This is a genomic window from Microbacterium sp. Root180 (assembly GCF_001428485.1).
Lineage (GTDB): Bacteria > Actinomycetota > Actinomycetes > Actinomycetales > Microbacteriaceae > Microbacterium.
This window is the reverse complement of the sequence record NZ_LMHS01000002.1, coordinates 55,056-112,726: the sequence shown is the minus strand read 5'-3', so window position 1 is coordinate 112,726 and position 57,671 is coordinate 55,056. Positions and strand designations below refer to the sequence as shown.

53 protein-coding genes (1 of these 53 only partly in view) are annotated in these 57,671 nt (G+C 69.4%); 10 read left to right on the top strand and 43 right to left on the bottom strand.

Going from position 1 to position 57,671, the window contains the following annotated elements; translation table 11 throughout:
- The 3 genes from ASD93_RS04820 to trpD form a co-directional block, all read right to left on the bottom strand.
- Positions 1-261, bottom strand: the 5' end (the start) of a protein-coding gene (locus ASD93_RS04820; protein ID WP_056119502.1) for a PHP domain-containing protein. The gene continues 735 nt to the left of window position 1, outside the view; 261 of the gene's 996 nt are visible here — the first part of the coding sequence; it begins with the start codon at positions 259-261; its stop codon lies off the left edge, out of view.
- A 25-nt stretch (positions 262-286) separates the two neighbouring features.
- Positions 287-787, bottom strand: coding sequence for a hypothetical protein (locus tag ASD93_RS04815; RefSeq protein WP_056119498.1), 501 nt, complete (start codon positions 785-787; stop codon positions 287-289).
- An 85-nt stretch (positions 788-872) separates the two neighbouring features.
- Positions 873-1,934, bottom strand: a complete 1,062-nt coding sequence (gene trpD, locus ASD93_RS04810) for an anthranilate phosphoribosyltransferase (protein ID WP_056119495.1) — start codon at positions 1,932-1,934, stop codon at positions 873-875.
- Positions 1,935-2,121: 187 nt separating this feature from the next.
- Here trpD and ASD93_RS04805 point away from each other — a divergent pair, with 187 nt between their 5' ends.
- The 5 genes from ASD93_RS04805 to ASD93_RS04785 all read left to right on the top strand — a co-directional run bounded on the left by ASD93_RS04805 (position 2,122) and on the right by ASD93_RS04785 (position 7,160).
- A complete protein-coding gene (locus ASD93_RS04805) occupies positions 2,122-2,763 on the top strand; it encodes a heme-copper oxidase subunit III (protein ID WP_056119492.1) in 642 nt (213 codons plus the stop codon).
- A gap of 20 nt (positions 2,764-2,783) precedes the next feature.
- The gene (locus tag ASD93_RS04800) at positions 2,784-3,587 is read left to right on the top strand and encodes a cytochrome c (protein ID WP_056119489.1); all 804 of its coding nucleotides are present in this window, start codon (positions 2,784-2,786) and stop codon (positions 3,585-3,587) included.
- 34 nt (positions 3,588-3,621) lie between these two features.
- On the top strand, positions 3,622-4,701 hold the full coding sequence (locus ASD93_RS04795; RefSeq protein ID WP_056119486.1) for a ubiquinol-cytochrome c reductase iron-sulfur subunit: 1,080 nt from the start codon (positions 3,622-3,624) through the stop codon (positions 4,699-4,701).
- Positions 4,702-4,703: 2 nt separating this feature from the next.
- The gene (locus ASD93_RS04790; protein ID WP_235566886.1) at positions 4,704-6,563 is read left to right on the top strand and encodes a cytochrome b; all 1,860 of its coding nucleotides are present in this window, start codon (positions 4,704-4,706) and stop codon (positions 6,561-6,563) included.
- Positions 6,564-6,740: 177 nt separating this feature from the next.
- Positions 6,741-7,160, top strand: a complete 420-nt coding sequence (locus ASD93_RS04785; RefSeq protein ID WP_056119482.1) for a rhodanese-like domain-containing protein — start codon at positions 6,741-6,743, stop codon at positions 7,158-7,160.
- A gap of 6 nt (positions 7,161-7,166) precedes the next feature.
- Here the strand turns inward: ASD93_RS04785 and ASD93_RS04780 are convergent, their stop codons facing one another.
- From ASD93_RS04780 to ASD93_RS04755, 6 genes are all read right to left on the bottom strand, one after another.
- On the bottom strand, positions 7,167-7,979 hold the full coding sequence (locus tag ASD93_RS04780) for a PP2C family protein-serine/threonine phosphatase (protein WP_235566885.1): 813 nt from the start codon (positions 7,977-7,979) through the stop codon (positions 7,167-7,169).
- 2 nt (positions 7,980-7,981) lie between these two features.
- A complete protein-coding gene (locus tag ASD93_RS04775; RefSeq protein WP_056119479.1) occupies positions 7,982-8,416 on the bottom strand; it encodes a cytochrome c oxidase subunit 4 in 435 nt (144 codons plus the stop codon).
- Entirely contained in the window at positions 8,417-10,180 is a 1,764-nt protein-coding gene (ctaD, locus tag ASD93_RS04770; protein WP_056119476.1) for a cytochrome c oxidase subunit I, read from the bottom strand.
- A gap of 2 nt (positions 10,181-10,182) precedes the next feature.
- The gene (gene coxB / locus ASD93_RS04765; RefSeq protein ID WP_056119473.1) at positions 10,183-11,076 is read right to left on the bottom strand and encodes a cytochrome c oxidase subunit II; all 894 of its coding nucleotides are present in this window, start codon (positions 11,074-11,076) and stop codon (positions 10,183-10,185) included.
- Between the two features lie 161 nt (positions 11,077-11,237).
- A complete protein-coding gene (locus ASD93_RS04760) occupies positions 11,238-11,603 on the bottom strand; it encodes a HesB/IscA family protein (protein WP_056119470.1) in 366 nt (121 codons plus the stop codon).
- Positions 11,604-11,715: 112 nt separating this feature from the next.
- A complete protein-coding gene (locus ASD93_RS04755; RefSeq protein WP_056119468.1) occupies positions 11,716-13,116 on the bottom strand; it encodes a dipeptidase in 1,401 nt (466 codons plus the stop codon).
- 45 nt (positions 13,117-13,161) lie between these two features.
- Between ASD93_RS04755 and ASD93_RS04750 the strand changes: the two genes are divergently transcribed.
- Positions 13,162-13,752 carry a DUF3043 domain-containing protein gene (locus ASD93_RS04750; protein WP_082569182.1) on the top strand — a complete coding sequence of 197 codons (591 nt, stop codon included), beginning with the start codon at positions 13,162-13,164 and terminating at the stop codon, positions 13,750-13,752.
- A gap of 5 nt (positions 13,753-13,757) precedes the next feature.
- Here ASD93_RS04750 and ASD93_RS04745 read toward each other — a convergent pair whose 3' ends face one another.
- The 26 genes from ASD93_RS04745 to ASD93_RS04620 form a co-directional block, all read right to left on the bottom strand.
- Entirely contained in the window at positions 13,758-14,786 is a 1,029-nt protein-coding gene (locus ASD93_RS04745; protein ID WP_056119466.1) for a quinone-dependent dihydroorotate dehydrogenase, read from the bottom strand.
- 44 nt (positions 14,787-14,830) lie between these two features.
- On the bottom strand, positions 14,831-15,310 hold the full coding sequence (gene nrdR, locus ASD93_RS04740; RefSeq protein ID WP_056119463.1) for a transcriptional regulator NrdR: 480 nt from the start codon (positions 15,308-15,310) through the stop codon (positions 14,831-14,833).
- A gap of 32 nt (positions 15,311-15,342) precedes the next feature.
- Positions 15,343-16,644: a histidinol dehydrogenase gene (hisD, locus tag ASD93_RS04735; RefSeq protein ID WP_056119460.1), complete on the bottom strand. Its 1,302-nt coding sequence runs from the start codon at positions 16,642-16,644 to the stop codon at positions 15,343-15,345.
- 30 nt (positions 16,645-16,674) lie between these two features.
- Entirely contained in the window at positions 16,675-17,637 is a 963-nt protein-coding gene (locus ASD93_RS04730; protein WP_056119457.1) for a hypothetical protein, read from the bottom strand.
- A gap of 87 nt (positions 17,638-17,724) precedes the next feature.
- Positions 17,725-21,195: a DNA polymerase III subunit alpha gene (dnaE, locus tag ASD93_RS04725; protein WP_056120877.1), complete on the bottom strand. Its 3,471-nt coding sequence runs from the start codon at positions 21,193-21,195 to the stop codon at positions 17,725-17,727.
- A gap of 163 nt (positions 21,196-21,358) precedes the next feature.
- Positions 21,359-21,928 (bottom strand): GNAT family N-acetyltransferase, encoded by a 570-nt coding sequence (locus ASD93_RS04720; protein WP_056119454.1) that lies wholly within the window; start codon positions 21,926-21,928, stop codon positions 21,359-21,361.
- Position 21,929: 1 nt separating this feature from the next.
- Positions 21,930-22,388, bottom strand: a complete 459-nt coding sequence (locus ASD93_RS04715; RefSeq protein ID WP_056119452.1) for a DinB family protein — start codon at positions 22,386-22,388, stop codon at positions 21,930-21,932.
- 40 nt (positions 22,389-22,428) lie between these two features.
- Positions 22,429-23,349, bottom strand: coding sequence for an RluA family pseudouridine synthase (locus ASD93_RS04710; protein ID WP_056119449.1), 921 nt, complete (start codon positions 23,347-23,349; stop codon positions 22,429-22,431).
- A 1-nt stretch (position 23,350) separates the two neighbouring features.
- The gene (gene lspA, locus ASD93_RS04705) at positions 23,351-23,971 is read right to left on the bottom strand and encodes a signal peptidase II (RefSeq protein ID WP_056119446.1); all 621 of its coding nucleotides are present in this window, start codon (positions 23,969-23,971) and stop codon (positions 23,351-23,353) included.
- A gap of 9 nt (positions 23,972-23,980) precedes the next feature.
- Positions 23,981-24,580 carry a DivIVA domain-containing protein gene (locus tag ASD93_RS04700; protein ID WP_056119443.1) on the bottom strand — a complete coding sequence of 200 codons (600 nt, stop codon included), beginning with the start codon at positions 24,578-24,580 and terminating at the stop codon, positions 23,981-23,983.
- A 136-nt stretch (positions 24,581-24,716) separates the two neighbouring features.
- Positions 24,717-25,016, bottom strand: a complete 300-nt coding sequence (locus tag ASD93_RS04695; RefSeq protein ID WP_056119440.1) for a YggT family protein — start codon at positions 25,014-25,016, stop codon at positions 24,717-24,719.
- Between the two features lie 9 nt (positions 25,017-25,025).
- The gene (locus ASD93_RS04690; protein ID WP_056119436.1) at positions 25,026-25,487 is read right to left on the bottom strand and encodes a cell division protein SepF; all 462 of its coding nucleotides are present in this window, start codon (positions 25,485-25,487) and stop codon (positions 25,026-25,028) included.
- A gap of 32 nt (positions 25,488-25,519) precedes the next feature.
- Positions 25,520-26,227, bottom strand: a complete 708-nt coding sequence (locus ASD93_RS04685) for a YggS family pyridoxal phosphate-dependent enzyme (protein ID WP_200950589.1) — start codon at positions 26,225-26,227, stop codon at positions 25,520-25,522.
- 33 nt (positions 26,228-26,260) lie between these two features.
- Positions 26,261-27,400: a cell division protein FtsZ gene (ftsZ, locus tag ASD93_RS04680; protein WP_056119432.1), complete on the bottom strand. Its 1,140-nt coding sequence runs from the start codon at positions 27,398-27,400 to the stop codon at positions 26,261-26,263.
- 169 nt (positions 27,401-27,569) lie between these two features.
- Complete coding sequence (locus ASD93_RS04675) at positions 27,570-28,547, bottom strand: FtsQ-type POTRA domain-containing protein (RefSeq protein WP_056119430.1); 978 nt, start codon at positions 28,545-28,547, stop codon at positions 27,570-27,572.
- Positions 28,548-28,553: 6 nt separating this feature from the next.
- On the bottom strand, positions 28,554-29,978 hold the full coding sequence (gene murC, locus ASD93_RS04670) for a UDP-N-acetylmuramate--L-alanine ligase (protein WP_056119427.1): 1,425 nt from the start codon (positions 29,976-29,978) through the stop codon (positions 28,554-28,556).
- 66 nt (positions 29,979-30,044) lie between these two features.
- On the bottom strand, positions 30,045-31,142 hold the full coding sequence (locus ASD93_RS04665; protein ID WP_056119424.1) for a UDP-N-acetylglucosamine--N-acetylmuramyl-(pentapeptide) pyrophosphoryl-undecaprenol N-acetylglucosamine transferase: 1,098 nt from the start codon (positions 31,140-31,142) through the stop codon (positions 30,045-30,047).
- Positions 31,143-31,179: 37 nt separating this feature from the next.
- Positions 31,180-32,454 carry a putative lipid II flippase FtsW gene (ftsW, locus tag ASD93_RS04660; protein ID WP_056119422.1) on the bottom strand — a complete coding sequence of 425 codons (1,275 nt, stop codon included), beginning with the start codon at positions 32,452-32,454 and terminating at the stop codon, positions 31,180-31,182.
- The gene (gene murD / locus ASD93_RS04655; RefSeq protein WP_056119420.1) at positions 32,405-33,958 is read right to left on the bottom strand and encodes a UDP-N-acetylmuramoyl-L-alanine--D-glutamate ligase; all 1,554 of its coding nucleotides are present in this window, start codon (positions 33,956-33,958) and stop codon (positions 32,405-32,407) included. Before murD ends, ftsW begins: the two co-directional genes overlap by 50 nt.
- A complete protein-coding gene (mraY, locus tag ASD93_RS04650; protein ID WP_056119418.1) occupies positions 33,955-35,067 on the bottom strand; it encodes a phospho-N-acetylmuramoyl-pentapeptide-transferase in 1,113 nt (370 codons plus the stop codon). The genes murD and mraY overlap by 4 nt, the downstream gene beginning before the upstream one ends.
- Positions 35,064-36,476 carry a UDP-N-acetylmuramoyl-tripeptide--D-alanyl-D-alanine ligase gene (locus tag ASD93_RS04645; protein ID WP_056119415.1) on the bottom strand — a complete coding sequence of 471 codons (1,413 nt, stop codon included), beginning with the start codon at positions 36,474-36,476 and terminating at the stop codon, positions 35,064-35,066. The genes mraY and ASD93_RS04645 overlap by 4 nt, the downstream gene beginning before the upstream one ends.
- 24 nt (positions 36,477-36,500) lie before the next feature.
- A complete protein-coding gene (locus tag ASD93_RS04640) occupies positions 36,501-38,285 on the bottom strand; it encodes a peptidoglycan D,D-transpeptidase FtsI family protein (protein WP_056119413.1) in 1,785 nt (594 codons plus the stop codon).
- A 4-nt stretch (positions 38,286-38,289) separates the two neighbouring features.
- The gene (locus tag ASD93_RS04635) at positions 38,290-38,883 is read right to left on the bottom strand and encodes a hypothetical protein (protein WP_056119410.1); all 594 of its coding nucleotides are present in this window, start codon (positions 38,881-38,883) and stop codon (positions 38,290-38,292) included.
- Positions 38,880-39,833 carry a 16S rRNA (cytosine(1402)-N(4))-methyltransferase RsmH gene (gene rsmH, locus ASD93_RS04630; RefSeq protein ID WP_056119406.1) on the bottom strand — a complete coding sequence of 318 codons (954 nt, stop codon included), beginning with the start codon at positions 39,831-39,833 and terminating at the stop codon, positions 38,880-38,882. The genes ASD93_RS04635 and rsmH overlap by 4 nt, the downstream gene beginning before the upstream one ends.
- Before the next feature lie 100 nt (positions 39,834-39,933).
- On the bottom strand, positions 39,934-40,365 hold the full coding sequence (mraZ, locus tag ASD93_RS04625; RefSeq protein WP_056119404.1) for a division/cell wall cluster transcriptional repressor MraZ: 432 nt from the start codon (positions 40,363-40,365) through the stop codon (positions 39,934-39,936).
- Between the two features lie 197 nt (positions 40,366-40,562).
- Positions 40,563-40,931 (bottom strand): DUF3040 domain-containing protein, encoded by a 369-nt coding sequence (locus tag ASD93_RS04620; protein ID WP_056119402.1) that lies wholly within the window; start codon positions 40,929-40,931, stop codon positions 40,563-40,565.
- A gap of 64 nt (positions 40,932-40,995) precedes the next feature.
- On the opposite strand from ASD93_RS04620, the gene ASD93_RS04615 reads away from it, so the two are divergent.
- Positions 40,996-42,090, top strand: coding sequence for a polyprenyl synthetase family protein (locus tag ASD93_RS04615; RefSeq protein WP_056119399.1), 1,095 nt, complete (start codon positions 40,996-40,998; stop codon positions 42,088-42,090).
- 14 nt (positions 42,091-42,104) lie between these two features.
- Here ASD93_RS04615 and ASD93_RS04610 read toward each other — a convergent pair whose 3' ends face one another.
- Entirely contained in the window at positions 42,105-42,455 is a 351-nt protein-coding gene (locus ASD93_RS04610) for an Rv2175c family DNA-binding protein (protein WP_235566884.1), read from the bottom strand.
- Positions 42,456-42,664: 209 nt separating this feature from the next.
- Here ASD93_RS04610 and ASD93_RS04605 point away from each other — a divergent pair, with 209 nt between their 5' ends.
- On the top strand, positions 42,665-43,789 hold the full coding sequence (locus tag ASD93_RS04605; protein ID WP_056119394.1) for a LysM peptidoglycan-binding domain-containing protein: 1,125 nt from the start codon (positions 42,665-42,667) through the stop codon (positions 43,787-43,789).
- A gap of 69 nt (positions 43,790-43,858) precedes the next feature.
- Positions 43,859-45,805, top strand: coding sequence for a Stk1 family PASTA domain-containing Ser/Thr kinase (pknB, locus tag ASD93_RS04600; protein ID WP_056119392.1), 1,947 nt, complete (start codon positions 43,859-43,861; stop codon positions 45,803-45,805).
- Between the two features lie 22 nt (positions 45,806-45,827).
- On the opposite strand, the gene ASD93_RS04595 is transcribed toward pknB, so the two are convergent.
- From ASD93_RS04595 to ASD93_RS04580, 4 genes are all read right to left on the bottom strand, one after another.
- Positions 45,828-46,469: a hypothetical protein gene (locus ASD93_RS04595; protein ID WP_157536875.1), complete on the bottom strand. Its 642-nt coding sequence runs from the start codon at positions 46,467-46,469 to the stop codon at positions 45,828-45,830.
- 569 nt (positions 46,470-47,038) lie between these two features.
- Positions 47,039-48,376, bottom strand: a complete 1,338-nt coding sequence (locus ASD93_RS04590) for a class II 3-deoxy-7-phosphoheptulonate synthase (protein WP_056119386.1) — start codon at positions 48,374-48,376, stop codon at positions 47,039-47,041.
- Between the two features lie 52 nt (positions 48,377-48,428).
- Positions 48,429-49,115 carry a lysophospholipid acyltransferase family protein gene (locus tag ASD93_RS04585; protein ID WP_056119382.1) on the bottom strand — a complete coding sequence of 229 codons (687 nt, stop codon included), beginning with the start codon at positions 49,113-49,115 and terminating at the stop codon, positions 48,429-48,431.
- 2 nt (positions 49,116-49,117) lie between these two features.
- Positions 49,118-50,053 carry an ROK family protein gene (locus ASD93_RS04580; RefSeq protein WP_056119379.1) on the bottom strand — a complete coding sequence of 312 codons (936 nt, stop codon included), beginning with the start codon at positions 50,051-50,053 and terminating at the stop codon, positions 49,118-49,120.
- 148 nt (positions 50,054-50,201) lie between these two features.
- Here ASD93_RS04580 and ASD93_RS04575 point away from each other — a divergent pair, with 148 nt between their 5' ends.
- A complete protein-coding gene (locus tag ASD93_RS04575; RefSeq protein WP_056119376.1) occupies positions 50,202-52,028 on the top strand; it encodes an AMP-dependent synthetase/ligase in 1,827 nt (608 codons plus the stop codon).
- A gap of 143 nt (positions 52,029-52,171) precedes the next feature.
- Here the strand turns inward: ASD93_RS04575 and ASD93_RS04570 are convergent, their stop codons facing one another.
- The 3 genes from ASD93_RS04570 to ASD93_RS04560 form a co-directional block, all read right to left on the bottom strand.
- Positions 52,172-52,660 carry a peptide deformylase gene (locus tag ASD93_RS04570; protein ID WP_056119373.1) on the bottom strand — a complete coding sequence of 163 codons (489 nt, stop codon included), beginning with the start codon at positions 52,658-52,660 and terminating at the stop codon, positions 52,172-52,174.
- 8 nt (positions 52,661-52,668) lie between these two features.
- Positions 52,669-54,114, bottom strand: a complete 1,446-nt coding sequence (locus tag ASD93_RS04565; RefSeq protein WP_321163619.1) for a MinD/ParA family protein — start codon at positions 54,112-54,114, stop codon at positions 52,669-52,671.
- A 101-nt stretch (positions 54,115-54,215) separates the two neighbouring features.
- Positions 54,216-57,623 (bottom strand): pyruvate carboxylase, encoded by a 3,408-nt coding sequence (locus ASD93_RS04560; protein ID WP_056119368.1) that lies wholly within the window; start codon positions 57,621-57,623, stop codon positions 54,216-54,218.
- Between the last annotated feature and the right edge of the window lie 48 nt (positions 57,624-57,671).

Genomic DNA, 57,671 nt, shown 5'->3' with positions numbered 1-57,671 from the left:
CGAGGCCACCTGCACGCCCGCCCGCTCCCGCAGATCCGCGAGGTAGCCCGGAACGCCGCCCGCGAGGGCCTCCTGGATGACGGCGAAGGTCGAATCGCCGACCCCCTTGCGACGGCGGAGGGATGCCGCGTCCCGCAGCTGTTCGTCGGTCAGCCCGTCGATCGCCTCGGCCGCAGCGCGGAACGCCTTCGATTTGTAGCGCGACGACCGCTCGCGCTCGAGCAGCGTCGCGATCTCGGTGAGGGCGTCGTGCGGGTTCATGCCCGACGCCCCGTCGCCCGTGCGCTCACGCGTCCGACGCCACCCCCGCGCGCCTGACCACGACCGGCACGCTCGCGAGGCGATGGATCGCCCAGCCGAACAGGATCGCCAGCACACCCATCCCGGCGGCGAACAGTGCCACGCCGTAGGCCACGATCGAGGTGAACAGCGACGCGCGCAGGAACGAGGCCTGCATCACCGTGGCGCGCACCGGGTCGTCCTGCGGCAGCTCCGCGTAGGTCTTTCCACCCGACGCCTCGAGGGCGTGGTGGTTGATGATGTCGGCCTGCACGTAGGCGGTGATGGGCCCGGTGACCTGCTGGCCCTGGAAAGCGGCTGCGTCGTCGGGGATCGTGATGTTCTCCGCGGTCAGCTGCGACGTGACGCCGATCCACGCGACGATGCCCACCACGATGAGCAGCACGCCGCCGATGATGCCGAGGATGCCGACGGCCTTCACCAGCCCGACTTTCTTCGAGGGCGCCTCGATGACGTCGGCGGTGGTCTCGATGCTGTCCTGGCTCATGTCGTCCTCCTGGGGAGTGGGCGTGTCGCCAAACTAGCGTCGCGACACGTCCCGCGTAAGCCCCCGCGCCGTGCAAAATCCGACGTCACGACGCGAGTTCGCGCGTGACCTCGATCCACCGGTCGAGGGTCGTGATCGCGGCGCCCGAATCGATCGCCGCGGCCGCGTCATCCCGCGCCTCGGCGAGTCGCTCGAGGATGGGTCGCTGCACCTGGGCGGCGTCCTGGAACAGGCGGTACGCGACCAGGCCGGCCGCAGCATTGAGGAGCACGATGTCGCGGACCGGTCCTTCCTCACCCGCGAGCACACGCCGGACCACCGCCGCGTTGTGCGCCGGATCGCCGCCGAGCAGGTCATTGATGTCGGCGAGCGGGATACCCAGATCGCGCGGATCGAGGTCGTGCTCGTGGATGTCCCCGCGGCTCACCTCCCACAGCCGGCTGTGGCCCGTGGTCGTGAGCTCGTCGAGCCCGTCGTCGCCGCGGAACACCAGCGCGGTCGCCCCACGCGTGCGGAACACGCCGGTGATGAGCGGCACACGGTCCAGGTGCGCCACGCCCACCGCGTTCGCCTCGGCACGCGCGGGGTTGCACAGCGGCCCGAGGAAGTTGAAGACCGTCGGCACGCCCAGCTCGCTGCGGGTCGGGCCGGCGTGACGGAAGCCCGGGTGGAAGGCCGCGGCGAACGCGAAGGTGATCCCGGCCCGGGGCAGGGCCGCGGCCACCGCCTCCGGCGGAAGCGTCAGGTCGACGCCGAGCGCCGCGAGGACGTCCGACGAACCCGACGACGAGCTCGCCGCCCGGTTTCCGTGCTTGACGACGGGGACTCCGGATGCCGCGGCCACCAGCGCCGACATCGTGGAGACGTTGACCGTGCCGAACCGGTCGCCACCGGTGCCGACGATGTCGAGGACAGCGGGGTCCACGCGCAGCGGCAGTGCCGCCTCGAGGATCGCATCGCGGAAGCCGACGATCTCGTCCACCGTCTCGCCCTTGGCCCGCAGCGCGACGAGGAACCCGCCCAGCTGGGAGGGCGTCGCCGACCCCGACATGATCTGCCGCATCGCCCACGTCGACTCCGAGACGCTGAGATCGCGCCGCTCCAGCAGCGTCGTGAGGATGCCCGGCCAGGTGTACAGCTCCGCCATAACGCAGAAGCCTAGCCGCGCGAGAGAATCGGAACCGTTTCGTGACACGGCATCCCGCGACAGGCGGTTCTGCGTCTTCACCACGAGTTCACGGGAGACTCGCGGCCGATGCTTAGGCTCGCCTAAGTTCCTATCCGGGCAAAGACATGCCTTCCGATGCGAAACTCGGGACTCCGAATCGGCCATAATGGGGAGCGTGACGACCTCCTCAGCGACCTACGCGCAGGCCATGCGGTCCGTCAAGCGGCCGGATCCGGTCGCCGTCGGCACCATCGTGTGGCTGGGCAGCGAGGTGATGTTCTTCGCGGGCCTGTTCGCGATCTACTTCACCCTGCGCAGCACCTCCCCCGATCTCTGGGCGCAAGAGACCCAGCTGCTCAACATCCCGTATGCGACCGTGAACACGATCATCCTCGTGCTCTCGTCGGTCACGTGCCAGATGGGCGTCTTCGCGGCCGAGCGTTTCCAGCCCTACTCGACGCGCAAGCGCGGGTGGCTCGGCTGGGGCATGGTCGAGTGGTTCTGGCTCACCTTCGCGCTGGGCGCGATCTTCGTCTCCGGCCAGGTCTGGGAGTACGCGCAGCTCGTCGCCGAGGGCATGCCCATCAGCGCGAACTCGTACGCATCGGCCTTCTATCTGACGACCGGCTTCCACGCCCTCCACGTCACGGGTGGCCTCATCGCGTTCCTCCTCGTGATCGGGCGCGCCTACGCCGTCAAGAACTTCGGGCGCAAAGAGATGACGTCCTCGATCGTCGTGTCGTACTACTGGCACTTCGTCGACGTCGTCTGGATCGCCCTGTTCCTCGTCATCTACTTCCTGAAATAAGAGCGGAGCTGATTCCCGACATGGCACGTGAGACCTCGCGCCGATCGAAGGGCCGCCGCAGCCCCTGGGCCGCCGCAGCGCTCATCGGCATCGGCCTCGTGATCACCGGCGGCGTGTACGCCGGCGCATCCGCGGCCGTCGCCGCGACCACCGCCGAGTCGACGGTCGTCACCGCCTCGACCGTGGACGACGGAAAGAAGCTCTTCCAGGCGAACTGCGCGACCTGTCACGGCCTCGACGTGCAGGGCACCGACGACGGCCCGTCGCTCTACGGCGTGGGCGAGCTCGCGGTGCACTTCCAGATGAGCACCGGACGCATGCCCCTGCAGATGCAGGGACCGCAGGCGCCGCAGAAGCCCGCCCAGTTCACCGACGAGCAGATCGCGGCGATCGGCGCCTACATCCAGAGCATCGCCCCCGGGCCGACCTTCCCCGACCCCGAGGTCCTCGACGGCGAAGGCAATGCCGGCGAGGGCGGCGAGCTGTTCCGCATCAACTGCGCGATGTGCCACAACGTGGCCGGCGCCGGCGGCGCACTCACCGAGGGCAAGTACGCTCCGGCGCTCTACGAGACATCCCCGCTCAACATGTACGCGGCCATGGTCACGGGTCCGCAGAACATGCCGGTCTTCAACGACATGACGCTGACGACCGAGGAGAAGCGCGACATCATCAGCTACCTGCTCTTCCTGCAGGACACCACGTCGCCCGGTGGCTTCACCCTGGGCTCGCTCGGCCCCGTCTCCGAGGGCCTCTTCATCTGGATCTTCGGCATCGGTGCGCTGATCGCCGTCACCGTGTGGATCACGGCGAAATCCAACTGAACCCACTGACACGCAAGAACTGACGAGGAGCAGCATGGCACACGAGGACGACCCGCTCGAGCACGAGAGGGCTTCCTGGAAGCCCTCCCCCGGGCTCGCCGTGGCGGTCACCGACCCGGTGCAGCATCCGGAGCTCCCGCCGCATCGCGAGCGGATCACCGACCAGGACCCGGCCGCGATGCGGCGTGCCGTGCGCACGGTCTACACGCTCTTCTACGTCTCGGTCGCCGGAAGCATCTGGGCGGTCGCCGCCTACATGCTCTTCCCGATCGAGAGCGGCCGGATGATCGACATCCGCAACAACAACCTCTTCATCGGCCTCGGCATCGCCCTCGCCCTGCTGGCGATCGGCATCGGCGCGATCCACTGGTCCAAGGCCGTCATGTCCGACAAGGAGTACGTCGAGCCCCGGCACGCGACCCGCGGTCGCGACACGACGCGCGCAGCGGCGATCCAGGCCTTCGCCGACGCCAACGAGGAGTCCGGCTTCGGCCGCCGCACGATGATCCGCAACTCGCTGATCGCCGCGATCGTCGCGTCCGTCGCCCCGGCCATCGTCCTGTTCCGCGGGCTCGCGCCCGAGAACACGCCGGAGCACCCGAACGGCGGCGACCCGGTGTACCTCCTGAGCCACACCATGTGGAAGGAGGGCACGCGCCTCGCGCACGACCCGAGCGGCGAGCCGATCCGCGCCGCCGACATCACCCTCGGCTCCGCCGTGCACGTGATTCCCGAGGACCTCGCCGACATCTCGCACAGCGATGGCTACCTCGAGCAGAAGGCCAAGGCGATCGTCCTCCTGATGCGCCTGCTCCCCGAGCAGCTGACCGAGGCGCCCGACAAGGCCGACTGGTCGTACGACGGCATCGTGGCGTACTCCAAGGTCTGCACGCACGTCGGCTGCCCGGTGGCCCTGTACGAGCAGCAGACCCACCACCTGCTGTGCCCCTGCCACCAGTCGCAGTTCGACGTGACCGATGCCGCGAAGGTCATCTTCGGACCCGCCGCGCGTCCGCTGCCGCAGCTGCCGATCACCGTTGACGACGAGGGCTACCTCATCGCGCGCAGCGACTTCACCGAACCCGTCGGCCCGAGCTTCTGGGAGCGTCACTGACCATGACCACCACCCATCCCGTCGAGAACCTGACGCAGGAGCCGGCGTCGTACGCGGAGCCCGTGGCTCCCGCGCCCCGCGACAAGCCGCTCGGCGGCCGCTTCGTCGGCGCCGCGTCGAACTACATCGACGAGCGCACGAGCCTGTCGGGTTTCGTCAAGGAGCTCGGTCGCAAGATCTTCCCCGACCACTGGTCGTTCATGCTCGGCGAGATCGCGCTGTGGAGCTTCGTCGTCGTCCTCCTCACGGGCACGTTCCTGACGTTCTTCTTCCAGGCCTCGATGGTCGAGACCCACTACCACGGCGCCTACCTCCCGATGCGGGGTATCGAGATGTCCGCCGCGATGGCCTCGACACTCGAGATCTCGTTCGACCTGCGCGGCGGTCTGCTGGTGCGCCAGATGCACCACTGGGCGGCTCTCGTCTTCGTCGCCGGCATCGGCGTGCACATGCTGCGCGTGTTCTTCACCGGCGCGTTCCGCAAGCCGCGCGAACTCAACTGGGTGATCGGCTTCATCCTGTTCATCCTCGCGATGGGTGAGGGCTTCACCGGCTACTCGCTCCCCGACGACGTGCTCTCGGGCAACGGCCTGCGCATCATCGACGGCATGGTCAAGGGCATTCCGCTGATCGGCACGTGGACCTCGTTCCTCCTCTTCGGCGGCGAGTTCCCCGGCACCGCGATCGTCGGCCGCCTGTACTCCCTGCACATCCTGCTGCTCCCGGCCATCCTGGTGGGCCTGCTCGTCCTTCACCTCATGCTGATGGTGATCAACAAGCACACCCAGTTCGCCGGCGCGGGACGCACCAACAGCGTCGTCGTGGGCTACCCGATGATGCCGGTCTACATGTCGAAGATGGGCGGGTTCCTGTTCATCACGTTCGGGTTCATCGCCCTCATCGCGGCGCTGTTCACGATCAACCCGATCTGGAACTACGGCCCGTACGACCCGTCGCCGGTCTCGGCGGGCACGCAGCCCGACTGGTACATCGGCTTCGCGGACGGCGCGCTCCGCCTCATCCCGCCGGGCTGGGAGTTCGTGTTCCTCGACCACACCTGGTCGTTCAACATCCTCGTTCCGCTGGTCGGCCTCGGCGTGTTCATCGTGCTGGTCCTGATCTACCCGTTCATCGAGGCGTGGGTCACGGGCGACAAGCGCGAGCACCACATCGCCGAGCGTCCTCGCAACGCCGCCACGCGCACGGCCATCGGCGCCGCAGGCGTGACCTTCTACGCGGTGCTGTGGGCCGCGGCCGCGTCCGACATCATCGCGACCCACTTCTGGCTCACGATGGAGGGCGTCATCCACACCCTCCAGGCTCTGCTGTTCGTCGGCCCCGTGATCGCCTACTTCGTCACGAAGCGCATGTGCATCGCGCTCCAGAAGAAGGACCGCGAGATCGCGCTGCACGGCTATGAGTCCGGACGCATCGTCCGCCTGCCCGGCGGCGAGTACATCGAGGTCCACCAGCCCGTCGACGAGTACGAGCGCTACAAGCTCGTCGAGTTCGGCACGTACGAGCCTCTCGTGGTCCGTCCGAATGCCAAGGGTCGGATCCCGTGGCACGAGAACGTCCGTGCGGCCCTCTCGCGCTGGTTCTTCGAGGACCGCCTCTCCCCCGTCACGCAGACCGAGCTCGACGCGGCGCTGGCCCACCAGCACCACACGCTCGACCACATCGCGACCGAGGAGGACGCCGAGCTGCAGGCCGCGCACGAGCGCGCCGGCGTGCCGGATGCTCCGCACAAGCCGATCGACGACGGTCGCAACTCCGAGACCGCCGTGCGTCCGTCGAACGTCATCGTCCCCGAGGACGGCGAGAAGAAGCCCCGCAACCGCGAGAAGGAGGGCGGCCAGTAGGTCGCTGCGCGGTTCGACCGGATGCCTCGGCAACCAGCCCTCGCGGGCGTGGTGCCGGGGCATCCGTCGTCATGGCTCCGCACACCGGCGCAGCGCTCACCGGAACGGCAGGATTGCGTCGACGCGTGACCGACGCCCTGGCTCCGCCCCCGCTGCCGACGCCGTAGCGTGGAGGCCATGACCTCCGCACTGGACTACTTCTCGGCCAAGCTCTCTCTCGAGACCGACGCCTCCGACGTGTACGCGGCTCAGAAGGCCGGCGAGCCGTTCGTGCTCGTCGACGTCCGTGGTGACGAGGCGTGGGCGCAGGGGCGCATCACCGGCGCCGTGCACATGCCGCACGCCGAGATCGCCGAACGAGCGCCGAAGGAGCTCGACCCCGCGGTGCCCGTCGTCGTCTACTGCTGGAGCCCGGGATGCAACGGCGGCGCCAAGGGCGCGCTGGCCTTCGCGAAGCTCGGCTACCGCGTCAAGGAGATGATCGGCGGCTACGAGTACTGGATCCGCGAGGGTCAGCCGATCGAGAACGACGAGGGCGCGCTCCCCCGCACGTTCGACGCGCAGGTCATGGTCGTCCGCCAGCCGGTGAGCCCTTGAGCGGCGTCAGGCCGACTCGAATCCTTCGGTGAAGCGGGCGGCTGCGGCGCCGTAGAACGACGCGTCAGGATGGGCCGAGAAGCTCTCCGGTGCTCCCCGTTCGACATCGCAGACCACCACGGTGACGTTGTCGCGCGTGCCGGCCTCCAGCGCGAGTGCGACCGCACCCGCTGCGGCCTCGGGCGCGCTGCGGTGCGCGACGGCGCCCGCGATGTCCTCGTGCGGCACATAGTCGCTCAGGCCGTCGCTGCACAGCACCCAGCGGTCGCCCGTGCGCGCCTCGTGCTCAGCGACCACCACCCGGTCGCGTTCGCCGCCGCTCAGCGACGCCGTGATGAGGTTGCGGCGGGGGTGGGATGCCGCATCCTGCTCCCTCACGAGCCCTCGATCGACGAGCGCCTGAACGTACGAGTCATCGCGAGTCTGCTGCGTCAGGACGCCGTCACGCAGAAGGTATGCACGCGAGTCGCCGGTGTGGGCGAGAAGCACCGTGTCGCGCTCGGAAACGAACACCCCGGTGAAGGTCGTGGCCATACCGCTGAGCGACGGATCGCGCTCCACGTGCGCGCGCAGGTCCCAGTTCGCCGCGCGCACGCTCACGACGAGCGTCTCGGGATCGACGGTGCCGACGCGCCCCGCCGCCAGACGATGGACGAACGCCGCCGACGCGAGGTCTCCGGCGGGGCCGCCGCCGACTCCGTCGGCGACCGCACCTCCCCAGGGCGCCGTGAAGGCGGCATCCTGGTTGACGGAGCGGTGCGTCCCGGTATCGGAGACGGCCGCGGACTGCAGCCGTACGCTCGAGGGCGTCAGCGGCACGATCAGCGCGCGAAATACCCGCGGTAGTACTCGAACACCCAGCCCACGATGGCGACGACGAAGACGCCCACGCCGATCGGCACCATCCACGTGCCGACGGCGAGACCGATCATGGCCAGCGCCGCCGAGAATGCAAGCACGATGGGCCACCACGACCAGGGGCTGAACTCGCCCAGCTCGGGATCGCCGTCATCGATGTCGGAGGTCAGCACGTCCTCGGGCAGCTCGCCGCCCTGCGCCTTGTGCACGCGGCCGATGTAGAACGCGATGAGGGCGCCCATGAGGGCCGTGAAGAGCAGGGCGATGGAGCCGACCCACTCGATCGCGTTGACGACCGGCAGCTGCGGGTGCGCGAGGATGCTCCAGGTCGTGTACACGACCGCCATCAGCACGAAGAACGCGCTGAGAAGCCACCAGAGTCCGGTGTTGGTGCGCACTTACTTCACCTCTCCCTCGGCGAGATCGACGACCGGGGCTTCGGGCGCGTCCTTCGCAGGACCCACGCCGACGGGGATGCCCGCCTCGGGGTGGTTGAGGTCGAACGCCGGACGCTCGCTGCGGATGCGCGGGATCGACGTGAAGTTATGCCGGGGCGGGGGGCACGAGGTCGCCCACTCGAGCGACGCGCCATAGCCCCACGGGTCGTTCACCGTCACGCGCGGCGCCTTGCGGGCCGTGATCCACACGTTGAAGAGGAACGGGATCATCGAGGCTCCGAGGAGCATCGCGCCCACCGTCGAGACCTGGTTCTGCCAGGTCCAGCCATCAGCCGCCGAGTAGTCCGCATAGCGGCGGACCATGCCGTCGACACCCAGCCAGTGCTGGATGAGGAACGTCATGTGGAAGCCGATGAACAGCATCCAGAAATGCACGATGCCCAGACGCTCGTTGAGCATCTTCCCCGTCCACTTCGGCCACCAGAAGTAGAAGCCGGAGAACATCGCGAACACGACGGTTCCGAAGACGACGTAGTGGAAGTGCGCGACGACGAAGTACGAGTCGGACAGCGCGAAGTCCAGCGGCGGAGAGGCGAGGATCACACCGGTCAGACCACCGAACACGAACGACACGAGGAATCCGAGCGCGAAGACCATCGGCGTCTCGAAGGTCACCGAGCCGCGCCACATCGTGCCGATCCAGTTGAAGATCTTCACGCCCGTCGGCACGGCGATGAGCATGGTCATCACGGCGAAGAACGGCAGGAGCACCGCGCCGGTCACGTACATGTGGTGAGCCCACACGGCCACCGAGAGCGCGGCGATCGCGATCGTCGCGTAGACCAGCGTCTTGTAGCCGAAGATCGGCTTGCGGCTGAACACCGGGAGCACTTCGGAGATGATTCCGAAGAACGGCAGCGCGATGATGTACACCTCTGGGTGTCCGAAGAACCAGAACAGGTGCTGCCACAGCAGCACGCCGCCATTGGCCGGGTCGTAGATGTGCGCACCGAGCACGCGATCGGCCGCGGCGGCGAGGATGGCGGCGGCGAGGATCGGGAACGCCATCAGGATCAGGATGCTGGTGACCAGCGTGTTCCACGAGAAGATCGGCATGCGCCACATGGTCATGCCCGGCGCGCGCATCGTGATGATCGTGGTGATGAAGTTCACCGCGCCGAGGATCGTGCCGAAGCCGCTCATGCCGAGGCCGAGCATCCAGAGGTTTCCTCCGACACCTGGCGAGAATGTGGCATTCGCCAGCGGCTGATACGCGAACCAGCCGAACGCGGCGGCTCCCTGCGGAGTGAGGAAGCCCGCGACGGCGATGGTCGAGCCGAAGAGGAACAGCCAGAAGGCGAAGGCGTTCAGACGCGGGAACGCGACGTCGGGCGCGCCGATCTGCAGCGGCAGGATCGCGTTCGCGAAGCCTGCGAACAGCGGCGTCGCGAACATCAGCAGCATGATCGTGCCGTGCATCGTGAACAGCTGGTTGTACTGCTCCTTGGTCGGGATGAGCTGCATCCCGGGCTCGAAGAGCTCGGCGCGGATGATCAGCGCCATGACTCCGCCGAGGAGGAAGAACACCACGGAGGAGATGAGGTACAGGTAGCCGATCGTCTTGTGGTCCGTGGAGGTGATCCACTTGACGATGATGTTGCCCTTCTGCTCGACGCGCGAAGCGCTGAGCAGAGCTGCCTGGCGAGGCGGCAGGGTGGTCGGGCGACCCTGCGTCTTCTCCTGAAGCGGAAGCGTCGTCGCCATGGTCAGTTGTCTCCCTCTTCGTCATCAGGCGTACCGCCGGTGCCGGGCTGGTTCTGCAGCCGGTCGTACTCGTCGTTGATGTCGCCCGTCTGACCGGAGTCGCGGAGAGAGCCGAGGTACTCCTCGTACTCCGCCTCGCTCACGACCTTGACGTTGAACAGCATCATCGAGTGGTACTCGCCGCAGAGCTCGGCGCACTTGCCGGCGTACTCGCCCTCGCGGGTCGGGGTGAAGGACCAGAAGTTGTCCCTCCCGATGTACATGTCCTTCTTGTACAGGAAGTCGATGATCCAGAACGAGTGGATCACGTCGCGCGACTGGAGCTTGATCTTGACCGTCTTGTCGACCGGGAGGACCAGCGTGGGCAGTTCGCTCGTGACGTTGCCCTCGTCGTCGGTCTGCGCCTGGACGCCCATGGTCCAGACCGTCTCGTCTTCGGACTCGCCGTCGTACTGGAAGTCCCAGGACCACTGCTTGCCGATCGCGACGATGGACACGTCGGGGTCTTCCGTCTGCGTCTCGAGAGTGGTCTGGTCGCGCGCGGTGAAGGCGAAGAAGCCGATCACCAGGATGAGCGGGACGATCGTGTAGAAGATCTCGATCGGCATGTTGTAGCGCAGCTGGACCGGCAGTCCGACCTGGCCCTTGCGGCGGCGGTAGGCGATGGCCGCCCAGCCCATCAGACCCCAGGTGATCACGCCGACGGCGAGCAGCACGATCCACGAGTTGACCCACAGACCGGCGACCATGTCGGTGTGGTTCGTGGCGGGCGTGCCGTCTTCGACGAAGCCCGGGAGGAAGCCGTGCAGCTCGGTCGGGGTGCACCCGGCGAGGACTGCGGCCGTTGCGATCCCGACGGGAAGAACGGCCCAGCGGATTCGACGTTTCGAGGGCACAATGCACCTTTCCGGGTCGTGAAAAGAACTCTTGCCAGTCTAGGGCAAGCGCCCAGGCGATTCAGGCCAACCGCCCAGCTTCGAACGTCTTCGCAGCGGGGAAAAACCGCAGGCCCGGGCACTCCGAAGAGTGCGCCGGGCCCGACGAAAATCGGTTCGGATCAGTGGAAGCTGTCGCCGCATGCGCAGCTGCCGGCCGCGTTCGGGTTGTCGATCGTGAAGCCCTGCTCCGAGATCGTGTCCTTGAAGTCGATCGTGGCGCCGTCGAGGTACGGGACGCTCATGTCGTCGACGATCACCTCGACACCGTCGAAGTCCACCGCCTTGTCGCCGTCGAGGTACCGCTCGTCGAAGTAGAGCTGGTAGATCAGGCCGCTGCATCCGCCCGGCTGGACGGCCACGCGGAGGCGCAGGTCGTCGCGGCCCTCCTGCGAGAGCAGGCTCTTCACCTTCAGCGATGCGGCATCGGTCAGCAGGACGCCGTGCTCGCGAACGGGCTGGTCGGTCGACAGTGCAGTGTCGGTCATGGCACTCCTCCGGACGGGCCGCGATGGCGGCGGGATGCTGCGATTCTACCCGCGTTCGCCGGGAACCGGCTCCGAGCGGGGCGTGTCCTCGCCCCGCTCGGGTGCGGCCGGGCTACTCCCCCGAATCGCGCCGGTCGAGCTTCTCGAGGAGCAGCGCCTCCGAGAGCACCGCGTTGCGGAACGTGTCGAGGTGCAGCGACTCGTTCGGGCTGTGCGCCCTGGCATGCGGGTCCTCCACTCCGGTCACGAGGATCTGGGCGCCGGGGAACTCCCGAACGAGGTCGGCGATGAACGGAATGGATCCGCCGACGCCGATGTCGACCGATTCGACCCCGTAGCCCTCGCGCAGCGCTTCACGCGCAGTCGCGACGGCCCAGCCGGTCGTGTCGACGAGGAAGGCGTCTCCGAAGTCCTGGTCGGTGAAAGCCAGTTCGGCTCCGAACGGCGCATGAGCACGAAGGTGCGCCTCGATCGCTGCGTAGGCATCCCGAGCGCGCTGCCCGGGCGCGACGCGGGCACTGATCACGACCGAGATCTCCGGGCTCAGGGTGTTCGAGGCGTTCACGACGCTCGGGGCATCGATGCCGGTCACCGTGATCGACGGCTTGTTCCAGATGCGGCTGAGGATCGTGCCGCGTCCGATCGGCGACACGCCCGCCGGAAGCCCCGCCTCGTCTCGCAGCGTCTCCTCGCTGTAGGGCGGAGTCTCGGCGGTGCGCTCGGTCAGTCCCTCGACCGCGACCGCGCCGTCCTCGTCCCACAGGGTGGCGAGCAGCTTCACGGTCGCCATCATCGCGTCGGGCACCGCCCCGCCGAACATGCCGGAGTGCGAGGCGTGCTCGAGCGTCTTCACCCGCATCGTGAAGCGGGTGTTGCCCCGCAGCGACACGGTGAGCGCCGGAGTCTTCGCGTCCCAGTTGCCGGAGTCGGCGACCACGATCACGTCGGCGCGCAGGGCATCGGCGTTGTCGGAGAGGAACTGCGCGAACGACTTCGAACCGGCCTCCTCCTCACCCTCGAAGAAGAGCGCGACGCCGAGGTCGAAGTCGTCGCCGACCGCCTCCTTCAGCGCCCTCAGGGCAGCGACGTGCGCCATCACGCCGGCCTTGTCGTCGGCGGCGCCGCGTCCGTACAGCCGACCGCCCCGGAGCGTCGGCTCGAACGGCGGCGACTCCCAGAGCCCCTCGTCACCGACGGGCTGAACGTCATGGTGCGCGTAGAGCAGGATCGTCGGACGGCCGTTGCGGGCGGCGCGGGTCGCGAGCACGGCAGGCTGGCCCTGCTCGCTCGTCCCCGGGACCGCGGCACGGCGGATCTCGACGGTCTCGAACAGCCCCAGCCCCCGCACGAGGTCGGCCACGGCCTCGGCGCTGCGCTGCACCGGCTCCTCGTCGAATCCGGGGAAGGCGATCGACGGGATGCGCACGAGCGCACCCAGATCGGCGAGAGCGGAAGGGATGCCGGAGGCCGCGGCTTCGCGCACGGCATCCTGTCGGGAGAGGTCAGTGGTCATGCGGGTAATCTTAAGTGCACCCCATCTCCCGCACTGAGGATCATCGTGGCCAAGAACTCCGCAGCACCCGCGTCGAACGACGTACCCTCCGAGGGGACCACGCTGAACGGCGCCCCGATCCCCGGCGGAAAGGGCCGCGCGACGCCGAGCCGCGCCGAGCAGGAGGCCGCCCGCAAGCGCCCCCTCGTGCCCGACACCAAAGAGGCCAAGGCGCGTCAGCGCGCCGAGCTGCAGACGCAGCGCGAGAAGGCGCGGGTCGGCATGGCCGCCGGTGACCCCAAGTACCTCCCGGCGCGCGACCAGGGTGCGCAGCGCAAGTTCGTGCGGGACTACGTCGACGGCGGCTGGCACCTCGGCGAAGCCGTCATGCCCGCCATGGTGGTCGTCATCCTCGCGACGTTCATCCCGCTGCGCGACGTGCAGTTCTACTCGTTCGTCGCCCTCTGGATCTTCATCTTCTTCGTCATCGGCGACATGGTGCTGACGTCGATCATGGTCAAGCGTGCGGTGAAGGCGAAGTTCGGGGCCGACAAGATCGAGAAGGGCCTCGGCTGGTACGCGGCGATGCGCACCGTGCAGATGCGCTTCCTCCGTCTTCCCAAGCCGCAGGTCAAGCGCGGCCAGCGCCCGGTCTGACGCGCTCAGCGGGACGGGTCGCGCAGACCTCGGTTGATCTGGCGAGCCCACAGCGGCCCTCGGTAGAGGAAGGCCGTGTAGCCCTGCACGAGGGCGGCTCCGGCATCCAGCCGCTCCTGCACGTCTCGAGCGGTCTCCACGCCGCCGACGGAGATCACGCAGAAGTCGGCCGGGACCGCCGCCCGCACGAGGCGGAGGACCGCGAGAGCGCGCTCCTTGAGCGGTGCGCCTGACAGCCCGCCGTCCCCTGCGGCCGCGACGACCGACGGGTCTGTCGCGAGTCCGTCGCGCGAGATCGTCGTGTTGGTGGCGATGAGTCCGGCCAGACCGAGATCGACGGCGAGCCCCGCGACAGCGGTGACCTCCTCGTCGGGCAGGTCGGGCGCGATCTTGACGAGCAGCGGTGTGGCCCCGGCGGCGTCGCGCACGGCCTCGAGCAGCGGACGCAGGGTCTCGACGGCCTGAAGCCCGCGGAGTCCGGGGGTGTTCGGCGACGACACGTTCACGACGAGATAGTCCGCGAGCGGCGCGAGCAGCGTCGCGCTGCGCACGTAGTCGGCCGTCGCGTTCTCGACATCGACGACGCGGCTCTTGCCGATGTTGACGCCGAGGACTCCGCGCCGGCGGCGACGGCGGAGCTTCTCGAGGCGCACCGCCGCGGCTTCGGCGCCGTGGTTGTTGAAGCCCATCCGGTTGACGACCGCACGATCGTGGATGAGGCGGAACAGGCGAGGGCGGGGGTTGCCCTCCTGCGGGATCGCGGTAAGCGTGCCGACCTCGACGTGCCCGAATCCCAGGGCGAACAGACCGGCAGCGCCTTTCACGTCCTTGTCGAAGCCCGCCGCGACGCCGAACGGCGAGTCGAAGCGCAGGCCGAGCGCGGTCACCGCCAGGTCGGGATCGGGGCGCGTGAGGGCACGTGCCAGCCACGAGAACGGGGCCACGCCGAGGACGCGGATCACGGTCATGGCGCCATGGTGCGCGGTCTCGGGATCCATGCGCGACAGCACGGTCCGGAAGAGGAGGGGATACATCGGTTCCAGGCTAGCCGGTCGCCTTGCGGCGGCCCGACGCGATGTCAGTCGACGGATGCCTCGGCCGGCGCCGACAGCTGGTGGTCGGCCCGCAGCTGCTCGATGGCGGACTCGAAATCCTCCAGGGAGTCGAAGGCCTGGTAGACGCTCGCGAAGCGCAGGTAGGCGACCTCGTCGAGCTCGCGCAGCGGGCCGAGGATCGCGAGGCCGATCTCGTTGGTATCGAGCTGCGAGGCGCCGGTCTGTCGCACCGTCTCCTCGACGGTCTGCGCCAGCACCGCGAGGTCGGCTTCTGTGACGGGGCGTCCCTGGCAGGCCTTGCGCACGCCCGACATGACCTTCTCGCGGCTGAAGGGCTCGATGACACCGGAGCGCTTGATGACGTTGAGGCTCGCCGTCTCGACCGTCGTGAAGCGTCCGCCGCATTCGGGGCACTGACGACGACGGCGGATGCTGAGCCCGTCGTCGCTCGTGCGCGAGTCGATGACGCGGGAATCGGGGTGGCGGCAGAACGGACAGTGCATGGCAGGGACAGACTACGCCTCGGCGGCGCGGGTCAGGCCTCGAAGCGGGCGACGACGGCTTCGCCGTGGGCGGGGAGAGCCTCGGCCTCGGCGAGGACGACGATGGCGTCGCGCACCTCGGCGAGCGCGGCCCTGTCGTACTCGATCACCTGCTGCGGCCGAAGGAAGGTCGCCGCGGACAGACCCGCCGAGTACCGTGCCTGACCCCCCGTCGGAAGCACGTGATTGCTGCCGGCGAGGTAGTCGCCGAGGCTCACGGGCGAGTCCGGGCCGACGAACACCGCCCCCGCGTGGACGAAGTCCTCCGGGCGCGGATCGACCAGGTGCAGCTCGAGGTGCTCGGGCGCGTAGGCGTTGCTGAAGGCGGTCGCGACGGCGAGGTCGTCGACCAGCACGATGGCGGACTGCGGGCCTGCCAGCGCCGCCGCCACGCGCCGTGCGTGGCGCGTGGCCGTCGCGCGCGGCACGACGTCCGCCGCCACGGCCTGCGCGAGAGCCTCCGATGTCGTCACGAGGACCGCCGAGGCCTGCTCGTCGTGCTCGGCCTGGCTGATGAGGTCCGCGGACACCAGGCGCGGGTCCGCGCTGTCGTCGGCGACGATGAGGATCTCGGTCGCGCCGGCCTCGGAATCCGTCCCTACCAGCCCCGCCACCGCACGCTTGGCCGCAGCGACGAAGTTGTTGCCCGGACCGGTGACGACGTCGACCGGTTCGAGACCGAGCGCCGCGACCCCGTGCGCGAGCGCCCCGATCGCGCCCGCACCGCCCATCGCGTAGACCTCGTCGACGCCGAGCAGGCGCGCCGCGGCGAGGATCACGGGGTGCACGCGTCCGGCGTGATCGCGCTGGGGCGGTGACGCGAGCGCGATCTCGGACACTCCGGCGACCTGCGCGGGAACGACGTTCATGACGACGCTCGACGGGTACACCGCCTTGCCGCCGGGAACGTAGAGGCCGACCCGGCGCACCGGCTGCCAGCGCTGGGTCACGTGTGCGCCCGCTCCGAGCACGGTGGTGACCTGCCCCGGCACCTGGGCAGCGGATGCCTCCCGCACCCGTGCGATCGCCTCTTCGAGAGCGGCGCGCACCGCCGGGTCGAGCGCCGCGACGGCCTCATCGACGTGCGAGGACGGGACCCGGATGTCGTGACCAGCGACGCCGTCGAACTGTTCTGCCTGGTCGCGCAGCGCCGTCTCGCCATGCGAGGCGACGTCGGCCACGATGCGGGCAGCGGTCGCGAGCGCCTCCTCGCGGGCCGCGGTCGCCCGCGGAACGGTCGCGAGCAGCTCGGCGGGAGTGAGCACGCGCCCGCGCAGGTCGATCGTGCGGAGCATCCTTCTACGCTAGCGCGGGGCTGACGGGGTTCACCCGCGTGTGACGTCGGAGACGTCGTGCAGGTACCCGATGCGACCGTCCTCGTGCCGCACGACGAACGCCTCGCCGCGGTCTTCGATCACGAGAGCCCACGCGGACGGTCCGATGCGGAAGACCGGGATTCCGATCTCGTCGACGACGTCGCGCTCTTCGGGCACGAGTGCCCAGAAAGCCTGGTGACGAGCGGGTTCGGCGGCGGGCTCGACGGTCGAGGAGGGCTCCGCAACGCGCTCGAAGGTGTCACGCGAGTGCGCGGGCGCGAACGCGCTGGTGTCGGCGGTCGGTTCGGCCGGAGCCGGCGCATCGGAGGATGCGTAGGGCGACGGGACGTCGGGCGCGGGCGCGTACGGGCTGATGTCGGACGCGTCGGCTTCCGACGTGCGGGGCGCACGCGCGGGACGCGGCGACACCGGACGGATCGGGCGCGCACTGCGGTGGGCGGGCACCTCGGGGCGGCCGCGGAAGTCCTCGCAGAGGACAGGGATCAGCGGGGCGAAAACGGTCAGCACGACACCGGCGAGCATGAGCACGCCTTCGACCCAGATGACCCACGAGCGCGCCCAGGCGCCGGTCTCGATCGCGAACTCGACCGTCTCCCAGATCAGCTGCAACCAGACGACCGCCGCCACCGAGAAGGCGACGGAGGCGAACTGGTCGATGCCGAGCGATCCGACCCGCCGGATGCCCTGCGGCGACAGGCGTCGCAGCGCGATCAGGAACACCGCGACGGTCGGCACGGCGATCGCGAGGATCCAGAGGATCGCCGACGTCCACACCGACTCGAAGCGTCCGACGCTGATCGAGAAGAACGAGACGACGAACGCGACGAGCCAGACTCCGGCGATGGCCACCTCGCGGATCGAGAACGGCCCGACGCCGTACTGCGGGGCCTCGTCGGACCGCACGACAGTCTCTTCGACCTCGAAATCCTCATCCAGCTGGTCGTCCGTCACGGTACTCCCTTCCGGCCGCTCTCGGCGGCATACGTCGTTGTCATGCTACTCACGCCATATGAGACGGAAATGAGATGCGGCGCGGTGTCAGCCGAGGCACTGCGGCCCGAGCAGTCCCTTGAGCTCGCCGTACAGGTCGGCGGTGAGACGCACCGGGTGGGGCACGTCGAACACCTTGGCGACCGGTCCGGCATGGAGCTTCACCGTCACCTCGGTGTCGCCCTTGTGCCGGTCGAGCATCTGGCGCAGCTCCGCCACGAGAACCTCGCTGGCTCGGCGCTCCGGGATGACCAGGACGAGCGGGCCAGAAGCATCCATCGTCCCGAGATCGGGTGCGAACGCCGACTGCGCATGGAGATTCAGTCCGTCGTCGCGCCGTGACACGCGCCCGCGCACGACCAGGATCGAGTCGGCGACGAGCATCGACGCGAATTCGGTGTAGGTCTTCCCCATGAACATCACCGTCACCTCGCCGTTGAAATCCTCGACGGTGATCATGCCGTACGGGTTGCCGCTGGCCTTGGCGACGCGGTGCTGAACGCTGGTCACGAGGCCGGCGACGGTCACCTGGTCGCCGTCGTCCACATCCTCGGAGGAGAGCAGGTCGTGGATGCTCGTCGACGCGTGCTTGGCGAGCGGGATCTCGAGGCCCGCGAGCGGGTGGTCTGAGACGTAGAGCCCCAGCATCTCGCGCTCGAACGCCAGTTTGTCCTTCTTGACCCACTCCGGGCGTTCCGGAACCTTCGCCGGCATGACCTCCTCGGCCTCGTCGTAGAGGCTGTCGAAGTCGAAGCCGATCGCGCCCGTCGCCGCCTTCCGCTTGGTCTCCACCGCGGCTTCGGTGGCGTCCTCGTGGATCTCCATGAGCGCGCGGCGGGTCGAGCCGAGCGAGTCGAAGGCGCCGGCCTTGATCAGGGACTCGACCGTGCGCTTGTTCGAGACGTGCGCGGGCACCTTCGCGAGGAAGTCGTGGAAGCTGCTGAATCCTTCGTCGGAGCGGGATGCCACGATCCCGTCCACCACATTGGCGCCGACGTTGCGAACGGCGCCGAGTCCGAATCGGATGTCTTCGCCGACGGCCGCGAAGTACCGGATCGACTGACCGACATCGGGCGGGAGCACCTTGATTCCCATGCGACGGCACTCGTTGAGATAGACGGCCATCTTGTCTTTCGAGTCGCCGACGCTGGTGAGCAGCGCGGCCATGTACTCGGCCGGATAGTGCGCCTTGAGATACGCCGTCCAGTACGACACGAGGCCGTACGCGGCCGAGTGGGCCTTGTTGAACGCGTAGTCCGAGAACGGCAGGAGGATCTCCCAGAGCTTGCGCACGGCGTCATCGGAGTAGCCATTCGCATGCATGCCGGCTTCGAAGCCCTCGAACTGCTTGTCGAGCTCGGACTTCTTCTTCTTTCCCATCGCGCGTCGCAGGATGTCGGCCTGGCCGAGGCTGAAGCCCGCGACCCGCTGGGCGATCGCCATCACCTGCTCCTGATAGATGATCAGGCCGTAACTGGTGTCGAGGATGTCCGCCAGCGACTCCTCGAACTCCTTGTGGATCGGCGTGATGTCCTGCTGGCCGTTCTTGCGCAGTGCGTAGTTGATGTGCGAGTTGGCGCCCATCGGGCCCGGGCGGTACAGCGCGATGACCGCCGAGATGTCCTCGAAGTTGTCGGGCTTCATCAGTCGCAGCAGCGAGCGCATGGGTCCGCCGTCGAGTTGGAACACGCCGAGCGTGTCGCCGCGGCCGAGGAGCTCGTACGACTCCCTGTCATCGAGGTCGAGGTCTTCGAGGACCAGCGGATGACCGCGGTTGGCAGCGATGTTGTCGAGGGCGTCGTTGATGATCGTGAGGTTGCGCAACCCCAGGAAGTCCATCTTGATGAGGCCCAGCGATTCGCATGCCGGGTAGTCGAACTGCGTGACGATCTGGCCGTCCTGCTCGCGGCGCATGATCGGGATGATGTCGATCAGCGGTTCGCTCGACATGATCACACCGGCCGCATGCACGCCCCATTGGCGCTTGAGGTTCTCGAGGCCGACCGCGGTGTCGAAGACGGTCTTGGCCTCGGCATCCGTCTCGATCAGTGCGCGGAACTCCGACGCCTCCTTGAAGCGGGGGTGGTCCTTGTCGAACATGCCCTCCAGCGGCATGTCCTTGCCCATCACCGCCGGCGGCATCGCCTTGGTGAGCTTCTCCCCCATGCTGAACGGGAAGCCGAGCACACGACCCGCGTCCTTCAGCGCCTGCTTGGCCTTGATCGTTCCGTAGGTCACGATCTGGGCGACGCGCTCGTCGCCGTACTTCTCTGTGACGTACTGGATCACCTCGCCACGGCGACGGTCGTCGAAGTCGACGTCGAAGTCGGGCATCGAGACGCGGTCCGGGTTGAGGAACCGCTCGAAGATGAGACCGTGCTTCAGCGGGTCGAGGTCGGTGATCTGCATCGCGTACGCGGCCATCGAGCCCGCGCCCGAGCCGCGCCCGGGGCCGACGCGGATGCCGTTGCGCTTGGCCCAGTTGATGAAGTCGGCGACGACCAGGAAGTAGCCGGGGAACCCCATCTGCACGATGACGCCGGTCTCGTACTCCGCCTGCGTGCGCACGTCGTCGGGGATTCCGTCGGGGTACCGCACGCGGAGGCCGTTCTCGACCTCCTTGACGAACCAGGACTCTTCGGTCTCGCCCGCGGGGACCGGGAAGCGCGGCATGTAGTTGGCGCTCGTGTTGAACTCGATGTCGCAGCGCTCGGCGATCAGCAGCGTGTTGTCGCACGCCTCGGGGTGATCGCGGAAGATCTGTCGCATCTCGGCGGGCGTCTTGACGTAGTAGCCGTCGCCGTCGAACTTGAACCGCTTCGGATCGTCCAGCGTCGAACCCGACTGCACGCACAGCAGCGCGGCGTGGCTGTTCGCGTCGTGCTGGTGGGTGTAGTGGAGGTCATTGGTCGCGACCAGGGGGATGTCGAGATCTTTGGAGATCCTCAGCAGGTCGGTCATCACGCGGCGCTCGATGGACAGCCCGTGATCCATGATCTCGGCGAAGTAGTTCTCTTTGCCGAACAGATCCTGGAACTCGGCCGCCGCGGCGCGCGCGGCGTCGTACTGCCCCAGGCGCAGACGCGTCTGCACCTCTCCGGACGGGCAGCCGGTCGTGGCGATCAGCCCCTTGCCGTACTTCTGAAGGAGCTCGCGGTCCATCCGCGGCTTGAAGTAGTAGCCCTCCATGCTCGCCAAGGACGAGAGCCGGAAGAGGTTGTGCATGCCCTCGGTGCTGTGCGAGAGCAGCGTCATGTGGGTATATGCCCCCGCGCCCGAGACGTCGTCGTCGTTCTGCTCGGGCGTGCCCCACCGCACGCGCGCCTTGTCGGAGCGATGCGTGCCCGGGGTGACGTAGGCCTCGATGCCGATGATCGGCTTGATGCCGGCATCCTTCGCGGTCTTGTAGAACTCGTAGGCCGCGAACGTGTTGCCGTGGTCGGTGACCGCGATCGCCGGCATCTCGAGGCGGACCGCCTCTTGCACCATCGGCCCGATGCGGGCTGCTCCGTCGAGCATCGAGTACTCGCTGTGCACGTGCAGGTGAACGAAGGAGTCGGATGCCACGGACCGAGTCTAGGGAGCGCCGCCGACGTCGCGGACGGCCGCGCGCGCATCCCGCACGATTGCGCGCGCAGGTCGCGTGACCTTCGAGTTGAGGGTGAGACTGCGGATCCCGCGTTCAGCCCAGGTCGAGGCGCATGAGCACCCGCGGGAACCCGTTCAGGACCGACTCGGTGTCGGCAGCCTTGCGGAAGCCCGCCTTCTGGAACAGCGCGCGGGTACCCACGTACGCCATCGTCAGATCGACCTTCTCGCCCTTGTTGTCGACGGGATACCCCTCGACGGCAGGGGCCCCGCGGTCGCGAGCGAACTCGACGGCGCCCGCAAGGAGAGCGTGCGAGATTCCCTCACCTCGATGGCCCGGACGCACGCGGATGCACCACACCGACCAGACGTCGACATCGTCGACGTGCGGGATCCGGCGATTCGTCGCGAACGAGGTGTCGGCACGCGGATGCACGGCCGCCCACCCCACGACCTCGTCGCCGTCGTACGCGAGGACCCCGGGCGGGCCCTCCTTCATCAGTGCCCGCACGCGGTCGCCGCGCGCCGTGCCGCGCAGGGCGAGATTCTCCTTGCCCGGCACGCGGTAGCTCAGGCACCAGCACACGTTCGCGTCGGGGCGCTTCGGGCCGACCATCGTCTTCACGTCGGCGAACGTCGTCGCCGGGACGACTTCGATCGCCACGTCAGCCCTCGTCGAGGGCGTACTGCCGCTGCCAGGACTCCGGTCGCGGGATGCCCAGCCCGTACAGGTACCGGATGAGCTGGCCGTGGTGCTGGGTCTCATGCTCGAGCAGCGAGAGAGCCTGATCGACGGCGTAGTCGTCGGCGGGATCGAGGTCGTCGAGGAACTCATCGACGACCTCGTGGCTGCGGTGCACTGCCGCACGCACGGCGTCGGCATCTCCCGTCGGGACGCGGTCGAGAGACGAGGCGAAGCCCTGCCAGGACCCGGCGCGCGCGGCTGCCGTGTAGCTCTCGCGGGCGCCGACGACGCACCGCAGCTGGTTCTGGATCGAGTCGGAGGGCAGCTCCCGCAGACGCGCTCCGAGTGAGGACGCGGGCAGCTCGGCGACCAGGTCCGCGTACAGCTCGTTCGCCCGGGCGAAGCGTCGGCGCAGGGTGTCGGGCAAGGGTGTCGTCATGCAGACAGCCTGCCACCGGCATCCGACGCGCGCATCCGCCCTATTCGCCGCGGAGCACTGCGAGGGCGTGGGCGAGATCGGCCGGGTACTCCGACCTGAACGTCACCCATTCGCCCGACGCCGGATGCGTGAACGACAACTCGTGCGCATGAAGCCACTGGCGGGTGAGCCCGAGCCGGGCCGACAGCGTCGGGTCGGCGCCGTAGAGGGGGTCGCCCACGCACGGATGCCGGTGCGCGGCCATGTGGACGCGGATCTGATGCGTGCGCCCGGTCTCGAGGTGGATCTCGAGGAGCGATGCGCGAGGAAACGCCTCGAGCGTCTCGTAATGAGTCACGGAATCCTTGCCGTCAGGGGTGACGGCGAACTTCCACGAGTGGCTCGCATGACGGCCGATCGGCGCGTCGATGGTCCCCGCCAGCGGGTCGGGATGGCCCTGCACGACTGCGTGATAGATCTTCTCGACCTCGCGCTCCTTGAACGCGCGCTTCAGCGCGGTGTAGGCACGTTCGGTCTTGGCGACGACCATGAGCCCGCTCGTTCCGACGTCGAGACGGTGCACCACCCCCTGCCGCTCGGCCGCGCCGGTCGTCGCGATGCGGTACCCGCCGGCTGCGAGAGCGCCCAGCACGGTCGGGCCTTCCCAGCCCACCGACGGGTGCGCTGCGACGCCTGTCGGCTTGTCGACCACGACGATCTCGTCGTCGTCGTACACGATGCCCAGATCGGGAACCTCGACGGGGATGACCCGCGCCTCCTCCCGGGGAGCCCAGTCGACATCGAGCCATGCGCCGCCGCGCAGCTTGTCGGACTTCGCGAGCACGCGCCCGTCCATCGCCACGCCGCCCGCCTCGGCCACCTCGGCCGCGAAGGTGCGCGAGAACCCGAGCATCTTCGCCAGGGCGGCGTCGACGCGCACACCGTCCAGGCCGTCCGGAACGGGAAGGCTCCGCGACTCCATGTCAGTCCTTCGCAGGACCGGATGCCGCGGCATCCGTGTCCTCGTCAGGCGAGCCTGCCGGCTCGTCGGTCGCGGCGGACCGGCCGGTCGCGGCATCCACCGCCTTCCGCGCCTCGCGCGTGCCGTCGAGATGGCGGCCGATGAGCACCAGGAGTGCGACGCCGATCATCATCGTCACGATGAAGATGTCCGCGACGTTGTAGATCGCCGGCATCATCCACGGGGTGTTGATGAAGTCGATGACGTGCCCCACCGGGAAGCCCGGCTCGCGGAACATCCGGTCGGTGAGGTTGCCGAGCACGCCTCCGAGCAGCAGTCCGAGGACCACGGCCCACAGCCGCGAACGGACGCGCGTCGCCGCGAGCCAGGCGATGGTGACCGCGACGGCGGCCAGGGCGATCGTGAACACCCAGGTCACCTCCTCGCCGAGCGAGAAGGCCGCACCGGGATTGCGGACGAGATAGAAGATCAGGAAGTCGCCGATCACCGGGACCGGCTGCTCGTACGGCAGATTCTCGAGGGCGAGGTGCTTCGTGAACTGGTCGGCGGCCAGCACCAGCACCGCGAGAAGCGCGATGATGGTGCCGGCCGCCGCCTTGTGAAGGGGGGGTCGGCCCGTCAAAGGACCGGCCTAGAGACCGATGGCCGACACGGGCGTCGAGCCCGACGTCGTGGCCGTCGTCTCGAGGTCGCGCAGCTTGCCCTCGATGTAGCTGCGCAGCTGCGCGCGGTAGTCGCGCTCGAAGTTGCGGAGCTCGGCGATGCGGCCCTCGAGCTGCGTGCGCTCGCGGTCGAGCTTGGCGATCTCTTCGCGACCGCGCGTCTCTGCGTCGTTGATGATCGAGGCGGCCTGGGCCTTGGCGTCGGCGACGAGCTGGTCGCGCTGTGCGAGGCCCTCGGCGACGTGCTCGTCGTGCAGGCGCTGGGCCAGCTCGATGATGCCGGCGCTGGCGGCACCGGGCGCGGCGGCGTCGGCGACTGCCGGGGCGGGAGCGGGCGCGGGAGCAGCGGCGACGGGCTCTGCGGCGACGGGCTCTGCGGCGGGCGCCGGGGCGTCGCCGGACTCGTACGCGGCGAGCTTGGCCTTCAGCTCCTCGTTCTCAGCGAGGGCCTTGCGCCACTCGACCACGATCTCGTCGAGGAAGTCGTCGACCTCATCCGGGTCGAAACCCTCCTTGAAGCGGACGTGCTGGAACTGCTTGGTGACGACGTCATCAGGGGTCAATGCCATGGTGATTCCTCTTTCGAGCGCTCAGGTCGCTGGCCGATGTCGGGGGTTGACCCGCCGGCGGCTGGTCGTATCAGCCCAGCATAGCCGCGGGTCGCCGGGAGTGTCGAAGGAGTTCGGCGTGCCCGGGAGTGGCGGGTCAGCTCGCGATGGCTCGCGTCACGCTGAGCAGGATGAAGCAGAGCAGCATCGTCAGCGCGAAGCCGAAGTCGATCGCGATGGCGCCGACGCGCAACGGCGGGATGAAGCGCCGGAAGAGCCTGATCGGCGGATCGGTGACGGTGTAGACCAGCTCGGCGGCGACGAGGCCCGCGCCGCGCGGACGCCACTCGCGGTTGAAGAACGGGATCCAGTCGATGATCAGCCGCGCGAGCAGCACGAAGACATAGAGGAGGAGCGCCAGATTGAGGATCGAGGCGATGAACTGAACGACGGGCACGGATCCAGACTACGGCTGTGAGAAGGGAACCGATTCCGGATCGGCCTGCGCGACCGCCCCGTCACCCGACACGGCGACGTTCTCGGGCGAGAGCAGGAAGACCTTGCTCGTCACGCGTTCGATGCGGCCGTACAGGCCCAGCGAGAGACCGCTCGCGAAATCGATGAGGCGGCGCGCGTCGGCATCGCTCATCTGGGAGAGGTTGATGATGACGGGGATGCCGTCGCGGAAGTTCTCGGCGATGACCTGCGCATCGCGGTACTGCTTGGGGTGCACGGTGACGATCTCGTTGATCGCGGCTGGCGCGGGCTGACGCACCACGGCGGGGCGGTGGATCGGAGTCACCGGCGCCGCCTTCTCTACGACCGCATCGCTCTTGCGCGCGCGCGGCTGCGGCGCGGGCTCGTCGTAGACCTCTTCCTCATCGGCGAGGCCCAGGTACACCATGGTCTTCTTGAGCGGGTTCGACATCGCATCCTCCGTAGTGCTCATCTGTTCCGAGGTTAACCGCGCTCGGGTCGCGGGCCCGTGATTGCCGAGCCGATCCGTAGGTGTGTCGCGCCGGCGGCGATCGCCTCGGCGAAGTCCGCGGTCATCCCCGCGGAGATCCACGACGCCTCGGGGACGACCCGCCGCACGGTCGCGGAGAGCTGCGGGAGACGCTCGAATGCACGGTCCGCCGGCACCTCGAGCGGGGCGACCGCCATGATCCCGCGCACGCGCAGCGTCGGCAGCCCGGCGACGTGGGCGGCGAGCGACTCCAGGTCGTCGGCGGTGGTGCCGCCTCGGCCGGGGTCGTCGGTGAGGTTCACCTGCAGCAGCACGTCGAGCGTGGGCGCCCCTGGGGAGCCCGCCGCGTCGAGCGCGTCGGCGAGCCGCGCACGGTCGACCGAATGGACGACGGATGCTGCGGACCGGATCGCCCGCGCCTTGTTGGTCTGCGCCTGTCCGATGAAGTGCCAGCGAAGACCCTCGAGCGGGCCGACCTCGTCGGCCTTCGCCGAGAACTCCTGCTGCCGGTTCTCCCCCATGTCGCGCACGCCGAGCGAGTACAAGTCCTCCACGAGCGCGGCGGGGTGGAACTTGGTGACGACGATCCTCGTGATCTCCGCAGGGCGTCGCCCGGCCGCCGCCGCCGCGTCCGCGATGCGGGCGTCGACGTCGGCGAGCCTGGCGGCCAGTGCCTGGGTGGGCTCGGGGGACGGTGGCACGGCGTATCGCTCCTGAGCCCGGCGAGGGCTTGTCTACTTGAGGAAGTCGGGGATGTCGAGGTCGTCGTCGCCGAAGGCCGAGTCGAACGACGTCTCCGGCAGCGATGCCCCGACGGGCACCGGCTCCGCCTCGTGGTCCTTCGCAGCCTCGTCTGCCGACAGCGCGGGCACCGCGGGCGCCGCGACGACGCGTGCAGCCGTGATCGGCTCGATGCGCTGCTGCGGTTCGCCGCCGTCGAATCCGGCCGCGATCACGGTCACGCGCACCTCGTCGCCGAGCGTGTCGTCGATGACCGTGCCGAAGATGATGTTCGCCTCGGGGTGTGCGGCCTCCTTGACGAGCTGTGCGGCGTCGTTGATCTCGAAGATGCCGAGATTCGATCCGCCCTGGACCGACAGGAGCACGCCGTGCGCACCCTCGATCGAGGCCTCGAGGAGCGGCGACTCGACCGCGAGCTCGGCCGCCTTGATGGCCCGATCGGCGCCGCGCGCGGACCCGATGCCCATGAGCGCGGACCCTGCTCCCTGCATGACCGACTTGACGTCGGCGAAGTCGAGGTTGATCAGACCCGGAGTCGTGATGAGGTCGGTGATTCCCTGCACGCCGGCGAGGAGCACCTGGTCGGCGGTGGCGAACGCCTCGATCATCGAGATGCCGCGGTCGCTGATCTCGAGGAGTCGGTCGTTCGGCACCACGATGAGCGTGTCGACCTCTTCCTTGAGCTTCGCGACGCCCGTCTCGGCCTGCTGCTGTCGACGGCGGCCCTCGAACGAGAACGGCTTCGTCACAACGCCGATAGTGAGCGCGCCGATCGACTTGGCGATCTTCGCGACGACGGGCGCGCCGCCCGTGCCCGTGCCGCCGCCTTCGCCCGCGGTGACGAAGACCATGTCGGCGCCCCGCAGGGCTTCCTCGATCTCTTCGGCGTGGTCCTCGGCGGCGCGACGACCCACCTCGGGGTCGGCGCCTGCACCGAGTCCGCGGGTGAGCTCGCGGCCGACGTCGAGCTTGACGTCGGCGTCGCTCATCAGGAGCGCCTGCGCGTCGGTGTTCACCGCGATGAATTCGACGCCTCGGAGTCCGAGCTCGATCATCCGGTTGACGGCGTTCACGCCGCCTCCGCCGACTCCGACCACCTTGATGACGGCGAGGTAGTTCTGGTTCTGGCTCATGCCGGCCTCCGTAGCCCTGGACCCTGTCTAAACCTTCAACCTCTAGTAGAGGTATAAAGAATTGCCGAGTATGCAATTCCTGCATTGAAAGTAAGCGGATGCCGCGGCACGGCGCGGAGCCGTGCGGGCGTGTCGCGACATCCCGCCGCAGATCCGTGCCGTCGAGACGTCAGCGGACGACGACGGCGTTCGGCGACGACACGTCGTACTGCCGGACCGAGGCCGGCGGACGCGCCGTCATGATCCTCGCCAGCACGACCGCCTTGTCGGCGGAGCGCTCCGCGCTCCCCCACACGACGTCGGTGCCGGTCGCCCCGAGGGTGAGCGTGACATCGTCCGGTGTGCTCGCGGTGACCCGCGTGACCTGCGCGCGGATGTCGGCGGGCAGGGAGTGCATGACCTGGCCCGCGGCGAGGAATGCGTCCGATCCCACGCCGCCCCGGATCTCGAGCACGGGAAGTCCCGCGGGCGGCTCGGTCGCGGTCGAGAGCGCGACGCCGGCCGCGTCGACGACCGTCGCTCCGGCCCGCGTCTCGATGACCCCGATCGGGGTGCGCTCGACGAGGCGCACGACCAGCTCGTGCGGAGGGCGCGCCTCGAGCGTGTACGACTCGACCAGCGGGAACGCGATCAGCGCCGCCTTGACGGCGCTCTCGTCGACGAGCGGGATCGGCGTGCCGACCTGACCCTCGAGCGCTGTCGCCACCTGCGCCTCGTCGAGCTGCTCGGCGCCGATCACCGTGATCGTCTCGACGGCGAACAGCGGGCTGTAGGCCGCGCCGAGCGTTCCGAGCGCCAAGACCACGACGGCCGCCGCGGCGCCGAGCCACACCGCGCGGCGGCGGCGCTGGCGGGCCGTGAAGCGGCGGACCTCCGCACGCAGTGCCTTCCGGCGCGCGCGCGCCGCGCCCCATACCTCGCGCCAGCCGACCGCGTCGGAGTCGGGCGCGGACTCCGGCAGCGGCGGCGCCGACGGCGCGTCGGCGCCCGGCCGCGGCGCCGAGCCCGTGAGCGGGATCACCGGCGCGGTGCGGTCACCCTCCTCGCGCAGGTCGTCCGCGGGGATTCCCGGCGCGGCCGCTCGCGACGGCGCAGCGACACTCGCCTCGCCGCGCACGGGCGGCGGCAGCGGTGACGGGCGGCGCATCCGCTCCTACTCCCCCGCGTCCGCGGCGCCCGCGGGCCCGATGCTGTCGAGCGCTTCGAGCACCTGCGGAATGATGAGATTCACGTTCCCGCACCCCAGGGTGATGACGAAGTCGCCGTCGCGAGCCACCGACGCCGTGTAGTCCGCGGCCTCCTGCCAGTCCGGCACGTAGTGCACGTGCGCGGGATCGGCGAAGGCATCACTCACCAGCGCCCCGGTCACGCCCGGCACGGGGTCCTCGCGTGCCCCGTAGACGTCGAGCATCACGGTGTGGTCGGCGTGGTCCTCGAGCACCTGGGCGAACTCGCGGTACATCTCCTGCGTGCGGGAGTAGGTGTGCGGCTGCTGGATCGCGATGATGCGTCCGTCGCCCACGACCGTGCGGGCCGCGACGAGGGCCGCCTCGACCTCGGTCGGGTGATGCGCGTAGTCGTCGTACACGCTGACGCCCCGGCGCGCGCCGTGCAGTTCGAACCGCCGCAGGGTGCCGGCGAACCCCTCGACGGCGCGCACCGCAGGCTCGAGGGCGAACCCGAGCGTGAGCAGGACCGCGACGGCGCCCGCGGCGTTGATCGCGTTGTGGGTCCCGGGCACGGCGAGGCGCCCCGCGACCGTCGTCCCGTCATGCGTGATCGCGAACGACACCGGCCCATCGGTGCGGATGTCGCCGACGCGCACCGTCGCATCGGCGGATTCGCCGAACGTGACCACGTGGGCGTGGGTGAGCCGTGCCGTCACCCGTCGCGCCCCGTCGTCGTCCGCCGAGATCACGACGGCTTCGCGGGCGCGGTCCCCGAAGCGCGCGAATGCGTCGTAGAACGCGTCGCGCGAGCCCCAGTGGTCGAGGTGGTCGGGATCGACGTTCGTGATCAGCGCGACCGAGGTGTCGTACAGGAGGAACGTGCCGTCGGACTCGTCGGCTTCGATGACGAAGAGGTCGTCCGATCCGGTGCCGCTCGAGACGCCGAGCTGCGCGATCACTCCGCCGTTGACGAACGTCGGATCGGCATCCAGCGCGCGCAGGGCGGTGACGATCATTCCCGTCGAAGTCGTCTTGCCGTGCGCGCCGGCCACCGACACCAGGCGGCGTCCGCCGATGAGCCAGTGCAGCGCCTGCGAACGGTGGATGACGTGGAGGCCGCGCTCCTTCGCGAGCAGGAACTCCGGGTTCTCCGGCCAGATCGCGCCCGTGTGCACGACCGTGTCGACGTCGTCGCCCAGATTCGCGGCGTCATGTCCGACGTGGACGGTCGCGCCGAGCTCCGCGAGTTCTCGCAGCGCCCGGCTGTCGGCGCGGTCCGAGCCCGAGACGCGGATGCCGCGCTCCAGGAACATGCGCGCGAGTCCGGACATGCCCGATCCGCCGATGCCGATGAAGTGCGCGGCCTCGATGTTCTCGGGGATGGGAAGGGAGAGGTCGGGTCTGATCATGACCCGTCAATCCTAAGTTGGCCCACCGTCCCCGCGGCCCCGGCGCGCTGGGCGGGCGGACCGGCGTCAGCCCGCCGCGGGGCGATCCAGCGCCTGGTCGATGAGGGCGACGAGGCTTTCGGTGCCGGTGCGGGTTCCCACGGATGCCGCTGCCTCGGTCATCGCCGCGCGCCGCGGCTCGTCCGCAAGAAGCGGGACGATCTCGGACCGCACCCGATCGCCCGTGAGCTCGGCATCGGCGATGAGGATGGCGGCGCCGGCGCGGACCGCCGAGGACGCGTTGAGCGCCTGTTCGCCGTTGCCGACCGCGTACGGCACGTACACGGCCGGAATGCCGAGGGCGCTGATCTCGCTCACGGTCGCGGCACCGGCGCGGGAGACCACCAGATCGGCGAGGGCGAAGGCGAGGTCCATCCGATCGACGTAGCGGCGGACGGCGTAACCCGGCGCACCGGGGTCGGGCAGGTCGGAGCGCTCGCCCGTGACGTGGAGCAGCTGCCACCCTGCGTCGAGCACGTCGCGCCATGCCTCGCCGTGGCCCGCGCCGAACGCCTCGTTCAAGCGCTGGGCACCGAGCGATCCGCCGAACACGAGCAGCACCGGACGCGAAGCATCCAGCCCGAAGTGGGCGGCGGCCTCGCCGCGCCGCGCGCTGCGGTCGAGGTCGACGATCTCACGTCGCAACGGCATGCCGACCACGTGGGAGCGCTTGAGCGGGGTGCCCTCGAACGCCACGCCGACCTTGGCCGCCGTGCGCGCACCGAGGACATTCGCCATGCCGGGGCGGGCGTTCGCCTCGTGCACCACGAACGGGACGCGAGCCCGCCGCGCGGCCACGTAGGCGGGCGCCGACGCGTAGCCGCCGAAGCCGACGACCACGTCCACACCACGGGTTCTCAGGTGCTCGCGCACCTGCGCCACGGCCCGCGGGAACCGCACCGGGAACGATGCCGAAGCGCGATCGGGGCGGCGCGGGAAAGGCACCTTGTCGACGAACAGCAGCTCGTATCCGCGCTCCGGCACGAGTCGGGCCTCCAGGCCCTCGCGCGTTCCGAGGACGAGGATCTCGGCATCCGGCTCCCGCTCACGCAGTGCGTCGGCAACGGCGAGCAGCGGATTGACGTGTCCGGCAGTGCCGCCGCCGGCGAGGAGATACGTCGTCACCCGCCGAGCCTATCCGGCGCGGGAGGGCGATCGCGCGTCAGCGGGCGCGGGAGCGGGAGGCCGCCATCCGTCGCGCCGCGGCGAGGTCGATCGCCGCCTGGCGCCGGGCGACGGCATCCGGAAGCGTCCGCGCGAACGCGAGCAGCACGCCCGACGCGACCAGAACCGACAGCAGCGACGTGCCGCCCTGCGACATGAACGGCAGCGGCACGCCCAGCACCGGGAACACCCGCAGCACGACTCCCACGTTGATGAGCGCCTGCCCGACGATCCAGACGGTGATGCCGCCGGCGGCGATCCGCACGAACGGGTCGTCGGTCTTGCGGATGATGTGGAAGGCGCCCACCGCGAAGAGGGCGAAGAGCGCGAGCACCACGGCGCAGCCGATGAGTCCGAGCTCCTCGCCGACGATCGCGAAGATGTAGTCGTTCGCGGCCGCCGGGAGCCAGTCGTACTTCTCGCGCGAGTTGCCGAGTCCCAGGCCGAAGACGCCGCCGCTCGCCAGGCCCCAGATGCCGTGCAGCGGCTGGTAGCAGTCGTTGAAGTAGTCCTCGAGGCAGTTCGGGTTGAGGAAGCTCATGAACCGGCGCATGCGGTCGGGGCTGGTGACGGCCAGAAAGGCGACCGCCCCGGCCGCCGCGATCGCCGGCAGGATGAAGATGCGCAGCGGCACGCCCGAGAAGAACAGCGCGCCCAGCACGATGAGGACGAGGATCATCGCTGTGCCGAGATCGTCGCCCGCGAGCACGGTCGCGATCGCCAGCCCCGCCACCGGCACGAGCGGGATGAACACGTGCTGCCACTTGCGCAGATGGTTCTGCTTGCGAAAGAGGACGAGCGCGACCCACAGTGCGAGCGCGAGCTTGAGGAACTCGGACGGCTGCGCTTGGAAGCCCGCGATGATGATCCAGTTGCGGTTGCCATCGGCGCCGTGGCCGAGCGGCGTGAACACCAGCAGCTGGAACACGATCGCGAAGATGAGCGCCGGCCAGGCCATCTTCTTGAGGAACGGCACGGGCAGGCGGCTCGCGACGAACATCAGCGGGATGCCGACCACGGCGAACAGTCCCTGCTTGAGCACGATCTCCCACGGCGCCTCGCCCCGTGCTGTCGCCGTCGCGGACGTCGCGGAGAGCACCATGACGAGGCCGAACACCGTCAGCAGCAGCGCCATCGACGCGATGAGCAGGAACTCGCTCGGCACCGGGGCGAAGACGCGCCCGAGCGTCACCCGTGCGGCGAGACCCCGCCGGTTCTGCGGATCAGGCGGGATCTCCGGGACCTTCCGGGTCCGCGGCTGCGTCGTGCTCACCTGCGGCCCCCGTCCCGATGCGTTCCCTCACCGCGGCCGCGAATCGGCGGCCTCGGTCGGCGTACGACACGAACTGATCGAAGGATGCCGCGGCGGGGGCGAGCAGAACGACGTCCCCGTCACGCGCGATCCCGGCCGCCAGTTCGACGACGCGCGCCATGACCTCTTCAGTCTCTGTGGCCTCCACCTCGAACACAGGCACCCCCGGCGCGTGTCGCGAGAACGCCGTGACCACCGCTTCGCGCTCGAGCCCGATGACGATGGCCGCCTTCGCCTGCGCGCCTCGCCCCGCGACGAGTTCGGAGATGTCGACGCCCTTGAGGAGGCCGCCGACGATCCACACCGCACCCGGGTACGCCGCGAGCGATGACGCGGCGGCGTGGGGGTTCGTCGCCTTCGAGTCATCCACCCAGGCGACGCCCTCGTGCCGGGCGACGAGCTCGATCCGGTGCGGATCGAGACGGAAGCCCCGCAGCGCCTCGCGCACGTGGGCCGGCGAGACCTCCAGCGACCGCGCGAGTGCCGCCGCGGCGAGGACGTTGGCCGCCATGTGCGGCGCCGAGAGTCCGAGTTCGGCCAGCTCGGCGACCGTCGTGAGCTCGAGCGCGCTCGTGCGGCGATCGTCGAGGAACGCACGGTCGACGAGGATGCCGTCCACCACGCCGACATCGCTGGGCCCGGGGACGCCGAGGTCGAAGCCGATCGCCCGCGCGCCCTCGATGACGTCGGCGTCCTCGACCATCGCCCGGGTCGCGGCATCCGCCTTGTTGTAGACGCATGCCACCCGCGTGTTGTCGTACACGTGGGCCTTGGCATCGCGATACGCCTCGGCGGAGCCGTGCCACTCGAGGTGATCGTCCGCGAGGTTGAGGCATACCGCGGCGTGCGGGGAGACCGGATCGGCCGAATCCTGCAGTCCGAGGTACCACAGCTGGTGGCTGGAGAGCTCCACGACGAGGGCGTCGAAGCCCGCGGGGTCGCGGATCGCGTCGAGCACCGGCGTGCCGATGTTGCCCACCGGCGCGGCGCGCAGCCCGCCGGCGACCAGCATCGTCGCGGTGAGCCGCGTGGTCGTGGTCTTGCCGTTCGTTCCGGTGATGAGGATCCAGTCGGCGGGCGTGCCGTCGGCCCGCACCACCTTGTCGCGCACCCGCCAGGCGAGCTCCACATCTCCCCAGAGGGCCACGCCCGTCTCACGGGCCCACACGACGAGCGGATGCACCGGCGAGAAACCCGGCGACGCCACGACGACGTCGGGGGCGAAGTCCGCGAGCTCCGAGGGCACCGTCGCCAGCGGGCCGGTCCACAGCCGCGCCCCGATCACGGGGAGGAGGCGCGCGTACTCCTCGTCGGCGCGCTCCGTGACGACGAGCACCTCGGCTCCGAGCTCGGCGAGGGTGTCGGCGACCGAGAATCCGGTCACCGAGAGACCGAGCACCGCGACGCGCAGGCCCGTCCAGTCCGCATGCCAGCTGGTGAGGCCGCCCAGGCGATCCGATGTCATGTCTGCGAGAGCCACTCGACGTAGAAGAATCCGATGCCCGACACCGCGAGCAGTCCGGCGATGATCCACATGCGCACGATGATCTTGATCTCGGGCCAGCCGCGCATCTCGAGATGGTGATGGAACGGACTCATGAGGAAGAGTCGCTTGCCGCGCGTGGCCTTGAAGTAGAGCCGCTGCAGGATGACCGACCCCGGACCGATGATGAACACGCCCGCGACCAGCACGGAGAGCAGCTCGGTGCGGGTGAGGATCGCCATGGCCGCGATGACACCGCCGATCGCCATGGACCCGACGTCGCCCATGAAGACCTCCGCCTTGGGGGCCTGCCACCACAGGAAGCCGACCAGCGCACCCACGACCGACGCCGAGACGATCGCGAGATCGAAGGGATTGGGCGTCGGATAGCACGCGGACAGCGCCCCCGGCGAGAGACCCTCACCGCCCCAGCAGGCCTGGTTGAACTGCCAGAAGGCGATGAGGCTGTACGCGCCCGTGACGAAGATGCCGGCACCGGCGGCGAGACCGTCGAGCCCGTCGGTGAGGTTCACGCCGTTGGAGTAGGCGACCCCGATGAACGAGGTCCACGCCAGATAGAGGAGCCAGCCCAGGATCGGACCGAGCGCCATGAAGGACAGGACGGGGAGATCGCGGAACATCGACACGTACGGGGACGCGGGAGTCTCGCCCCACGTGTTGGGGAAGTTGAGCGCGACGATCGCGAACGGCACCACCACGAGGATCTGCCCGACGATCTTGCGCCAGCCGCTGAGGCCGAGGCTGCGCTGGCTGCGCACCTTCATGTAGTCGTCGATGAATCCGATCACGCCGAACCCGACCATCATCCAGAGCACCAGGAGGCCCGAGATGGTCGGCGGGTTGTTGCCGGTGAACGCGCCGGCGAAGTACCCGACCATGGTGCCGGCGATGAAGATCGTGCCGCCCATGGTCGGCGTGCCGCGCTTGGCGCCGTGGCTCGGGTTGTGGACGTTCTCCGGGGTGCGGATCACCTGACCCCAGCCCCACTTGCGGAAGAGCCGCAGGAAGATCGGGGTGAGGAAGAGCGTGAACGCCAGCGAGATCGCGGCCGCGGTCAGGAGGGATCTCACGAGAACGATTCTCCCAGACGATCGCCCAGGAACCGCAGACCCGCCGAGTTCGAGGACTTCACCAGCACGCGATCACCGTCGCGCAGTTCGGTCAGGAGGTAGTCGAACGCCTCGTCGGCGGTGGCGAAGAACACGGCCTCGGCATCCCACGAGCCCTGTGCGACGGCTTCGAGGTACATGCGGCGGGCGTCGGACCCGACCACGACGATGCGCTTGATGCCGAGGCGCACGGCGAGGAGCCCGACGCGGTCGTGCTCCTCCTCGGCGTGCTCGCCGAGCTCGCTCATCGCCCCGAGCACGGCGACGGTGCGCTCGTCGGGCCCCGTGATCTGCGCGAGGGTGCGCAGTGCGGCGGCCATCGAGTCGGGGCTCGCGTTGTAGGCGTCGTTGATGATGCGCACGCGCTCCGAACCCAGCGGCTGCATGCGCCAGCGCTCGGCGATCGCGACCGTCTCCAGCCGAGCGACGCAGGCGGCGAGGGACACGCCCAGAGCGGTGGCGGCGGCGATCGCCGCGAGGGCGTTCATGACGTGGTGCTCACCGAGGACGCGCAGCCTCAGCGGCAGGGATTCGCCGTCCGCCGTCACGACGCACGAGGTTCCGGATGCGTCGACGACGACGTCGTCCGCGCGCACCTGCGCGCCGGGGCCGCGACCGAACCAGCGGACCGACACGTCCTGCTCTGCGGCGATGGGCGCCATCGCGGCCACGCGGGCGTCGTCGGCGTTGAGCACGGCGAGTCCGCCGGGGCGCAGGGCGCGCACGAGCTCGGACTTCGCGGCGAACGTCGCCTCGATCCCCCCGAAGCCCCCCGCGTGCGCCATGCCCACCATGAGGACGATTCCGAGATCGGGCTCGACGAGCCCGGCGAGCCGGGCGATCTCGCCGGGCGCGCTCGCTCCGAACTCGCTCACGAGGAACCGGGTGCCGTCCGTGACGCGCAGCATCGTGAGCGGCGCGCCGACCTCGTTGTTGAAGGATGCCTTCGGCGAGACAGTCTCGCCCTCGTCCTCGAGGATTCGTGCGAGCAGATTCTTGGTCGTGGTCTTGCCGTTGGAGCCGGTGATGCCCACGATGCGCAGGTCGCCTCGGTCGCGCACCGAGGCGACGACGTGACGGGCGAGGTCGGCGAGTGCCTCGACGGCGTTCGGCACGACGATCTGGGTCACCCCGGAGTCGACGATCCGCTCCACGATGGCCACGGCGGCTCCGTTGGCCACGGCGGCGTCGACGAAGCGATGCCCGTCCGTCTCCTCACCTGGCTTCGCGACGAAGATGCCACCGGGTCCGATCAGACGCGAGTCGGTGTCGACCGCCCCCGAGACGACGGTGTCGGCCGTGGCACCGCCGGCGAGCACCGCCTCGCCTCTGACGGCATGGGCGAGCTGGGCGATGGTGAGGGCGATCATGTGTTCTCCGGCCGGATCGGGAGGTCACCCGAACTTGGGCAACAGCTCCGGCGCCGACGTCGCGGGCATGACGCGATAGGTCTTGAGGACCTGGGTCATCGCCTGCTGGAACGTGGGCCCGTTGGCCGCAGACGATGTTACCGTTTTGGGCTCGTCGAGTGTCACGATGACCAGGTACTCGGGGTCGTCCGCGGGCGCGAAGCCGAGCATCGTGGTGAAGTACACGCCGCGCTTGTAGCCGCCGTTGACGAGGTCGGGCTTCTCGCCGGTTCCGGTCTTCCCGGCGATGCGGTACCCGGGGATCTGGACCATGGGCGCGAACGACGACTGCACGAAGACGTTCTCGAGCATCTTCCGCATCTGAACCGACGTGCTCTCCTTGAGCACGCGCGTGGGCTCGGGCTGCTCGGGCTCGACGACCGTGCCGTCGGCCTTCGTGCAGGACTCGACGAGCGAGAGCGGCACCTTGATCCCGCCGTTGGCGATCGCGGCGTACGCGCCGGCCAGCTCGGGGACGGTGGTGGTCAGACCCTGTCCGAACGCGGTGTTGTACGTGGTCTGGGCGCCCCAGTCCTCGACCGGGCGGAGGTCCCCGGTCTCCTCGCCGCTGAAGTGGACGTCGCTGCCGGACCCGATGCCCAGCTTGCGGAAGTAGTCGTAGCGCACCTGAGGAGAGACGCGCTCGCTGAACTTGGAGATGCCGGCGTTCGACGAGTCCACGAGGACCCCGGTGAGCGTGTAGGTGAAGGCCGGATGCTGGAAGGAGTCCCGCGCGAAGGCTCCGTTGGGGAAGAGCTCGTAGCCGGAGGCCACGACGGTGGAGTTCGGGTTCTGACCGCCCGCGTCGATCACCGTTGCCGCCGTCAGGCCCTTGAAGGTGGAGCCGGGCTCGAAGGTCCCCTCGAAGATCCTGCTTCCGCGCACGCCTTCGAGCGCCGTGGGTTCGTTGGGGTCGATCGTGGGGTACTCGGCGGCGGCCCGGATCTTGCCCGTGTTCACCTCGACGACGAAGATCGAGCCGGCTTCGGCGCGTCGCTCGACGACCTCCTCGCCGATGAGCTGCTGCAGGTACCACTGCAGATCGCGGTTGATCGTCAGCTCCAGCGTGCCGCCGTCGACCGCCGGCTGCTCGCGCCGGGTGCCGGGGATGATGACGCCGTCCTTGCCCTTCTGGTACGCGAGCGCGCCGTCGGTCGCCTGCAGGCAGTCGTCGTAGGAGCGTTCGAGGCCCTCCAGCGCGTCACCGTCCGTGCCGATGAAGCCCACGAGGTTGCCGGCGACAGCGCCGTCCGGGTAGGCGCGGGCGGGGTGGGGCCCGCAGGAGATGTACGGGGTCCCGAGGTCCATCAGCGCCCGGTAGCGCTCGGTGCTCACGCCGTTGCGCAGCAGCGCATACTGCGATTCGGGGTTCTCGGCGAGGGTGTCGGAGACGATCGCGCGGACTTCCTCGACCTTCTGCCCGGTGATCTCCGCGATGTCCTGCGAGACGTCCTCCCACGGGTCGTCGTCGGACTTGTCGGCGACGATCTCCGCGTCGATCTGCGAGATGAGCAGCGGGTCCAGTTGGCAGTCGTACTCCAGGATGCTGCCCGCCAGCGTCTGCCCGGACTCGTCGACGATCGATCCGCGCGTGCCGTGGAGGACCTGCCCGCCCTCGAGAGCGACCTCGAGGGAGTCGGCGACGTGATCGTCGGCGTTGACGACCTGGATGTCGACGAGGCGCACGATGAACGCCCCGAGCACGGCGAGGACGACGGCCAGCGCGACGACGGTGCGCCGACGCGGGCTGCGGGTGCTGCGGGTCGTCATGGGATCAGTGTGTGCTCGGCGTGGGCAGTCCGTCGGTGATCGGCGGCGGAGTGTTGGCGACTCCGCTGTCTTCGACCGGGGTCACCGGTGCGACCGGCTTCCCCTTGATCGTCGCGTCGGGCGCCGTCACGAGGGGCGTGTCGGAGATGAGGGCGTTCGGCACCACACCCCGTCCGATGGCGTCCACGGACGAGCGGCCGTACGACACCTCCCCTGCACCGAGCAGCGCTCCGTCGCTCAGCCGGAGGTAGCTCGGCGACTCGTCGATGACCATTCCGAGCGCTGCCGCATTGGCCGCGAGGTATTGCGGCGAGCCCAGTCCGGCGACCTCGTCGTAGAGGATCTGCTGCTGGAAGGTGAGTTCGCGCTGCTGCGAGCTGAGGGTCGAGAGCTCGTACGAGCCCTGCGTGGTCATGATCGACAGGACCATCTGCGCACCGGCGATGACGAATGCACCGAGCACGGCCACGACGCCGTACAGCAGCTTCGGGCGACGCCGGCGCACCGGCTCCTGGACCGCCCACAGGCGGCGAGCCGGGGTCTCTGTCTGCAGCGGTGCGACAGCGGGCGCGCGCAGTGCGCTGGTGGCGGTGCTCACGCGTTCTCCCGGACCCGCTCGGCGGCGCGCAGACGCACCGGGGTGGCTCGGGGGTTCACGGCGCGTTCCTCGTCGGAGGCGAGCTCGGCGCCCTTGACGAGCAGCCGGAAGCGCGGTGCGTGCTCGGGCAGCTCGACGGGAAGCCCTGCGGGCGCGGTCGAGGAGGAGACATCCGCGAACTCGCGCTTGACCAGGCGGTCTTCGAGCGACTGGTAGGCGAGCACGACGATGCGACCGCCGACGGGAAGGATGCCCAGGGCCGACGGGATCGCGTTCTCGAGCACGGACAGTTCGCGATTGACCTCGATCCGCAGTGCCTGGAACACGCGCTTCGCCGGGTGCCCGGCGCGCTGCACGGCGGCGGGGGTCGCCGCCTGGAGGATCTCCACGAGACGGCCGGATCGCTCGATCGGCGCCTCGGCGCGCGCGGCGATGATCGCGCGAGCGTAGCGGCCGGCGAGCTTCTCCTCGCCGTAGCGCTCGAAGATGCGCCGGAGATCGCCCTCTCCGTACGTGGCGAGGATGTCGGCCGCCGTCGTGCCGGCGGACTGGTCCATGCGCATGTCGAGGGGCGCATCCTGTGCGTAGGCGAATCCGCGGTCGGCCACGTCGAGCTGCAGTGACGAGACGCCGAGGTCGAAGAGGATGCCGTCGGCGGCCGCGAAGCCGGCGCCCGTCACCGCCTCGGCGATGCCGTCGTACACCGTGTGCACGAGTGTCACCCGGTCGCCGAAGCGGCTGAGGCGCTCGCCCGCGATGCGCAGCGCGTCGGTGTCGCGATCCAGTCCGACCAGGTGGAGTCCCGGGAACCGTTCGAGGAATGCCTCCGAGTGGCCCCCCATGCCGAGCGTCGCGTCCACGAACACCGCCCCGTCGCGCTGGAGCGCCGGGGCGAGCAGGTCGAGGCAGCGCTCGAGGAGGACCGGGGTGTGGATGTCGCGGAGGCTCATATCGATCTGGACCCTGTCCCTCGGTCCTGATCCCCATCCGCTCCGACCTGACACCGGGGAAGTGCGTCAGGGAGGGCGGCTGGGAGTCGGGGCCGAGGGCTCAGAACAGGCCCGGGATCACCTCCTGCTCCAGTTCGGCGTAGCTCTCTTCGTTCGCTTCGGCGTACGTGCTCCACGCGTCGGCGTTCCAGATCTCGGCGTGGGCTCCCACGCCGGTGACGACGAGGTCGCGCTCGAGCCCCGCGTAGGCACGCAGCGGACCCGGAAGGGTGATGCGGTTCTGGCTGTCGGGCTTCTCGGCGCTCGCACCCGAGAGGAACATGCGCAGGAAGTCGCGGGCCTGCTTGTTGGCCAGCGGCGCCTCACGGATGCGCTCGTGCACGCGCTCGAACTCCTGGGTGCTGAACACATAGAGGCAGCGGTCCTGCCCGCGGGTCACGACGACTCCTCCGCCGAGGTCATCGCGGAACTTCGCCGGCAGGATGACGCGGCCTTTGTCGTCGAGCTTCGGAGTGTGCGTGCCAAGAAGCATCGGCTCACCACTCCCCCTTCGACCAGCCCCCGCTGAATACTCGCCACTTTACTCCACTTCCCTCCACTTTGTCATCAACTTCGCGCGCATTCCTCCCCCTCGGCCCCATTCGGGTGGGATGCCGCCGTGCGGCGGGCAAAGAAAAAGCACCGACCCGGAGGTCGGTGCTTGTCTCTCGCGTCAGCGGAGCGTGGGGATCAGCGCTCCCCTTGGCGCTTGTCCCATCGGTCGTTCATGCGATCCATGAAGGACGCGGTCTGATGGGCGGAAGGAGCCGGCTTCGTCGTCTCTTCGCGAACTCGGCCCGGGCCGCGCGTGGGAGTGACGGCCAGGAGGACGCCGCCGAGCATCACGACGAAGCCGATGACGCCCACCACGATGAGCGGGAGCGAGACGCCGACGATCAGTCCGCCGAGACCGAGCAGCACGAGGATCGTGCCGTACACGATGTTGCGGTAACTGAGCGTGCGGCCGTCGCGGGGCGCGCTGACGACATCTGCGTCGTTGCGCATGAGATGGCGTTCCATCTCATCGAGCAGACGCTGCTCCTGTTCGGAGAGTGGCATGCATCCCCCTCTGTGGCTCGGGTACGACGATTCTACGCGTGCCGTAGATCACTAGGCTAGGCCCGTGTCCGCCTCTTCAGACCCGGTTGAAGCCATTTCCCAGCGTCTGGACATCTTCGTCTCGGCTCAGCGCCTGCACGCGGCCGAGCTCGGCGCCGAGGCCGCTCTCTTCGTCGAGGCCGGAGCAGCCGCCGTGTCGGGAGGAAAGCGCCTTCGCGGGCGCTTCTGCGTCGCCGGGTGGAGGGCCGTGGAGGAAGCCTCCCGACCCGCAGGTTCGGTGCCGGCGGACGTGGTGGCCGCCGCCGCCTCGCTGGAGATGTTCCACGCCGCCGCGCTCGTCCACGACGACGTGATCGACAACTCCGACACCCGCCGCGGTCGCCCCGCCGCACACCGAGCGATGGAAGCCTCTCACCGTCACGCGCAGTGGGCCGGGGATGCCGCGGCCTTCGGCCGATCGGCGGCCATCCTCCTCGGCGACCTCCTGGTCGCGTGGAGCGACGACCTGTTCGAAGAGGGCCTCGCGGTCGCCCAGCCGGTGCCCGCCGCGGCCGCCCGCGCCGAGTATGCGGCCATGCGGCGCGAAGTCACGATCGGTCAGTTCCTCGACATCGCCGAGGAGTCAGCGTTCGTCACCGAGCCCGCCGAGCGCCACGCCGAGCGGGCGCTGCGTGTGGCGTCGCTGAAGTCGGCGCGGTACAGCATCCAGCAGCCCCTCGCGATCGGTGCGGCGCTCGCGGGCGCCGACGCCGCTCAGTCGGCCGCTCTCGCGGCCTTCGGGCACCCGCTGGGCATGGCGTTCCAGCTGCGCGATGACGTGCTCGGTGTGTTCGGCGACGAACGCGAGACGGGCAAGCCGTCGGGCGACGACCTTCGCGAGGGCAAGCGCACCGTGCTGATCGCCTACGCGCGCGAGGGGATGGCTCCCCCGGCTCGACGCATCGTCGATGAGCTGCTGGGCGATCCGGCTCTGGATGCGGCACAGATCGACGCGCTGCAGCGCACGATCGTCGACAGCGGAGCGCTCGAACGCGTCGAAGCGCTCATCGCCGACTACGCGCGTGAGGCCGAGCGGTCGCTCTCAGGCGCGCACCTGGGCAACGCGGCCGTCGGAGAGCTGCGCGATCTTGCTCGCGCCGCCACCGTCCGCGTCACCTGACGCCCGGCTCGCGCTCAGGCGAGGGTCTGCGCGACGCGACGCACCTCGGCCTTGCGGCCGGCGATGAGCGCCTGGATCGGAGGGATCCCGATCGTCTCGTCGGGGCCGAGGAGCCAGTCGATCGCCTCGTCGTCGGAGAAGCCGGCGTCGTGCAGCACGATCACCGTGCCCCGCAGCGAGCTGATCGGATGGCCGTCGACGATGAACACGGCCGGAACCCGGAGCGCCCCCTTGCGGCGTGTGCCGATCAAATAGGACTCGTCGAGGTAGCGGCGCACCCGTCCGAGCGGCTCGCCGAGCACCTCGACGAGTTCCGGAAGGGTGAGCCATTCGGTCTCGATGCGCGAAGCGTCGTCAGCGGTCACCCAGCAACTATTGCACTCCCGTGGGACTGCGCGCACACAGCGGTCGCCCGATCTCGTCTGTCACATTGGCCACAGAGGCCTCTCCTTTCGCACCCGTTGACACCTGTAGACATCCGTGACACCGTTCTGGAAGTCGATGGAGGGGGGTTCTCTTGCGACCCGATATTCGAACCGACCGCGTCCGCGCGTCCCGCGCCGGCTTCGCGGTCATGCCGGCGGCCGTCGCCGGATCGATCGCGCTCGTGCTGTCATCCACGCCGGCGGAGGCTCTCGAGGGCGCGCAGGAGCGGATGCCGCGTACCGCCCTCGCGGAAGGCCGTCACGTTTCGGCTGCCAAGACGAGTCATCCCGCGCCGAAGGTTCGCGCACTCCCCGCTTCGGCTGCCGCGCCTGCCACATACACGGTCAAGCGCGGCGACACCGTGAGCGCGATCGCCGCGCGCCACGGCCTGCGGACGACCGACGTCCTCGCGATCAACGGCCTGTCGTGGAAGTCGGTGATCTACCCCGGGCAGGTCCTCAAGCTCACAGCCGCGGTCGCGGCCGCGCCGGCCACGCCGAGCGCGGCATCCGGAACCTATGCCGTACGAGCGGGCGACACCGTCAGCGGGATCGCGCAGCGGCACGGGGTGTCAGTTCAGGCGGTGCTGTCGGCCAACCGGCTCGGCTGGTCGTCGATCATCTATCCCGGGCAGAAGCTCGCGATCCCCGGCAAAGCCGTTCCCGCCTCGGCCACGAAGCCTGCCGCACCCGCACCCCCACCCGCAAAGTCTTCGTACGTCGTGAAGGCCGGCGACACGGTCACGGCGATCGCGCAGCGGCACGGCGTGAGCGTGAACGGCGTGCTGGCCGCGAACAGCCTGTCTGCCGCGTCGATCATCTATCCCGGGCAGAAGCTCGCGATCCCCGCGAAGACGGGCGCGACGGGACTCGACGCCCCGCAGACCGAGAATGCGCGGCTCATCATCCAGATCGGCCGTGAGCTGGGCGTGCCCGATCGCGGCATCGCGATCGCCCTCGGCACGGCGATGCAGGAGTCGTGGATCCGCAACCTCGACTGGGGCGACCGCGACTCGCTCGGCCTCTTCCAGCAGCGACCGAGCACGGGCTGGGGCACCGCCGACGAGGTGCGGGATCGCGTGCGGGCGATCAAGGCGTTCTACGGCGGTCCGAGCGATCCCAACGGCACGCGCACGCGAGGCCTCCTCGACATCCCCGGCTGGGAGAGCATGAGCTTCGCGCAGGCGGCACAGGCGGTGCAGATCTCGGCGTATCCGGATCGTTACGCGCAGTGGGAGAAGCCCGCCTTCGCCTGGCTCGCGGCCCTCGGCTGACCTGCGGCATCCGCACCAGAGGGTGAGCCGCTCCGCGGGCTCGCAGGTGCGCGTCCGTAGACTTCTCGCGTGAGCACGAGCCAGCAGACGGATCCGCTGATCGGCCGTCTGGTCGACGGCCGGTACCGCGTCCGCGCTCGCATCGCGCGCGGAGGTATGGCGACCGTCTACGTGGCGACCGATCTGCGCCTCGAACGCCGCATCGCGCTCAAGGTGATGCACGGCCACCTCAGCGACGACACCGTGTTCCAGAGCCGCTTCATCCAGGAGGCACGCGCGGCCGCGCGGCTGGCGGATCCGCACGTGGTGAACGTGTTCGACCAGGGTCAGGACGGCGACATGGCCTACCTGGTCATGGAGTACCTGCCGGGCATCACGCTGCGCGAGCTCCTGCGCGAGCAGCGGCGGCTCACCGTCCCGCAGGCCGTGTCGATCCTCGATGCGATCCTGTCGGGCCTTGCGGCGGCGCACCGCGCGGGAATCGTCCACCGTGACGTGAAGCCCGAGAACGTGCTCCTCGCCGAGGACGGCCGCATCAAGATCGGCGACTTCGGGCTCGCGCGTGCGACGACCGCCAACACCGCAACGGGCGCGCAGCTGCTGGGGACCATCGCCTACCTCGCACCCGAGCTCGTCACGCGCGGCACCGCCGACGCACGCAGCGACATCTACGCCCTGGGAATCATGCTCTACGAGATGCTCACCGGAGAGCAGCCGTACAAGGGCGAGCAGCCGATGCAGATCGCCTTTCAGCACGCCACCGACTCGGTGCCGCGCCCGAGCGTCAAGAACCCCGGCGTTCCCGAGCCGCTCGACGAGCTCGTCCTGTGGGCGACGGAGAAGAACCCAGACGACCGCCCGGTCGACGCGCGCGAGATGCTCGAGCGGCTTCGCGAGATCGAACGGGATCTCGCCATCGCGCCGGTCGTGACCCGAACCGCGCTGATCGGCGCCCCGCGCGACGACGGCATTCCGTCCGGCGAGCTCACCGCCGTCCTCCCGTCCACGGGTATGACCCTGACCCCGACCCATCCGTTGGACGAGGTCGACAACGCCACGCAGCTGCGCAGCGCTATGAAGCGGCGACAGTCGCGCGGCGCGTGGATCGTCGCCCTGGTCGTGCTCCTGGCCGCCCTCGCCGCCGGCCTGGGCTGGTGGTTCGGATCCGGTCCGGGTTCGATGGTCGCGGTGGCGGATGTCTCGGGCATGACCTTCGCCGAGGCTCAGGCGCGCCTCGCCGAGGACTCTCTCGTGGCGATCGAACGCGGCGAGAACAGCATCGAGGTCGAGGCGGGGCGCGCGATCGGCACCGATCCCCCATCGGGCTCGCGCGTCGACAAGGATGCCGACGTCACCGTGCTCATCTCGCTCGGCCCGGCCGAGGTCCAGCTCGAGTCCATGCTCGGCAAGCCCAAGGCCGAGGTGGCAGGGCTCCTGGACACCCAGCAGATCACCGTCGACGGAGAGCGCGTCTTCTACACCGAGACGGCCCCCGACGGCATCGTGGGCGTCATGATCCATCCGGCCGACGGCAGCGAGGATGTGCCGTGCGGCGAGGGCTGCACGGTGCACCAGGGCGACACGGCGACGCTGTGGGTCTCGCTCGGGCCACTCCCCAGTGTTCAAGGACAGAGCGTCGATGCGGCGCGCGCGACGCTGACCGACGCGGAGCTCGTGGTGACCGACGACGTCATCGAGCAGGCGAGCGAGGACATCGCCGAGGGCCTCGTGATCGGCACGACCGAGCGCGAGGGCGGGAACTGGTGGCGTCCGGGCGACGAGGTCACGCTGATCGTGTCCAACGGTCCGCCGCTCTTCGAGGTTCCCGATGTCGTCGGCCAGACTCGCGACGGCGCGATCGCGGACCTCGAGGCCGCCGGGTTCCAGGTGGATTACTCGGCGCTGTGGGCGCCGTTCCCCGACGAAGTCACCGAAGTCGCGTCCTCCGATCCCGTGGCGGGTTCGATGCTCCTCAAGGGCACCCGCGTCTATATCGAGATCACCGTCTCCGGCTGACCCCGGCTCCGCGAGAACGCGCTCATGTCTCCCCCGGCCGGGCGAATCGAGACATCCGCGCGTTGTCGGTGAGGAATGATGCGGCGAGGGCGCGTCGCACGCGGCCGGCGAGCGCTGCCATTCCGGCGGGGATCAGGTCGTCCGCACCGACGAGAACCACACGGTAGCCGGCGTCCTCGAAGAGCTGCACGCGGGTCAGGTCCTCGAGCCACCGTCGGCGATCGGTGCGATGAACGTCGCCGAGGTACTCGAGCAGGACTCGCTGACGCAGGTAGCCGAGGTCCGGATGCCGCGTCCCGGCCGCGGTGCCGATGGGTGGCTGCACCGCCGGTTCCGGCAGTCCCGCATCGACGAGACCGAGCCGCAGCAGGGTCTCTTTCGGTGAATCGACCGGAGAGCGCAGCAACGGCAGCGCACGGTCGAGCGGTCGAGCGCCCCGACCATGGCCGTGCCGCGTCACCGAGCGGAGGAGCTGCCGAGGCGTCGCGAGCGGCGGAGTGCGGCGACCGCCCGGCAGCCTCGTCCCACTGATCAGGTAGTCGCCGGCGGCGACGAGCCACTCGAAGGGGACCTCCCGCCGCGGAAGAGTAGCGAGGTGAACCCAGGTGTCGGCGGGAGAGACCAGGGGTCCGAGGTCGTGAGTGGTGACGTCGACCTCGGACATCGTCTCCCACGATCGAATGCCCGGGCGACGCAGCCGGCCCCGACTTCCGACCGCGAGCAGATCGACCGGCTCGCCGTCGCGCCACCGCGCCGGGAGAGGGATCCCCCAGAGGCGCGCCGCCGTCCGGTGGCTGAACACGTGTTGGGGGGCCATGACGACCGCGGCGGCGTCACACGCCCGCTCGAGAGAAGAGCCGTCCGAGGACTCCGTGATGTACACCCCCCGATGCGGGTGAGCGAGGTCCGTCTGGCGAAGTCGGGAACGAGGCACGCCCGCCTCGCGAGCATCCGAGTACGCGAACGCCCCGCGGTCCAGTCCGACCGGAAGCTGCCGGCGTTCACGAGTCACCCCGACACGCTGACGCGGGCGCCTCGAGTGCGGGCGCCCGCAAGCCGATCGGTGCGTAGCCGCCGTGTCTTCTCCGCTGGGGAGGAGCCTCAGCGTCCGCAGCCTCCGCAGCCTCCGCAGCCTCCGCAGCCTCCTCAGCCCCCTCAGCCGCCGACAACGCGCTCATGTCACGATCAGGCGCCCCCGGCGGAACACAAGCGCGCTCTCGGCAAGTAGCGAGGTCAGCGCTTCTCGAGCTCCTCGGCGACGAGGAATGCCAGCTCGAGCGACTGCATGTGGTTCAGGCGCGGATCGCACAGCGACTCGTAGCGCGTCGCGAGGGCGGCCTCGTCGATCTCTTCGGAACCGCCCAGGCACTCGGTGACGTCGTCACCGGTGAGCTCGACGTGGATGCCGCCCGGGAACGTGCCGACGGCTCGGTGAGCCTCGAAGAAGCCGCGCACCTCGTCGACGACGTCGTCGAAGCGACGGGTCTTGTACCCGGTGGGCGTCGTGATGCCGTTGCCGTGCATGGGATCGGTGACCCACAGCGGCGTCGCGCCCGAGTCCTTGACGGCCTCCAGCAGCGGAGGCAGCGCGTCGCGGACCTTCCCCGCCCCCATGCGAGTGATGAACGTGAGGCGCCCGGGCTCGCGATTCGGGTCGAGCTTGTCGATGAGTGCGAGCGTCGTCTCGGGGCTTGTCGTGGGGCCCAGCTTCACGCCGATCGGATTGCGGATCTTCGAGAAGTAGTCGACATGCGCCCCGTCGAGCTCCCGCGTGCGCTCCCCGATCCACACGAAGTGGGCCGACGTGTTGTATGGCGTGCCCGTGCGCGAGTCGATGCGCGTCATCGGGCGCTCGTAATCCATCAGCAGGCCCTCGTGGCCGGTGTAGAACTCGACGCGCTTGAGCTCGTCGAAGTTCGCACCCGCGGCCTCCATGAAGCGGATCGCACGATCGATCTCCGTCGCCATCCGCTCGTACTGCTGATTGGCGGGATTCTGCGCGAAGCCCTTGTTCCACGAGTGCACCTCGCGAAGGTCGGCGAAGCCACCCTGCGTGAACGCGCGGATCAGATTGATGGTCGACGCGGCCGTGTGGTATCCCTTCAGCAGTCGCTGCGGATCGGCCTGGCGTGAGCCCTCGGTGAAGTCGTAGCCGTTGACGATGTCGCCGCGGTATGCCGGCAGCGTCACCTCGCCGCGCGTCTCGGAGTCGCTGGAGCGCGGCTTGGCGAACTGCCCCGCCATGCGTCCCATCTTGACGATCGGCATCGACGCGCCGTAGGTCAGCACGACCGCCATCTGCAGCACGGTCTTGATGCGGTTGCGGATCTGCTCGGCCGTCGCGCCCGCGAACGTCTCGGCGCAGTCGCCGCCCTGCAGCAGGAACGCCTGGCCCGACGCGGCACGCCCGAGGCGCTCTCGCAGGTTGTCGACCTCGCCCGCGAACACGAGCGGAGGCAGGGTCGCGAGCTCGGCGGATACCGCGGCAACGGCGTCGGCGTCCTGCCACGCGGGCTGCTGCTTGATGGGCAGGGTCCGCCAGTGGTCGAGGCTGTCGAGCTGCTGAAGCATCCCTCGATTCTAGTCGTGGGCGCACCGGCCCCGGACGCGTGTGACGAGGGGTTCAGGCCTTGGTCTTGATCCGGTCCTTCACCGTGGACGCGTAGACGTCGTCGTACTGCTGCTCGCCCAGGCGCTGCAGGGCGACCATGATCTCGTCGGTGATCGAGCGGAGGATGTACCGGTCGCCCTCCATGCCGGCGAATCGCGAGAAATCCAGGGGCTCGCCGATCACCACGCCGACGCGCACGACATTCGGCAGGCGCTGTCCGATCGGCATCATCGTGTCGGTGTCGACCATCACGACCGGCACGACCGGCACGTGGGCCTCCAGGGCCATGCGCGCGATTCCGGTGCGGCCCCGGTACAGCTTGCCGTCGGGACTGCGGGTGCCCTCGGGGTAGATGCCCAGCAGCTCTCCTCCGCCGAGCACCTGCAGGCCCGTATTGAGGGATGCTTCGGACGCCTTGCCGCCGGATCGGTCGATGGGCAGCTGCCCGGTCCCCGTGAGGAAGACGCGCGTCGCCCAGCCCTTGAGACCCTTGCCGGTGAAGTAGTCGCTCTTGGCGAGGAAGGCCACTCGACGGTCGATCATCAGTGGGAGCATGACGGAGTCGATGAAAGAGAGGTGATTGCTCGCCAGGATCGCACCGCCCTCCACGGGGACATTGCGGCGCCCGACGATCCACGGGCGGAAGATCGCTTTGACGATCGGCCCGATGAACACGTACTTCATCAGCCAGTAGAGCATCGCTATCCCCCCACGTGCGCCAGGTCGGCGGCGCCGATCAGTCCCGCGTCGTTGACGAGCTGCGCGATCGCGAACTGGGCGACCGGGCGGTCGCCGTAGCCGGGAAGCGATGTCTCGTAGGCGAGCCGGACCGGGGCGAGCAGATCCTCGCCGAGCTGGGCCACCCCTCCGCCGATGACGAAGAGCTCGGGATCGAGCACGGCCTGGAATCCGCCGCAGGCCTCACCCAGCGCCGTCGCCACGCGACGCAGCGCCTCGGTGGCGCCGGGGTCGCCGGCGAGGACGAGCCTCGAAACCGCGGGCCCGCTGATGGATCCCTTCTCGGACCGGAGGTCGGCGAGCGCCTGACCGATGCCCCCCGAATCGGCGAGTGCGTTCGCCTCGCGCTGCAGCGCGCGTCCGGAGGCATACTGCTCGAGGCATCCGTTCTGTCCGCAGCCGCACGGCAGGCCGTCGCGAGTGAACCGCGTGTGGCCGAGTTCGGCAGCGATCCCGTGACCGCCGCGGAAGAGCTCGCCGTCCAGCACGATCGCGCCGCCCACGCCCGTGCCCATCGTGAGCATGACCATGTTGTCGACGTCGCGGCCGGCGCCGAAGCGGAATTCGGCCCAGCCGGCGGCGTTGGCATCGTTCTCGATCGTGACCGGCACGTCGATCCCGGCCTCCAGCGTGGCCTTGAGGGGCTCGTTGCGCCACGCGATGTTCGGCGCGTGGATCACGATCGCGCCCGCGCGGTCGATGAAGCCGGCGGCAGCGACGCCGACGGCGGCGATGTCGTGTCCGGCGGCGAAGTGCCGTGCCATGTCGATGACCGCGTCGGAGAGCGCCTTCGTGTCGATCGGGGTGTCCACGCGGAGCTTCTCGACGATCCGCCCGGCGGCGTCGACGACCCCGCCTGCGATCTTCGTCCCGCCGATGTCGATACCGACCTTGAGCACCGCATTCCTCTCCGGCCGGCGCACGCGCGACGGCGCGATGAAGTCTAGCGGCGCGGCGACTTCCACACTCCTGACGGTTCGCCGCGCCCTTCGGATTAGACTCGAATGAGATCCACCCGAGATTCATTCCGGTACCGAAGGAGCTGCCGTGGTCCAATTCGAAGTCCCCGCCATAGTCCCCGCCGATCCCCAGGCGAATGTCGCCGATCTGCTCGTCGAGCGGGTGAAGGCGACGCCACAGCTCGCGCTCTTCGCCGTCCCCGACGCAGGCGGCTGGCGCGACATCACCGCCGCCGACTTCCAGAAGCAGGTCGTGGCCTTGGCCAAGGGCTTCGTCGCCGCCGGCATCGAGCCGGGCGAGAAGGTCGCCTTCATCGCACGCACCACCTACGACTGGACGCTCGTGGACTTCGCGCTGTTCTACGCCGGTGCCGTCATGGTTCCCGTGTACGAGACCAGCTCGCCGTCGCAGATCAGCTGGATCCTCAACGACTCCGGCGCGATCGCGTGCCTCTCGGAGTCGGCCGATCACTCGGCGCGGCTCGACGAGATCCGTGCCGAGGTGCCGTTGATCCGTTCGACGTGGGAGATGCAGCGCGGCGACCTCGACAAGCTCGTCGCCGGTGGCAAGGACGTCACCGATGCGGAGATCGAGCGTCGTCGCGGCATCGCCAACGGCGCCGACATCGCCACCCTCATCTACACGTCCGGCTCGACCGGCCGCCCCAAGGGCTGTGTGCTGACCCACAGCAACTTCGTCGAGCTCACCCGCAACTCGGCCAAGTCCCTCCAGGAGGTCGTGGCCAAGCCGGGCGCGTCGACGCTGCTGTTCATCACGACGGCGCATATCTTCGCGCGCTTCATCTCGGTGCTCAACATCCACGCCGGCGTCAAGACCGGCCACCAGCCCGACACCAAGCAGCTCCTGCCGGCGCTCGGCTCGTTCAAGCCGACGTACCTGCTCGCCGTGCCGCGCGTGTTCGAGAAGGTGTACAACTCGGCCGAGCAGAAGGCCGAGGCCGGCGGCAAGGGCAAGATCTTCCGCTCCGCGGCCCACACGGCCGTCGAGCACTCGCGCCTTCTCCAGGAAGGCAAGAAGGTCCCCTTCCTGACCAAGGTGAAGTTCAAGCTGTTCGACCGCCTCGTCTACAGCAAGCTGCGCACCGCCATGGGCGGCAACGTCGAGTACGCGGTGTCGGGATCGGCTCCGCTCGGCCCCCGCCTCGGCCACTTCTTCCACAGCCTCGGTGTGACGATCCTCGAGGGGTACGGCCTGACCGAGACCACCGCGCCGGCGACCGTGAACCTCGCCACGAAGTCGAAGATCGGCACGGTCGGACCGGTGCTGCCCGGTGTGGGCATCCGTCTCGCCGAGGACGGCGAGATCCAGGTGCGCGGCATCAACGTGTTCAAGGAGTACTGGCGCAACCCCGAGGCCACCGCCGCCACGTTCGACGGCGACTGGTTCAAGACCGGCGACATCGGCTCGTTCGATGACGAGGGCTTCCTCACGATCACCGGCCGCAAGAAGGAGATCATCGTCACCGCCGGCGGCAAGAACGTCGCCCCCGCGGTGCTCGAGGACCCGATCCGCGCGAACCCGATCGTCGGCCAGGTCGTGGTGGTCGGCGACCAGAAGCCGTTCATCTCGGCGCTCATCACTCTCGACCCCGAGATGCTGCCGACCTGGCTGGCCAACAACGCCCTGCCGGGCGACATGTCGCTGACGGATGCCGCGAAGAACGAGGCCGTCCGCGCCGAGGTGCAGCGCGCGATCGACCACGCGAACAAGTCCGTGTCGCGTGCGGAGTCGATCCGCAAGTTCACCATCCTCGACTCCGAGTGGACCGAGGCCAGTGGTCACCTCACGCCGAAGATGAGCATCAAGCGCAACGTCATCATGGAGGACTTCGCCGGCCCGATCGAGGAGCTCTACAGCGACCCGGTCAACACGTCGAACGTCTCGCTCAAATAGCGAACGCGGAGCGGATGCCGCGGCCGGCCACGGTCGTCGGGCAGTCGCAGCGAGACGAAACGCCTCGAACAGACGATCACCGTCGGTTCGGGGCGTTTCGTCTCGCGCGCTGCGATCGCTCGCTCAACGAGCGGGCGTGCATGTCAGAACCAGTCGGACTCGCGGATCTCCCGCATCGCGATGCGACGCTCCTCCGCCGTGAGCCGCTTGAGGTAGAGCATCCCGTCGAGGTGGTCGGTCTCGTGCTGCAGGGCCTGAGCCATGAGCCCCTCCCCCTCCAGCACGACCTCACGGCCGTCGAGGTCGATGCCGGTGACACGCGCCCACGGGTGACGCACCGCGTCGTGCCACAGACTCGGCACGGAGAGGCATCCCTCCCCCATCGTCTCCGGCTCGCCCGAGACCTCGAGCACCGGATTGAGCACGTAGCCGATCTCGCCGTCGATGTTGTAGCTGAATGCGCGCAGCCCGACGCCGATCTGGGGCGCCGCGAGTCCGGCGCGACCGGGTAGCTCGACGGTGTCGAGGAGATCGCGAACGAGGGCACGCACGCCGTCGTCGATCACGCCGATCGGGGCGCTCTCGGACGTGAGCACGGGGTCGCCGAAGACCCGGATGGAGCGAACCGCCATGGCGTGGCCTAGGCCGCAGACGCGAAGGTGCGCAGACCCTCGACGACGGTGGCGGCGAGGTCGCGCGCGGCATCGCGCGTGGCCGGCTGCAGGTCGCGGAAGACGATGGCGCTGCCGGCCGCGATGTGCGAGTCGTACGGCATGCGGACGACGGCGCGCACGCGCGTGCGGAAGTGCGCTTCGAGCTCTTCGAGCTGCACGAGCGGGGTGCCCGGCCTCGAGTTGTTGAGCACCACGACGGCGCCGCGCACCTTGTCGGCGTATCCGTTGGTCTCGAGCCAGGTGAGGGTCTCGGACGCGAGACGCGCCTCGTCGACGCTCAGGCCCGAGACGATGACGAGCTGGTCGGCCAGCTCCAGCGTCGCGCCCATCACGGAGTGCACGATGCCGGTGCCCGTGTCGGTCAGCACGATCGAGTAATAGTGCGCGGCGAGCGTGGCGACATCGCGGTAGTCCGCATCGCTGAACGCCTCCGACACGCGGGGGTCGGAATCCGACGCCACCACGTCGAGGCGGGTCTCGTCGCGGGCGACGATGTCGGAGAGGTCGTTGAACCCGACCACATCGCCCCGCGCACGCACGAGATCGCGCACGGTCTTGCCGCTGGCGCGAGCGATGCGCTCGGCGAGCGTGCCCCGGTCGGGGTTCGCGTCGACGGCGATCACGCGGTCGTCGCGCGCATCTGCGAGCGCCATGCCGAGCAGGGTCGTGACGGTCGTCTTGCCCACGCCACCCTTGCGCGAGAGCACGGGGACGAAGCGGGCACCGCCGTGGAGGGGGAAGGCGATACGGCGGTCGAGCTCCTTGCGTGCGCGTGCACGCTTGCCGTCGCCGAGATTGATCCGCCGGCCGGAGATCGAGTACAGCAAGTGCTGCCAGTAGCCCTCCGGCTCGCTCCGGACGACCTGATGCGGGTCGAGCAGGCGGTCGGCGGTCAGCAGGTCGGCCGTCTCGCGGTCGGCTTCGAACTCGCCCAGGCGCTTCGAGGTGAGGTTCACGTCGGCGCGGGGGTAGGTCGCGCGCTCCACCGGAGCCGCGGCTGCGGGTCGGGATGCGGCGCCGCCGACCGCGGCGACCTGCGGGTCTTCGATCGTCGGGGCCGAGCGGTCGGATGCCGCCGCCTCCGCGGCCACGGGAGCGGGCTCGGCGACCGGCGAGAACTCCGCCGCGGATCCGTCGTTCACGACATCGGCGTCCGCGATGTCCTCCAGCGGCTGCCAGTCCTCGATATCGTCCTCGACGGTCCAGTCCTCGGTCTCGACGCTCTCGACCAGTTCGGCTTCCGCGGTGTCGGCTGGGATCTCGACGACGAACGGCGCGCCGCCGTCGATCACCTCATCTTCGACGAGGTCGTCGTCCTCCTCTTCGGAGGGCAATTCGACGCTCACCTGGGCGGTGGCGCCACCGAGGATGCCGATTCCGCTGGTGTCGAGGCTGCCCGTGTCGGACAGCACACCGTTCTCAGCTTCGTCGGGCGTATGGTCAGGGCGATCAGGCGTCACTGCGTCGTTCTCCAAGCCAGGGAGGGGAATTCGGGCGATTTCCGCGTTCCAGGTTACTGCGCCGGGCGGATCACGACCAAAAGGTCTCCCGCGTCCACCTGTTGGGTCTCGCTGATCGCGAGGCGCTCCACGACGCCGTCGACGGGGGCGGTGATCGCCGCCTCCATCTTCATCGCCTCGATCGAGGCCACCGGCTGGCCGGCGGTCACCGTGGCGCCGACCGATGCCTTGAGGGTGACGACGCCCGAGAACGGTGCGGCCACCTGACCGGGTTTGGTCGTGTCCGCCCGCTCCGCCTGCTTGACGTCGACCTTGATGCTGCGGTCGCGGACGAAGACCGGCCGCAGCTGCCCGTTGAGCGTCGTCATGACGGTGCGGATGCCCTTGGCGTCGGCCTCGCCGATCGCCTCGAGCCCGACGTACAGCTGAACGCCCGGGTCGATCTCGGCGATGTGCTCCTCCCCCGGCTTGAGACCGTAGAGGTAGTCGGGGGTGCCGAGTGCGGTGAGGTCACCGTACGTCGCACGGTTCTTCTCGAACTCGCGCGCAGGGGCCGGGAACAGCAGTCGGTTCAGAGTGCGACGGCGCTCGACGCCGTCGCCGGCGAGGCCTGCCCGCTCTTCGTCGGTGAGCGGCGGGACCTCGATCGACACGGTGCGACCCGCCAGGACCTTCGTGCGGAACGGCTCGGGCCATCCCCCGGGAAGGTCGCCGAGCTCGCCCGCCATGAACCCGACCACCGAGTCAGGGATGTCGTAGTTGTGCGGATTCTGCTCGAAGTCGGCCGGATCTGCCCGCACCGCGACCAGCGCCAGCGCGAGGTCGCCGACCACCTTCGACGACGGTGTCACCTTCGGGATGCGGCCGAGCAGCCGGTCGGCCGCGGCGTACATGTCCTCGATGAGCTCGAAGTCGTCAGCCAGTCCGAGCGCGATCGCCTGCTGGCGGAGATTGGAGAGCTGGCCACCGGGGATCTCGTGGTGGTAGACGCGTCCCGTCGGCGCGGGAAGCCCCGACTCGAACGGGCGGTACAGGTGGCGCACGGCCTCCCAGTACGGCTCCAGGTCACTCACGGCCTGCAGGTCCAGGCCGGTGTCGCGGTCGGTGTGCGCCAAGGCTGCGACGAGTGCCGACAGGGACGGCTGGCTCGTCGTGCCCGACATCGGGGCGGCCGCGGCATCCACCGCGTCGACCCCCGCCGCGCTGGCGGCGAGGAGCGTCGCGAGCTGCCCGCCGGCGGTGTCGTGCGTGTGCAGGTGAACGGGAAGGTCGAACCGCTCGCGCAGGGCGGTCACCAGCTTGGCGGCGGCCGCGGGGCGCAGCAGGCCCGCCATGTCCTTGATCGCCAGCACGTGGGCACCGGCCTCGACGATCTGCTCGGCCAGTCGCAGGTAGTAGTCGAGCGTGTAGAGGCGCTCCGCCGGATCGAGGAGGTCGGAGGTGTAGCAGACTGCCACCTCGGCCAGCGCGGTCCCGGTGCCCCGCACGGCATCGATCGCCGGCCGCATCTGGGACACGTCGTTGAGCGCGTCGAAGATGCGGAACACGTCGACCCCGGTGGCGGCGGCCTCGGTCACGAAGGCATCGGTCACCTCGACGGGGCGCGGTGTGTAGCCCACCGTGTTGCGTCCGCGCAGCAGCATCTGGATCGGGATGTTGGGCATCGCCTCGCGCAGCGCCGCCAGGCGCTCCCACGGGTCTTCGGCGAGGAAGCGGAGGGCGACGTCGTAGGTCGCGCCTCCCCAGGCCTCGACGGACAGGAGCTGCGGCGTCATGCGCGCCACGTGAGGCCCGACGCGTACGAGATCGCGCGTGCGGACACGTGTGGCGAGGAGGGACTGGTGCGCGTCGCGGAACGTCGTCTCGGTGACGGCGAGCGGCGTCTGCTCGCGCAGCGCGCGGGCGAATCCTTCGGGTCCGAGCGCACGCAGACGCTCGAGCGTGCCGGCGGGCGGCGCGGCGGCGAGATCGATGTGCGGCAGCTTGCTGCCCGGCGACACCGAGAGCGGCTTCTCGCCGTACGGACGGTTGACGGTGACATCTGCGAGCCAGTTGAGGAGCTTCGTCGCGCGATCGCGGGAAGGGTTCCTGGTGAGCAGCTGCGGGCGCTCGTCGATGAAGGACGTGCTGACGTCGCCCGCCACGAACGCCTCGTCGTCGAGCACCGCGCGGAGGAACGGGATGTTCGTGGCGACTCCGCGGATGCGGAACTCGGCGAGGGCACGACGTGCGCGGGTGACCGCGGCCGGGAAGTCACGGCCGCGGCACGTGAGCTTGGCGAGCATCGAGTCGAAATGCGGGCTGATCTGCGATCCGGCGGCGGTCGTGCCGCCGTCCAGGCGGATGCCGGCACCGCCCGGCGAGCGATAGGTCGTGATGCGGCCGGTGTCGGGGCGGAAGCCCTGCGACGGGTCCTCCGTGGTGATGCGGCACTGCAGGGCGGCGCCGCGGAGCTGGATCTGGTCCTGCAGGAGCCCCAGCTCGGCGAGGGTCTCGCCCGAGGCGATGCGCATCTGCGACTGCACGAGGTCGACGTCCGTGACCTCCTCGGTCACGGTGTGCTCGACCTGAATGCGCGGGTTCATCTCGATGAAGACGACCTCACCGGTTCGAGGGCCGGCGGTCTCCAGCAGGAACTCGACGGTTCCGGCGTTCTCGTACCCGATGGAACGCGCGAACGCGACCGCGTAGGCGTGGAGCGCGTCGCGCACGGCGGGGTCGAGGTTCGGCGCGGGTGCGATCTCGATCACCTTCTGGTGTCGCCGCTGGACCGAGCAGTCGCGCTCGAAGAGGTGCACCGTCTCGCCCGACTTGTCGGCGAGGATCTGCACCTCGACGTGACGCGGTCGCTGGACGGCCTGCTCGAGGAAGACCCGGGCGTCGCCGAACGCGCTGCCGGCCTCTCGCATCGCTTCGGCGAGGGCCGGTGCCAGTTCGCCGGGCTGCTCCACGCGACGCATGCCGCGGCCTCCGCCGCCCGCGACGGCCTTGACGAAGATGGGGAAGCCGATGCCCTCGGCCTGCGCGACGAGCGCGTCGACATCGTCGGATGCATCGGTCGAGCGCAGCACCGGGACGCCGGCTGCGACAGCGTGTTGCTTCGCGGTGACCTTGTTGCCGGCCATCTCGAGTACAGACGAGGGCGGCCCGATGAAGACGAGTCCGTTGGCGGCGCACTTCTCGGCGAGATCGGGATTCTCGGAGAGGAACCCGTAGCCGGGGTAGACCGCGTCGGCGCCGGATGCCAGGGCGACCCGGATGATCTCGTCGATGTCGAGGTAGGCGCGGACGGGGTGCCCCTTCTCGCCGATCTCGTACGACTCGTCGGCCTTCTGCCGGTGCAGCGATCCGCGGTCCTCGAACGGGAACACCGCAACCGTTCGTGCCCCGAGTTCGTAGGCGGCGCGGAAGGCTCGGATGGCGATTTCGCCGCGATTCGCGACGAGGATCTTGCGGAACATTCGACCTCCGGAGGCGGCGGTGCGGGCGGGCCTGAGTGTGCTCTCAGC

What these genes read in the sequence shown, in the direction of transcription:
- ASD93_RS04790 (WP_235566886.1), top strand. Translation starts at nt 4,704, where the DNA reads ATGACCACCACCCATCCCGTCGAGAACCTGACGCAGGAGCCGGCGTCG.
- ASD93_RS04800 (WP_056119489.1), top strand. Translation starts at nt 2,784, where the DNA reads ATGGCACGTGAGACCTCGCGCCGATCGAAGGGCCGCCGCAGCCCCTGG.
- ASD93_RS04560 (WP_056119368.1), bottom strand. Translation starts at nt 57,623, where the DNA reads ATGTTCCGCAAGATCCTCGTCGCGAATCGCGGCGAAATCGCCATCCGA.
- dnaE (WP_056120877.1), bottom strand. Translation starts at nt 21,195, where the DNA reads ATGCTCGACGGAGCAGCCCGCATCGGGCCGATGGTGCAAGAGGCGGTC.
- murD (WP_056119420.1), bottom strand. Translation starts at nt 33,958, where the DNA reads ATGACATCGGATCGCCTGGGCGGCCTCACCAGCTGGCATGCGGACTGG.
- ctaD (WP_056119476.1), bottom strand. Translation starts at nt 10,180, where the DNA reads ATGGCGACGACGCTTCCGCTTCAGGAGAAGACGCAGGGTCGCCCGACC.
- ASD93_RS04595 (WP_157536875.1), bottom strand. Translation starts at nt 46,469, where the DNA reads ATGTCCGAGGTCGACGTCACCACTCACGACCTCGGACCCCTGGTCTCT.
- ASD93_RS04675 (WP_056119430.1), bottom strand. Translation starts at nt 28,547, where the DNA reads ATGCGCCGCCCGTCACCGCTGCCGCCGCCCGTGCGCGGCGAGGCGAGT.
- ASD93_RS04815 (WP_056119498.1), bottom strand. Translation starts at nt 787, where the DNA reads ATGAGCCAGGACAGCATCGAGACCACCGCCGACGTCATCGAGGCGCCC.
- ASD93_RS04590 (WP_056119386.1), bottom strand. Translation starts at nt 48,376, where the DNA reads ATGCTTCAGCAGCTCGACAGCCTCGACCACTGGCGGACCCTGCCCATC.
- ASD93_RS04620 (WP_056119402.1), bottom strand. Translation starts at nt 40,931, where the DNA reads ATGCCACTCTCCGAACAGGAGCAGCGTCTGCTCGATGAGATGGAACGC.
- ASD93_RS04645 (WP_056119415.1), bottom strand. Translation starts at nt 36,476, where the DNA reads ATGATCGCCCTCACCATCGCCCAGCTCGCCCATGCCGTCAGAGGCGAG.
- ASD93_RS04710 (WP_056119449.1), bottom strand. Translation starts at nt 23,349, where the DNA reads ATGGAGTCGCGGAGCCTTCCCGTTCCGGACGGCCTGGACGGTGTGCGC.
- nrdR (WP_056119463.1), bottom strand. Translation starts at nt 15,310, where the DNA reads ATGCACTGTCCGTTCTGCCGCCACCCCGATTCCCGCGTCATCGACTCG.
- ASD93_RS04760 (WP_056119470.1), bottom strand. Translation starts at nt 11,603, where the DNA reads ATGACCGACACTGCACTGTCGACCGACCAGCCCGTTCGCGAGCACGGC.
- ASD93_RS04795 (WP_056119486.1), top strand. Translation starts at nt 3,622, where the DNA reads ATGGCACACGAGGACGACCCGCTCGAGCACGAGAGGGCTTCCTGGAAG.
- ASD93_RS04570 (WP_056119373.1), bottom strand. Translation starts at nt 52,660, where the DNA reads ATGGCGGTTCGCTCCATCCGGGTCTTCGGCGACCCCGTGCTCACGTCC.
- ASD93_RS04640 (WP_056119413.1), bottom strand. Translation starts at nt 38,285, where the DNA reads ATGACGACCCGCAGCACCCGCAGCCCGCGTCGGCGCACCGTCGTCGCG.
- ftsZ (WP_056119432.1), bottom strand. Translation starts at nt 27,400, where the DNA reads ATGAGCCAGAACCAGAACTACCTCGCCGTCATCAAGGTGGTCGGAGTC.
- ASD93_RS04715 (WP_056119452.1), bottom strand. Translation starts at nt 22,388, where the DNA reads ATGACGACACCCTTGCCCGACACCCTGCGCCGACGCTTCGCCCGGGCG.
- ASD93_RS04755 (WP_056119468.1), bottom strand. Translation starts at nt 13,116, where the DNA reads ATGACCACTGACCTCTCCCGACAGGATGCCGTGCGCGAAGCCGCGGCC.
- ASD93_RS04690 (WP_056119436.1), bottom strand. Translation starts at nt 25,487, where the DNA reads ATGTCGAACCCGCTCAAGAAGACCATGGTGTACCTGGGCCTCGCCGAT.
- ASD93_RS04785 (WP_056119482.1), top strand. Translation starts at nt 6,741, where the DNA reads ATGACCTCCGCACTGGACTACTTCTCGGCCAAGCTCTCTCTCGAGACC.
- mraZ (WP_056119404.1), bottom strand. Translation starts at nt 40,365, where the DNA reads ATGCTTCTTGGCACGCACACTCCGAAGCTCGACGACAAAGGCCGCGTC.
- murC (WP_056119427.1), bottom strand. Translation starts at nt 29,978, where the DNA reads ATGATCAGACCCGACCTCTCCCTTCCCATCCCCGAGAACATCGAGGCC.
- trpD (WP_056119495.1), bottom strand. Translation starts at nt 1,934, where the DNA reads ATGGCGGAGCTGTACACCTGGCCGGGCATCCTCACGACGCTGCTGGAG.
- ASD93_RS04805 (WP_056119492.1), top strand. Translation starts at nt 2,122, where the DNA reads ATGGGGAGCGTGACGACCTCCTCAGCGACCTACGCGCAGGCCATGCGG.
- ASD93_RS04585 (WP_056119382.1), bottom strand. Translation starts at nt 49,115, where the DNA reads ATGCTCTACTGGCTGATGAAGTACGTGTTCATCGGGCCGATCGTCAAA.
- rsmH (WP_056119406.1), bottom strand. Translation starts at nt 39,833, where the DNA reads ATGAGCCTCCGCGACATCCACACCCCGGTCCTCCTCGAGCGCTGCCTC.
- ASD93_RS04605 (WP_056119394.1), top strand. Translation starts at nt 42,665, where the DNA reads ATGCCGGCGGCCGTCGCCGGATCGATCGCGCTCGTGCTGTCATCCACG.
- hisD (WP_056119460.1), bottom strand. Translation starts at nt 16,644, where the DNA reads ATGCTCCGCACGATCGACCTGCGCGGGCGCGTGCTCACTCCCGCCGAG.
- ASD93_RS04700 (WP_056119443.1), bottom strand. Translation starts at nt 24,580, where the DNA reads ATGGCATTGACCCCTGATGACGTCGTCACCAAGCAGTTCCAGCACGTC.
- ASD93_RS04745 (WP_056119466.1), bottom strand. Translation starts at nt 14,786, where the DNA reads ATGTATCCCCTCCTCTTCCGGACCGTGCTGTCGCGCATGGATCCCGAG.